The organism is Alcanivorax profundi (assembly GCF_003597125.1).
Classification (GTDB): domain Bacteria; phylum Pseudomonadota; class Gammaproteobacteria; order Pseudomonadales; family Alcanivoracaceae; genus Alcanivorax; species Alcanivorax profundi.
The window spans coordinates 980,418-1,038,088 of the sequence record NZ_QYYA01000001.1 but is presented as its reverse complement, the minus strand read 5'-3'; the positions used below and the strand labels follow the sequence as shown (position 1 = coordinate 1,038,088).

The window sequence follows — 57,671 nt, the reverse complement described above, 5'->3', positions numbered from 1 at the left end:
TAGTAGCCATCGGGCGAGTTGATAACAAATTCTCCCGACTTGTCGATGCTGATGGTTGCCACCAAGCGTGGATGGCGGTTGCCGATATCCGGTTTCACCAATACCTGATCGAGTTGCGTGCTTACCGTGTTGAGCCGGAAGTTGCCGCTGGGTATGTCTGTCCGCCAGATCTTGATAGTGCCGTTGCTGGAGGCGGTGATGACCGCGCGCTCGTTCAGTTGTTCGAGGGCGGTGATGTGTCCCTGGTGGGCTTCCACAATGGTTTCAAGGACCAGACCGGAGCGAATATCCCGGATATTCAGGTTGCCACTGTCATCGGCATTCCACAGTTGGCCATTGGCGGTCGCCTGCATCAGTTCAGAGCGCCCCCACAGTGGATACATCTCCATGAGCGGTTTGCCAGAGGTATCAAACTGCTGGATCACATCAATGGCCGGGTTGAACGCAGAGGAATAACCGGTCAGTCCGGAAACGAAAAATGTCTCCGTCAGTTTGTCGTATTCCAGCGACTGCTTGCCAAGCTGGGTATAGGGAAGATCCAGTGTCACGCCAGCATGAGGAAGGACGACCTTGCCTTGATCGATTCTCACCGCCAGCGAGCGGCTCTGCTCGTCAAAGAGAACAAATTCATGGACTGTCGAATCAAAACGATACCATTCGGTTGAGGTGTCCTCGGCAACGTCATACTCATAGAGAATGTTGTCTCTCGCGTAGACGATTCCCTTGTCGGTGAAGGCATGGTCGGCGACCTGAAAGTTGAGTGTACGGACCAATGCCGGGTCGTCGGTGCTGGCGATTAGCTCCATGCCGCTGGCAGAGACATGCATCCACTTGTTATTTAGCTGCGCGCTATTAACCGGCAAAGGCAACGCGCTTTTGTGCAAATTCAGGGACGACAGATCCAGCACAAACATGTCACCTTTGCCAATGGCGCCGGTGGTGACGGTCAACGCTTCCTGCTGAACGGAAAGACTGTTGATCGGGTAGAACTGGCGGGAAAGCGTATCAATGACTTGTCCGGTGAGGGAGTCACGAATCAGGATATTGTCATCGGTAAACTGGTCGTCGTATTGAACCGTGCGGTTGAAGAGCAGGGCCCGGCTTTCAGACACTGCGGCATGGTGATTCACGGCTGGACTGTGGGGCAGGGCATACGGAGTAAACTGACCGTCAAGCGTATAAGTGCCGTTATCGGCGATGATGGAGCCCGGGCCGGAAAACACCAGGTTGCTGCTTAGGGGAGCCAGCCAGACGCTTCGGTTTTCGTAATTGATCGTGCCGCATTCGGCGGGGAATTCCGTGCAATACAGCAGTATTGGCTGTTCGGGGTGGAGTGCCAGTGAGGTTATCTGCCGCTGGCCCGGTTTACTGTAATGATCGGGCAGGATCAGATCCGGGAGGCTAATGGGGGATGTGGATTCCTTGAAGGAGATGGCAGGTTGGTCGCAGTAGCTTTCTTGCGGATCCGACTTGTCACGGCAGGGCCGGTTACTGATGGTCAGCTCATGCACAGAGACTCGAAGGTCCTCTCCCAGGGTAACAAGGCGGCCATCGGACGCGGTGGCCATGACCATGGGGGAGGAGTGTTCAAGGCGCTGGCGATACTGAAGTTTGCCCCAGGCGGTGTTCCAGATCTCCAGTTCATTGTGGTTGTTGATTGATACAGGGTAGACCCCGAACAGGGCGCTGGTACGCAGCTCTCGGTCAATCTGGAATGAGGCATCGAAATGGCCACCGAAGGGCTGATAGCCATTGCCCAACATGACCCAGCCGAGAAACCCTCTAGGGCCATAATCCCCCACATAGACCGCTTTGCCGCTGTTGGTCATATGCAGATTCTGTCCGCCTGCCCGTGTGGTAAACAACGCCTTGCGCTGGGCAAGATCCCAAAACGTTAACCATGAAGTCTGGCTGCCGTATTCCCGGGTCAGAAACGCAAGCTGCCCTGTCTGGTCGGAATAAGCCATCCCTTGTACCCGGCCGCTGGGCTGTTGAGCAGGAAGAATCTCGGGTGCGAGTGTGCTGATGGGCAGGTCACTGTAGGCAAAGCCAAAGGAAATCTGACGCCGGTCGTAGAAGGGGATCCCGCTTTCCACCAGATCAATCCCGTATTCCTTGATGAGTAGAACAGGGCGGCCGGTGGCGGCCAGGACCCAGAACCACACCTTTCCGGTCATCACTGTACCGTTGATCTCATTGCGGGTTTCTACCGCAAATTCAGCCACGTCACGTTCCCACATTCGGGTAATCGAGGTGAGCTGAATGCTGCCCTCCTGGGCATGAAAATCACTCCGCTCGGTGGGCGTCAGGGGGTAGCGCTTGCCAATGTCAAAGTTCCTTGAAGAGGCGCTCCTGATGACGGTGTGGTAGCTGGTATTGCCGAGTGCAATGTCGCGAAAGAGCTGTTCGGATGCGTCAGGGGATGCCACCGGTTCACCTTCCGAGAGGGGCAGGAAGACAGGTGAACCGTCGCTCCCCATAAAATAGCGGTACGTCTTGCCCTGGTGAGCCGTGGGCAGGAAGGCCGAGTTGTCCATGAGGTCGTGACTGTCTCTCTCGGCGTCTGCCAGATAGGCAATGGCCCATTCATCATGTGTGCCCAGGCGTTTGGCGGGGTCTATATGGATCAACTGGTAGAGGCTGGAAGACTCGTGTCGCTGGAAAGATTGCTGGTCTTTGTCCTGTCTGGCTCGGCGGCTAATAGCAACATTTCTTGCCACCGTCGCAGATGCGCCTGCGGGAAGCGCAAAGGCGGGAATGTTCAGTGCCTGGGAAGCTGGACTGATCAAGACGAGTAGAGGAAGGATAAGGGAAACAATACGCTTGGGCATTCTGCTAACCGTCAGAAGGATTGCATCGATTTTGACAGCCGGTTGACGCAAAGCAAGCGGGCACGATCCCGGCGGGCCCTGAAAGGGTGTCCGATGGATCCTGAAAGCAAAAAGCCCGGCACTTGGCCGGGCTTTTTGTGGTGAAGCGATTACCGTGTCTTAGACAGACTGGGCAACCGGGATCTTCACGGTGTCTGCCACTTCCTGGTACTCCGGCAGCTTGTCGAAGTTCAGATAGCGGTAGATTTCTGCGGACATGGAGTCGATGGTGTTCGCGTATTCCATGTACTCGGCGGCGCTAGGCAGCTTGCCGAGGATGGACGCCACGGACGCCAGTTCAGCAGACGCCAGGTACACATCCGCACCCTGACCCAGACGGTTCGGGAAGTTACGGGTGGAGGTGGATACCGCAGTGGACTTCGGCGCGATGCGAGCCTGGTTACCCATACACAGGGAACAGCCCGGCATTTCGGTACGTGCACCGGCGCTGCCGAAGATGTTGTAGTAGCCTTCTTCGGTCAGCTGATGCTGATCCATCTTGGTCGGCGGGGCGATCCACAGACGGGTCGGCATGGTGCCGCTTTCCACTTTCTGCAGCAGTTTACCGGCCGCGCGGAAGTGGCCGATGTTGGTCATACAGGAGCCGATGAACACTTCGTCGATCTTGGCGCCAGCCACGTCAGACAGGGTCTTGGCATCGTCCGGATCGTTCGGGCAGCACAGTACCGGCTCTTTGATTTCGTCCATGTTGATTTCGATGACGGTGTGGTACTCGGCATCGGCGTCAGCACGCATCAGGCTCGGGTTGGCCAGCCACTCTTCCATGCCGGTGATACGACGCTCAATGGTACGGGCATCGCCGTAACCGTTGGCAATCATCCACTTCAGCATGGTGATGTTGGACTTCAGGTACTCAGCCACGCTCTCTTCGGAAAGGGTGATGGTACAGCCTGCAGCAGAACGCTCGGCAGAGGCATCAGACAGTTCGAATGCCTGCTCTACGGTCAGCTCTTCCAGACCTTCGATTTCCAGGATGCGGCCGTTGAAGACATTAACCTTGCCCGCTTTAGCGACGGTCAGGTGGCCTTCCTTGATGGCTTGCAGCGGAATGGCATGTACCAGATCACGCAGGGTAATACCCGGCTGACGCTTACCGGTGAAGCGAACCAGTACGGATTCCGGCATGTCCAGCGGCATAACGCCGGTGGCAGCAGCAAAGGCTACCAGACCGGAACCGGCCGGGAAGGAGATGCCCATGGGGAAACGGGTGTGGGAGTCACCCCCGGTGCCCACGGTATCAGGCAGCAGCATACGGTTCAGCCAGGAGTGGATGATGCCGTCGCCCGGACGCAGGGAAACACCGCCACGGTTCATGATGAAGTCAGGCAGGGTGTGCTGGGTTTCAACGTCAACCGGCTTCGGGTAAGCGGCGGTGTGACAGAAGGACTGCATGACCAGGTCAGCCTGGAAGCCCAGACAGGCAAGATCTTTCAGCTCGTCACGGGTCATCGGGCCAGTGGTGTCCTGGGAACCCACGGTGGTCATTTTCGGCTCGCAGTAGGTGCCCGGACGGACGCCTTCCATGCCACAGGCCTTGCCGACCATCTTCTGGGCCAGGGAGTAACCCTTGCCGCTGTCGTTGGGCTGCTCCGGCTTGCGGAACAGGGTGCTGGGCTCAAGACCCAGGCTCTCACGGGCCTTGGTGGTCAGGCCGCGACCAATGATCAGGTTGATACGACCGCCGGCACGGACTTCGTCCAGCAGTACCTGGGAACGCAGATCGAATTCAGCGATGACTTCGCCGTTCTTCTCAACCTTGCCCGCGAACGGGAAGACGTCGATCTGGTCGCCGGTTTCCATTTTGGAAACGTCGCACTCGAAAGGCAGGGCGCCGGAATCTTCCATGGTGTTGAAGAAGATAGGCGCGATTTTACCGCCGATACACACACCGCCAGCACGCTTGTTCGGTACGAAGGGGATGTCGTCACCGAAGTGCCAGAGCACGGAGTTGGTTGCAGACTTACGGGAAGAACCGGTACCGACAACATCACCTACGTAGGCAACAGGCAGGCCTTTGGCCTTCAGTTCTTCCATCTGTTTGAGCGGGCCGATCTCGCCGTCTTTCTCAGGGAAGATGCCTTCACGGGCGTTTTTCAGCATGGCGTTGGCGTGAACCGGGATGTCCGGGCGGCTCCAGGCGTCCTGTGCTGGAGACAGGTCGTCGGTGTTGGTTTCGCCGGTGACCTTGAAGACGGTCAGGGACATTTTTTCAGCCAGGTCTGCACGCTTGGTGAACCATTCGGCTTCGGCCCAGGATTCGATGACTTCCTTGGCTTTGGCGTTGCCGGCTTTCATCTTGTCTTCCACGTCGTGGAAAGCATCAAATACCAGCAGAGTGTGCTTGAGCTGCTCGGCAGCTTCTTCTACCAACTCGGCGTCGTCCAGGGCTTCCACCAGCGGCGCGACATTGTAGCCACCCTGCATGGTGCCCAGCAGCTGTACCGCACGCTTCTTGTCGATCAGCGGGGAGCTGGCTTCGCCTTTCACAATCGCGCTCAGGAAGGCGGCTTTTACGTATGCAGCCTGGTCCACGCCCGGCGGAACGCGGTTAACGAACAGGTCCTGAATGAATTCTTCTTCACCAGCCGGCGGGTTCTTCAGCAGTTCTACCAGGTCGGCAACCTGCTGCTCGTTCAGCGGCTTTGGCGGCACACCTTCGGCGGCGCGCTCTTCAACATGTTTGCGATAGGCTTCTAGCACAGCGTTTCCCTCTTGCTCAAATTGGCTGAATTCTTTTGGAAATCAGTCTTTTAGGGTGTAACTGGGGGTTGGAATTGCGCGCGGAGTATAGCGGAAACGCCATCAACTGTTAAGCGAAACGACGGTTACGGGTATTCACCAGATGAATACTCATAATCACTTGGCGTAAGTTTTGGCCAACTCAATATGGGGCATGCTGACCCTTTGGTGGCCGGCGAAAGCGCTTGTAGCTCCACAGGTATTGTTCAGGGCCTTCATTGATCAGTGCTTCGATGGACTGATTGAGGGCCACAAGGGAGGTGTCCAGATCCGGATCCGCAATGGCGTTGTCCGCGGGCCGGAAGCGCAGCTCAAAGCCCTGGGTGCCGGGAAGGCGCTTGGCCCAGGCCATAAAAGGCCGGGCTCCGGTTTGCTGGATCAGTTTGCAAGCCAGGGTGCCGGTGTAGGCGGGCTGGCCATAAAAGGGCGCATGACGACCGCTGCGACGGTCGGGCACCTGATCAGGGAGGATGGCTGTCATGGCCCCTTTGCGCATGGCGCGCACAAGTCCGGCAACGCCGCGGGCAGTGGTGGGGTACATGGTCGAGCCGAAGTGTTCTCGCCCTTGGCGCACAAGGGCATCGACCTCCGGCAACCCGGATGGGGCAAACATCACGTGCAGGTCGTAGTGATCGGCCAACCAGAAGTTAAGCACTTCCCAGCAGCCTAGATGCGGAGCCAGGATCATTACCGGTTTGCCGCTATCCACGGCCGCCTGCAGTGGCTCGCCGCCGTCGACCCGGACGACCCGCTTCAGACCGGCTTCGGGGTGATGCCAGAACAGGGCAATCTCGAAGGTATTCCGGATGCTCTCGACCAGCGATTGGCGTGCCAGCCGCTTGTGCTGGCGCGCAGACAGCTCGGGGTAGCAAAGCGCCAGATTGATCCTGGAATTGCGCAAGGCTGTGGTGGGCAAGGTGGCGATAAGGGCGCCAATCAGGGTTGCCAGCCAGCGGTTCAGCGTGAATGGCAGGCAGGCCACCAGGCGCAGGGCCAGTACGGCTGTTCGCCCTTTGAATGTCTGCATGCGTGGATTCGATCGTCTTCCCATGGCGGGGGAGTATACGAGTTGCAGCGCCGGGACGCAGCAGCCATGGGTAATAACCGCTTCATGTGTGTACCGCAGCAGTTGTGCCGCTATAATGCCGCTCCACCACGAGGACACCATGCACGATATTTCCCACATACAGCAGTTTTTGCCCTGCGCGACGCCACAGGCGTGGATTGACTGGGCGCTGCAGCACCCGGACATTCTGCTGATTGATCATGCCCATTGTGAAAAGAAGGCGGCCAGCACGGCGTTGAACCTGATGTTTCGCTATGTGGATCGCCCCGAGCTGCTGGATGCCCTCAGCCAACTGGCAAGGGAAGAGCTGCTGCATTTTGAGCAGGTGATCCAGATCATGCGCCAGCGTGGAGTCACCTATGATCACCTGTCTCCGGCCCGTTATGCGCAAGGCCTGCGTCAGCATGTGCGCACTTCCGAGCCCGGGCGATTGGTGGATACCCTTATCGTCGGGGCATTAATCGAAGCCAGAAGCTGCGAACGCTTCGCCGCCCTGGCCCCCCACGTGGACGAAGAGCTGGGCCGTTACTACCGCTACCTGCTGAAAAGCGAGTCCCGTCACTATGAAGACTACCTGCGCCTGGCCGAACAATATGCCGGCGAGCCGATTGAGGAACGGGTGGCATTCTTCAAGGTGGCAGAGCAGGAGTTGATCGAAACACCGGATGAGGCGTTTCGGTTTCATTCGGGAATCCCGAGGCAGTGAATAGTTAATAATTAACAGTGAACAGCGGCGCGACTAACGCCGGGGGGTCATAAACACATGAGGCCGCGTCCAGAGTATGGGCGCGGCCTCATGCGTAAGGATCAAAACAACCTGTTTCGCGACGCTGTTAACTGTTCACTATTCACTGTTAACTAATCGCAAAGCTCTCCAATCGCAACCCAAGCTCACTATCCGCCACAATCTGCCACCCAAGCGCCCCCCAGTCCCCCAGCACCCAGCGTTTGCCGGTCCCGCCAGGCAGGTCAACGTCGTGGACGTTGGGGCGGTGGGTGTGGCCGTGGATGAGATGCTGGACACCAGCATCTGTCATTTCCCGGACTACTTCTTCCGGGGTCACATCCATGATGTTTTCCGCTTTGTTGGCGTTCTTTCCCTGGCTTTGCATGCGCATGCCCTGAGCGATCATGCGACGCTGTTCCAGGGGCTGGGTGAGCATCCCCTGTTGCCATTGAGGGCTGCGCGCCATGGCGCGGAATTGCTGGTACTCGGTGTCCAGGGTGCACAGGCTGTCGCCGTGCATGAGCAGGGTCGGGGTGCCGTACAAATCGACCACGGTACCCTCGTCCAGCAGAGTGCCGCCACAGGCGGCGGCGAAGTCCTGGCCAAGCAGGAAGTCGCGGTTGCCGTGCATGAAGTAAAGCTTGCTGCCGCTGTCAGCAAAACGCCGAAAGGCGGCGATGGCTTGCTGGTTGAACGGAGTGTCATCGTCGTCACCTATCCAGGCTTCAAACAAGTCGCCAAGCACATACAGGGCGTCGGTTTTCCCTGTATGTTTATCCAGGAGCACCTCCAGGGCGGCAAGATGCTCTGGCCGGACAGGATCAAGATGCAGATCGGAGATGAAAAGGCTGTAGGCCATCGTTACAGGGCGCCCTCTTGCGGGGTTGCAGGGGCTTCGACGCGATAGGCCTTGAGAATGAGTATTGCCGCAACGGGAACGTCCCTGGCCATCATGCCGCTAAGGCGCTGGCTGGTGGTGGGTTCCTGAGCAATGTTGTCTACCACATTCATGCCTTCGGTAACCTTGCCGAAAACGGTGTATCCCCAGCCACGAGTGTTTTTGCCTGTGAAGTCCAGGTTGGGATTGTTTACCAAGTTAATGAAGAACTGCGCGGTCGCGGAGTGGGGATCCGAAGTGCGCGCCATTGCCAGCGTACCGCGCTGGTTGCTGAGCCCGTTGTCGGCCTCGTTCTGAATAGGGGGCTGGGTCGTCTTGCGCTGTCCGTTCTTGTCAAAACCGCCACCCTGAATCATGAAGCCTTCAATGACTCGGTGGAACTGAGTGCCTTCATAATATCCACTGTCGACGTATTGAAGAAAGTTCGCCACCGAAATGGGAGCCTTGTCTTCATATAACTCGACGGTAATCGGACCAGCTGTGGTTTCAAACCGAACCAAGGGGTTTGCCCATAGCAGCCCTGGCAGCAGGGCAAACAGTACAGCAGCAAGACGCATGACTTATTCCTCGATCAGCTCGGCGGATTCGATCAGCACAGGTTCAACCGGAACATCCTGATGGAAGCCACTGTTGCCGGTTTGCACGCCACGGATCTTATCTACTACGTCCATGCCGTCAGACACAGCACCGAACACAGCGTAACCCCAGCCGTCCTGGCTGCGTTCCTTGTCCAGGAAATGGTTATCCGCCACGTTGATGAAGAATTGGGCAGAGGCAGAATGCGGATCCGGGGTGCGGGCCATGGCAATGGTGCCAACCTTGTTGGACAGGCCGTTGCCAGCTTCATTTTGAATAGGATCACGGGTGGGTTTTTGCTGCATGTCTTCGGTGAAGCCGCCGCCCTGGATCATGAAATTGCTGATCACACGGTGGAAAATGGTGCCGTCAAAATGGCCATCCTTGACGTATTGCACGAAGTTTTCGGTGGTTACGGGGGCTTTTTCTGCGTCCAGTTGCAGGGTGATTTTGCCGTAGGTTGTATTCAGCACCACTTTCATCGGGTTTTCTCCACAGGGTAGGGCCTGTAAGCCATAGCTGAAATTGCCACGGTGCGGGCCCAGAGTCTTTGACTGAAGGGGGTCGCACTGTACACTAGCGCACCTTTATTTTCACTGTATCCGGCGAAGGCAATGAGCGAAACCAAAGCGCCCAGCAATTTTATCAGACAGATCATCGATCGCGACCTTGCAGAAGGTAAAAATGACGGTCAGGTGGTCACCCGTTTTCCGCCGGAGCCCAATGGCTACCTGCATATCGGGCATGCCAAGTCCATCTGCCTGAATTTTGGTATTGCCGAAAGCTACCAGGGTGCCTGTCATCTGCGTTTTGACGACACTAACCCGGAAAAGGAAGAAGACGAGTACATTCAGTCCATTAAGCAGGATGTGGAATGGCTGGGTTTTGAGTGGGCGGGTGAGGTGCGTTTCGCCAGCAACTACTTCGACCGGCTGTATGAACTGGCCGTGCAGTTGATCCGCAAAGGGTTGGCGTATGTGGATCTTTCCAGTGCTGAGCAGATCCGTGAAATGCGGGGTTGGGCGCAGCAGGCAGGTACCCCCAGTGAGTACCGGGAGCAAAGCCCGGAAGAGGCGCTGGCCCAGTTCGAAAAGATGAAGAACGGCGAGTTCCCGGATGGCGGAGCGGTGCTGCGGGCGAAAATTGATCTGGCCAGCCCCAATATGAACTTGCGCGATCCGGTGCTTTACCGGGTGCGCCGTGCGACGCACCATCAGACCGGTGACAAGTGGGTTATCTACCCCATGTACGATTTCACCCACCCGCTATCAGATGCCATTGAAGGCATTACCCATAGCCTGTGTACTCTGGAATTCGAGGATCACCGTCCCTTCTATGACTGGGTGGTAGCCAATACCGATGTTGGCGCTGAACCACGTCAGTACGAATTTGCACGTTTGAACCTGAATTACACCGTGACCAGCAAGCGCAAGCTCAAACAGCTGGTTGACGAGAAGCACGTGGATGGCTGGGACGACCCGAGGATGCCGACCATTTCCGGGATGCGACGCCGTGGCTATACCCCTGCCTCCCTGCGTTCTTTCTGTGAGTCCGTAGGGGTGAGCCGGGCGGACTCAGTGGTCGATATGGGGATGCTGGAAGCGGCTATCCGTGATGATCTGAATCAGCATGCGCCCCGTGCCATGTGTGTGATTCGTCCGCTCAAACTGGTGATCGACAACTGGGAAGAGGGCAAGGAAGAATCGCTGACTGCGCCGGTGCATCCACAAAATGAAGCCATGGGAACTCGCCAGGTGCCCATGACCCGTGAGGTCTACATCGATCAGGACGATTTCCGGGAAGAAGCCAACAAGAAGTTCAAGCGACTGGTGCTGGGTGACCGGGTGCGGCTGCGCTATGGCTATGTGGTGCGTGCAACGGACGTAGTGAAGGACGATCAGGGTAACGTTATCGAGGTTCGCTGCAGCTATGACCCGGAGACGTTGGGCAAGAACCCTGAGAATGATGAAGGTCAGGGCAAATTGCGCGGTGTGATCCACTGGGTCAGTGCCAGTAAAGGGCTACCTTGTGAGGTTCGCCTATATGACCGGTTGTTTACGGTGGCAAACCCGGCCAAGGTAGAAGAAGGCCAGACGTTCCTGGAGAACATCAATCCTGAGTCTCTCAAGGTGGTGTCCGATTGCTGGGTAGAACCGGGCCTGCGCGGCGCACTGGCCGAAACCCGTTATCAGTTTGAGCGCGAGGGGTACTTCTGCGTAGATCAGGAGAGCACGGACGAGCGGTTGGTATTTAACCAGACCGTGGGGCTGCGGGAGTCGTGGCCCAAGGACAGCTGATAAAGGCAGTGAATAGTTAACAGTAAATAGTGAATATCTGCGCGGTTTCGTGTGGTGGTTGACTGAAGTCAGAGAGGCCGCGCCCAGATGTTGGGGGCGGCCTTTTTGTTGGCCGCGAAGAATGGTTAGACGCCCGACTTGAGACGTCGAGCTCCGATGAACCATAAAAAAACCGCGGCCAGCATGGGCTGGGCGCGGTTTTTGGGCGAGCAACGGGACTTAACCCAGCGCCTTCTCGCCGGACTGCAGGGTCTGGAAAATCAGGGTGTTGATGGTCATGGGGCCAACGCCGCCGGGGACCGGGGTGTAGGCTGAGACGCGGTCCAGAAGGGGGGCGAGCTCAATGTCACCACATTTTTGCGGGTGGTAACCAGCATCAACGACCACGGCGCCATCCTTGATCCACTCTGCCTTGATGAATTCCGGCTTGCCGACCGCGCCGACCACGATATCCGCCTGTTTGATCAGTTCTGGCAGGTTTTGGGTGCGGCTGTGACAGATGGTAACCGTGGCATTGGCTTCCAGCATCATCATGGCCATGGGTTTGCCGAGGATGGCGCTGCGCCCCACGACTACGGCATGCTTGCCTTCCAGCTTGACCTGATAATGCTCCAGCAGGCGCATGATTCCCTTGGGGGTGGCACAACCGTAGGCGGCTTCGCCCATGCTCATGCGGCCAAAGCCCAGACAGGTGACGCCATCCACGTCTTTTTCCAGGCTGATGGCATCAAAGCAGGCCCGTTCGTCAATCTGCGCGGGCACCGGGTGCTGCAGCAGAATGCCGTGCACATCGGGGTTGTTATTCAGCTCGTCAATCTTGGCCAGCAGCTGTTCGGTTGTGGTGGTTTCCGGCAATTCAATGGCTACGGATTCCATCCCCACGCGGTGGCAGGCGTTGCCCTTCATTTTTACGTAGGTGGCGGAGGCCGGGTCGGCACCGACCAGAATGGTGGCCAGAATTGGGGTGCGGCCACCGGCTTTGGCTTTCAGGGCTTCGACACGTTCGCGCATTTCTTCTTCGAACTGCTGAGCCAGGGCCTTGCCGTCGAGAATCTGGGCGGTCATGGAATCTCTCTCTACATAGTTGATGGTGAAGGGAATCAGGGGGCGCGATTTTCGCATGGCCCGACCCGTGGCGCAAAAGGAACTCCCTAACAGGCTGTTGAAACGCCCCTTGCATGCTCAGCGTGGCCTGAAGGGTGCAGCTGTTGTGTTTTGTCGCAACGGGCAGGGTGGTTACATCTCCTGGCGACAAAGCGCAGCAGATGTGCCCTTCAGGCCGCGCCCTACGGGTCTTTCAGGCTGGTCCGCACTCGCTGTTGCGCTTTTTCGATGGATGGACATACACCTTCAAAAGCGCGCCCCTCTTTACCTTTTGACCCATAGAGGGGGCGAACCAGCCTGAAAGATTGAGTGCGCAAGGGGCTTTTCAACAGCCAGCTAATGATCACGGTGCCGTGATCACAAGTTGTTTAAAATCTGAACGTTAGGGATTTTTTCTTTCCCGGTGCGTTGACGCTTACCGGGGCGCCGAGTATTATGCGCGCCTCGCTTTCAAGCACTGTTGGCGTGACTGATAAACGGGGTGTAGCGCAGCCTGGTAGCGCGCCTGCTTTGGGAGCAGGATGTCGGGGGTTCGAATCCCTCCACCCCGACCATCAGATTAGCGGAACCTGCAATGCGCCTGTAGCTCAACCGGATAGAGCAACGGCCTTCTAAGCCGTCGGTTGCAGGTTCGAGTCCTGCCAGGCGTGCCAGGCAGGAAAGCAACAAGTTTATGGTGACTGTAGCTCAGTTGGTAGAGCCCCGGATTGTGACTCCGGTGGTCGGGGGTTCAAATCCCCTCAGTCACCCCATATTAAAAGCCTCCGGGACACCCCGGAGGCTTTTTCGTATGTGCCTCCGGGTACTGCTGTCCGATGACAGGGCGGCTATGTAGGCAGGAAGGGCGGCATTGATTATAATCTGCGCCCTTGAATATTGATCGTCACGCTTCACAGTGGTCGGCGAGCAGCGAAAAAGTCTTTTTAAAGAGGATGTTATGCAGGTTTCTGTTGAAACGACTTCAGGTCTTGAGCGCCGTCTGACGGTGGGTGTACCGGCGGAGAAAGTGGACTCTGCAGTAGAAGATAAACTGCAGGAAGCCAAGAAAAATGTCCGTCTGGACGGTTTCCGCCCGGGCAAAGTGCCCATGCGTGAAGTAAAGCGTCGCTTCGGCAGCGCCGTGCGTAACGATGTGCTGGCTGACGTCATGCGTGAAGCCTTCATTGAGGCGGTAGAGCAGGAAAAACTGCAGCCTGCCGGCATGCCGGGCTTTGAAGCGACCACCAATGAGCCGGGTAAAGACCTTGAGTTCGTGGCGACCTTTGAAGTGTATCCGGAAGTGGAGCTGCAGGCTTTTGACGGCATTGCTGTCGAGAAGCCGCAGGCAGACGTTTCTGATGAAGACGTCGACACCATGATCGAGACCCTGCGTCAGCAGCGCGCTCAGTTCGAGGAAGTGGAGCGTGCCGCAGAACAAGGCGATCGCGTCAACATCAACTACAAGGGTCTGAAAGACGGTGAAGCCTTCGAGGGCGGCACGGCAGACGGCCAGAACCTGGAGCTGGGCTCCGGTCAGATGATCCCGGGCTTTGAAGATGGCATCGTTGGCATGAAGGCTGGCGAAGAGAAAGACATCGACGTGACCTTCCCGGAGGAGTACCACTCCGAAGAGCTGAAGGGCCAAGCCGTTGTTTTCCAGATCAAGGTCAACAAGGTAGAAGGCAAGCAGTTGCCGGAAGTGGACGCTGAGTTCATGAAGGCATTCGGCGTTGACGATGGCGACGAGGCCAAGTTCAAGGCGGAAGTTCGCAAGAACATGGAGCGTGAGCTCAAGAACGCCATCACTGGCAAAGTGAAAGAGCAAGTCATGGAAGGCCTGTCCGACCTGCACGCATTTGACCTGCCGGCGGCTCTGGTAAGCCAGGAAGTTCAGCGCATGCGTCAGCAGATGGTTCAGCAGTTCGGCGGCGGCCAGCAATTTGATGCTTCCATCCTGCCGGATGACCTGTTCACCGAGCAGGCCCAGCGTTCTGTGCGTCTTGGCTTGATCATTCGTGCGATCCTTGACCAGAACGAGCTGAAAGCCGATGCCGACAAGGTGAAAGCCCGTGTTGAGGAAATCGCCGAGCAGTACGAGAAGCCTGAAGAGGTGGTGAACTGGGTGTACGGTAACCCCCAGCAGCTGCAACAGATCGAAGGCGCGGTGCTGGAAGAGCAGGTAGTCGACCTGGTGCTGGCAAGCGCCAAGGTAGAAGAGAAAACCATGTCCTACCAGGATGCCGTGAAGCCGCGTGAGCAGGCTGAAGCCTGATCAGCCAGGCGATAACGGATCGGAAAAGGGGCCTTCGGGCCCCTTTTTTGTTCCAGGCAGTTCCGGTAGTGGCATTCCCCAGTGCCGTATTTCCTTGCCTTTGGTGAGGGTATTGCCGCGATTTTTCCTGTTTTGGCTGCCGAATTGACCTATTAATGCACAATCTGGCCAAGAATTGCGCACTTGAACCCCGGCAAAGCCCACTTTTATAGACGCCCCCATGGTGCCGTCATAAGATGCCAGAACAGTGATTTTTTCCGAAGCCCTTGTAATCCGCCTGTTTGGGCCCCATTGCAGCTTCAGGAGATGGCCGTTGCGACGGCCCTAATAATACCGTCCCGTCGTCTAAGGATGACCGACCAGAGGGAAGCGCTACATGATCGACTTGAGCCGTATCCAATCCATGACCCCGGAAATGAGCCAGCTTATCAAGGACCCGACCAATCTGGGTCTGGTACCGGTGGTGATCGAGCAGACTGCTCGGGGTGAGCGTTCCTTTGATATTTATTCCCGTTTGCTGAAAGAGCGGGTCATTTTCATGGTGGGCCAGGTGGAAGATCACATGGCCAACCTGATCGTGGCGCAGCTTCTGTTTCTTGAATCCGAAAACCCGGACAAGGACATCCATCTGTATATCAACAGCCCGGGTGGCTCAGTGACTGCCGGCATGTCTATCTACGACACCATGCAGTTCATCAAGCCTGATGTGTCCACCATGTGTGTCGGTCAGGCCGCCAGCATGGGGGCGTTCCTGCTGGCTGCAGGTGCAGAAGGCAAGCGTTACGCGCTGCCTAATGCCCGTGTGATGATTCACCAGCCGTTGGGTGGTTTCCAGGGCCAGGCCTCGGATATCGAGATCCATGCCAAGGAAATCCTCAAGATCAAGGGCCAGTTGAACCACCTGCTGGCTCACCACACGGGTCAGCCGCTCGAGCGTCTGGAGAAAGATACCGATCGCGACAACTTCATGGGGGCGGAAGAGGCCCAGGAATACGGCATCATTGACGCCGTCTTGAAGCAGCGTCCCGTGTAATTAGGTAACGTTCGTTTAAAAAGTGTCCTAACGGCACTGCCGGGAGCCCGGCGGGCTTGAAAAACCCCCGGTCTCCCTGCATCTTCAAAGATATAGCGATTTTCAATACACAGGTTTAGAGGCAATTCGATGACCGATACCACTGGCAAGAGCGATGACGGCAAGCTGCTGTACTGCTCCTTTTGCGGCAAGAGCCAGCATGAGGTACGCAAGCTGATTGCGGGCCCCTCGGTCTTTATCTGTGATGAATGTGTGGACCTGTGTAACGACATCATCCGCGAGGAAGTCCAGGAAGACAGCAGTGAGACTGGCGGCGAACGTCTTCCCAAGCCCAATGAAATCAAGGATACCCTTGATGAGTATGTGATTGGCCAGGAGCGCGCTAAAAAGGTGTTGGCGGTAGCGGTTTACAACCACTACAAGCGCCTGCGCACGAGTGGCAAAGGACGTGATGAGGTCGAGCTGGGTAAAAGTAACATCCTGTTGATCGGTCCGACCGGTAGTGGCAAGACCCTGCTCGCAGAAACCTTGGCGCGACTGCTGAACGTACCGTTCACCATTGCGGATGCGACCACCCTTACCGAGGCTGGCTATGTCGGCGAGGACGTGGAAAACATTATCCAGAAACTGCTGCAGAAATGTGACTACGATGTGGAAAAAGCCCAGCGTGGTATCGTCTACATTGATGAGATCGACAAGATTTCCCGCAAGTCCGACAACCCTTCCATTACCCGTGATGTGAGCGGGGAGGGCGTGCAGCAGGCGTTGCTCAAACTGATCGAAGGAACGGTTGCGTCCGTGCCGCCCCAAGGGGGGCGCAAGCATCCCCAGCAGGAGTTCCTGCAGGTTGATACGTCCAACATGCTCTTCATCTGTGGTGGTGCCTTCGCCGGTCTCGACAAGGTTATCCGTGACCGTTCCGAGAAAGGCGGTATCGGTTTCTCTGCCGAAGTGAAGAGCAAAGACGATAGCCGCAATCTTGGAGAGCTGCTGGTCGATGTGGAGCCAGAGGATCTGGTGAAGTATGGCTTGATTCCGGAGTTCATTGGCCGCTTGCCTGTAATTGCAACGCTGGAAGAATTGAGTGAAGAAGCGCTGATACAGATTCTCACTGAACCGCGTAACGCGCTCACTAAACAGTACGCTCGCCTGTTCGAGATGGAGGGGGTCGAGCTGGACTTCCGCGACGACGCGCTCCGTGCGGTGGCGAACAAGGCCATGATTCGCAAAACCGGTGCCCGTGGACTGCGTTCCATTCTCGAAAGTGTGTTGCTGGACACCATGTATCAGGTGCCTTCCATGGATGGTGTGGCCAAGGTGGTCATCGACAGCCCTACCATTAAAGGCGAATCCGACCCGCTGTTGATTTACGAAAACAGCGAGCAGTCTTCCAAGGTGGCGCCCGACTAAGGCGCCTCCCGGTTATTTAGAGGCAATCTGTGCTGAAAGATATTCCCCTTTTGCCACTGCGTGATGTGGTGGTCTACCCCCATATGGTCATTCCTCTGTTCGTTGGCCGCGAAAAATCCATCGCCGCGCTCGAAGCAGCTATGGCTGCGGACAAACAGATCATGCTGGTGGCCCAGAGAAATGCGTCTGACGATGATCCTGGTGTTGATGACATATACCGGGTAGGCACCGTTTCGACCATTCTTCAATTGCTGAAACTCCCTGACGGTACCGTGAAGGTACTGGTAGAAGGGGGACAGCGTGCCCACGTGGTGAAAGCAGAGTTTGGCGAGCAAGGCGCCGTTGCCGACGTACGCGAACTGGAAGAAGGTTTGCCGGACAGCGGCGAACAGGATGCACTGGCCAAGTCTCTGCAGTCCCAATTTGAAGACTATGTGAAGCTGTCCAAGAAAGTGGCGCCGGAGGTCACAGGATCGGTCTCATCCATTGACGAAGTCAGCCGTCTGGCCGACACCATTGCAGCGCATCTGCAACTCAAGCTTGAAGAGAAGCAGGACGTGCTGGAAATGGTGGATGTTCGTGAGCGGGTAGAGCACCTGATCGCGCTGATGGAATCAGATATTGATGTTCTCAAGGTAGAAAAGCGCATCCGTGGCCGCGTCAAGAAGCAGATGGAAAAGAGCCAGCGCGAGTACTACCTGAACGAGCAGATGAAGGCGATCCAGAAAGAGCTTGGTGACCTGGATGAAACCGGCAACGATCTGGACGAGCTGGAAAAGAAACTCGATAGCGTGGGCATGCCGAAGGAAGCCCGTGACAAGGCTCAAAGCGAGTTCAACAAGCTCAAAATGATGTCGCCCATGTCGGCAGAAGCGACCGTGGTGCGCGGTTATCTGGACTGGATGACTTCAGTGCCGTGGAAAAAACGCAGCCGGGTAAAACATGATCTCGCCAATTCCAAACAAGTCCTGGACAGTGATCATTACGGGCTGGAAGAGGTAAAAGACCGAATCCTGGAATTTCTGGCAGTGCAAAGCCGGGTCGGCAAAGTTAAAGGGCCAGTGCTGTGCCTGGTCGGCCCGCCTGGGGTGGGTAAGACATCATTGGGGCAGTCCATCGCCAAGGCGACCAACCGAAAGTTTGTTCGCATGGCGTTGGGTGGTGTACGGGATGAAGCTGAAATTCGCGGTCATCGCCGGACCTATATCGGTTCCATGCCCGGCAAGATTATCCAGAAATTATCCAAGGTCGGAGTGAGAAATCCGCTGTTCCTGCTCGACGAAGTCGACAAGATGGGAATGGATAACCGAGGTGATCCGGCCTCTGCGTTGCTTGAGGTGTTGGACCCGGAGCAGAACGATACCTTCAGCGATCATTACCTTGAAGTGGACTACAACCTGTCAGAGACGTTGTTTATCTGTACGTCCAATTCCATGAATATTCCCGGACCGCTGTTGGACCGCATGGAAGTGATCCGCATCCCCGGCTATACCGAGGATGAGAAGGTCAACATTGCGCTGCAGTACCTGGTGCCCAAACAGATCAAGAACAACGGTCTGAAAAAAGACGAGTTGGTGATCGGCGATGACGTGGTGCGTTATGTGGTGCGTCACTACACCCGTGAAGCCGGTGTCCGGGGACTGGAGCGTGAGATCAGCAAGATTTGTCGCAAGGTCGTTAAAGAGAACCTGTTGGCAGGTGAGGCTGCGGTTTCGATAACTCTTGGCGAAGACCAGGTGGAGCATTATCTGGGGGTGCGCAAGTTCAGCTTTGGCCGAGCAGAAGAGAATGATCAGGTTGGTCAGGTTACCGGCCTTGCCTGGACCTCTGTTGGTGGTGAGTTGCTGACGATTGAAAGTGTTTCCACTCCCGGCAAGGGGCGGGTAATCTCTACCGGCTCGCTCGGCGATGTGATGCAGGAATCCATTCAGGCCGCCTGGACCGTGGTGAAAAGTCGTGCAGGCGCGCTGGGAATTCGCCGCCGGGCCCTGGAGCGTAACGATCTCCATATGCATGTACCTGAAGGTGCCACGCCGAAGGATGGCCCGAGTGCGGGTATTGGCATGTGTACTGCCATGGTGTCGGTCTTGACGGGTATCCCGGTCAGGGCAGATGTGGCCATGACGGGTGAAATTACCCTGCGTGGGCAGGTGTTGCCGATCGGTGGCTTGAAAGAAAAGCTGCTGGCAGCGCACCGGGGCGGCATTAAAACGGTATTGATACCGGAAGAAAATGAACGGGATCTCAAGGAGATTCCGGAGAATATCAAGGCATCCCTGGATATCAGGCCTGTAAAATGGATTGACCAGGTGCTTGATGTGGCGCTGACTCACCAACCCAGTCCGCTTTCACAAGCGGAGCAGGAGGAGGATCTGGCGTTAGCTGAAGAGAAAAACCAGGAAGGTAACAAGCGTCCCAGTACACACTGACAGTCAACTTTAAAAGTAATTTTAAATAGTTGATCTGTATGGTTTTTCATTTTTTTAAACTTGGGAGAGTCTGCACTGTTGGTTCCTTGACGGCCCTTATACCCGTTGGTATAAAAGCGGCTTCGCCAAAGGAGAGTGCGTCTCGCCTCGACCATAAAACCGGGAAAACAGAAAGGGGAACTTTGTGAATAAGTCAGAGTTGATTGATGCGATTGCCGCTAGCGCGGACATTTCCAAAGCTGACGCTGGTCGTGCTTTGGACGCTACTTTGGAAGCGGTAACTGGCGCCCTGAAAAATGGTGACAGCGTTTCTCTGGTAGGTTTTGGTACTTTTGCTGTTAAAGAGCGTGCCGCCCGTGAAGGCCGTAACCCGCAAACTGGCCAGACCATCCAGATCAAGGCAGCGAAAGTACCGGGCTTCAAAGCCGGTAAAGCGCTGAAGGATGCGGTGAACTAAACTGTTTGCAGGAGCGGTAGTTCAGCTGGTTAGAATACCGGCCTGTCACGCCGGGGGTCGCGGGTTCGAGTCCCGTCCGCTCCGCCAGTTTGAGAAAGCGCACCCGTTAGCGGATGCGCTTTTTTCAGTTTAAAGGAACTGTCGCTTGGTGGCGGTTCTGACATAACAAGACAGACATTCAAATCGTAATTCGAGAGTACCTCGACGGAGTAATTTCATGCAGGAGTTCAGACGGTTTGTCCGCGGTCCCGTGGGCAAGGTCCTGCTTGCCGCGATCATTCTTCCTTTCGTGATTTCCGGCTTTTACGGCTATTTTGTTGGTGGCGGTAGCGGTGATGTGGTTGCTGAAGTTGAAGGCACCCCTATTACCCGTAACGCGGTCAATCAGCGGGTAGAGCGTGTACGCGACATGTTGCGGCAGCAAAGCCCGAACATGAATCCCGCGCTGCTGGATTCATTTGTACGTCCGGCAATGGTGCTGGATGGTTTGGTTAACGAACAGTTGATCCTCAGTGCTGCCGAGAAATCCAAGCTGGTTTTCAGCACCAGCCAGGTATCGGCTGACGTTCGCCAGATCGAGTTGTTTCAGGAAGACGGCAAGTTTTCCAACAACCGTTTTGAGCGTGAGTTGCGTAGCCGTGGCATGAGCCCGCAGGGCTACATCCGTGGGCTCCAGCAGGACATGGTGAAAGAACAGTATCGTGCGGGCTTCATGGCCACGAACTTCGCCTTGCCGTCCGAACTGGACGAGCAGCGCCGCCTGGGTGAGCAGGTTCGCGATATCCGCTATACCGAGCTGGATCTCAATGCCCTGCGTAGCAGTTTCTCCGTGAGTGACGATGAAATCGCCACCTTCTACGAGGAGAACCAGGGCGAATTCATGCGTCCGGAAGAGTTCCGTATTGCCTACGTGAGCCTCTCGGCAGATCAGTACGCCGATCAGGTGTCGGTCACTGATGAGGACGTGGCAGAAGAGTATGAGGTCCGCAAGGCGATTCTTGCTGAATCCGGTGCCAATACGGCTCGCAAGGTAGCGCATATCCTGATCGCAGTAGACGGTGATCGTAGTCTGGAAGACGCCAAGGTTCGTGCCGAAGAAGCCGAGAAGGCCATTGCCGGTGGTATGAGTTTCGCCGATGCCGCTGCGGACTATTCGGACGACCCGGGTTCGGCCTCCAGTGGTGGTGACCTGGGCGTGGTGACCAAGGGCGCGTTGCCGGAAGAAATGGAGGCGGCTATTGCAGAACTCGAACCGGGTGTGGTGTCTGCACCGGTAGTAAGCGATGCGGGTGTACACCTGATCAAGGTCACCGAAGTGGCAGAAGAGCGTGACATGCCTACCCTGGCAGAGCTCTCCTCGCAAATTCGCGCGGATCTCAAGCAGGCTCGTGCTGAGGCGATGCTCAATGAAGATGTGGCGACTCTTGAAGAGTCTTTGTACGAGCATAGCTCACTGGACAGCCCTGCAGAGCAGATCGGTGCAGAAGTACAGCGTACCGAATGGGTTGCCCTGTCCGCGTTGCCGTCTCCGTTAAACGCGCCGGCTGTTCAGCAAGCCCTGAACAGCGATGAAGTCCGCCGTGATGGCCATAACAGTGAGTTGCTGGAATCTGCCCCGGGTCAGTATCTTGCCGTGCGGATTGTCGAAGAGAAGGCCGCAGAGCCGCTGCCTCTGGACGAAGTTCGTTTCGCCATTGAGGAGCGTATCAAGGGTGAGCGCGCGGCGGACAAGGTTCAGTCCCTGATCGGCGAGGCCGAGAAAAAGCTGGAAGAGGGCGCTAGCCTGGAAGATATCGCTACCCTGTTTGAGGCGGAAGTCCAGGAGCAGGAAGGTCTGCAACGGGGGGGCGCTGAGCCGTCCATGGAAGTGGTCAATGGCGCTTTTTCGCAGTCACGCCCGGCAGAAGAAGGTGAAGGCAGTGTGGCGATTACCCGCACCGGCAATGGCTCCCTGATTGCCTATCAGGTCACCCGAGTGGAAGACGGTAACGCTGAGCCGCTGACGGATGAGCAACAGCTGGCTGCCCTGCGTGAGCTTGGTAATATCGAAGGGCAGCGCAGTTTCCGCCAGGTTGTTGCCCTGTTGAGAGAAGAAGGGGATGTGGAACTGCATTCATCTCGCCTGAGTCCCAATACGGGTGATGAACAGTAACTCCGACATTCGTACCACTAAAAAGCCCACCTTTTGGTGGGCTTTTTAGTGTCTGGGGCAGCGTTCAGCTACGAGCTACGCTCGATTCGATAGAAAAACCCAAAATTGTTCCGGGCTATAGAAGAACGGAAACGCCTCCGCGATCGATCAGTTCGATGCCAACTAATAACCCGAGTACTCCCCAGGTGAGTCGCGCAGCGGAGTAACGCACGCAGTGCGGCCCCGAAGGGGGGGGCGAAGCGAATAACCCTGCTTGCACGGCTTCCATAGAAGGTTCTTCTGCCAACAAAAAGCCCGCCCGGTTTCCCGGGCGGGCTTTTTGCTGGGTTCGAGAGGATAGCTGCCTTCTCTGCTACTTTGCCGCTGTTTAGTCGGCTTCCAGCTCGAAGGGCATGGACACGGTGCTGGCACCGGCATCGACATAGGTAATCTCGCCAGTGATGCCGGACGCCAGATCCGAGCACAGGAAGGCGGCGGTGTTACCGACTTCCTCAATGGTTACATTGCGACGCAGTGGCGCCTTGGCAGCGTTGTAGTCCAGCATGCTACGGAATTTCTTGATCCCGGAGGCAGCCAGGGTGCGGATCGGACCGGCAGAGATACCGTTAACACGGATACCTTCCGGCCCCATGCTGGAGGCCAAATAACGGACAGACGCTTCCAGGCTGGCTTTGGCCATGCCCATGACGTTGTAGTTAGGCACGGTCTGACGAGCGGCGTGGTAGCTCAGGGTGAGCAGGGCGGCGTTGCGGCCGGCCATCATCTTGCGGCCCGCTTTGGCCAGCGCGACGAAGCTGTAGCTGGAGATGTCGTGGGCAATCTTGAATCCTTCGCGGGTGGCCACGTCGACAAAGTTACCGTCCAGTTCGTTACCGGGGGCAAAGCCGACAGCGTGAATGATACCGTCCAGTCCATCCCACTTGGCCGCCAGACCCTCGAATACCGCGTCAATCTGGGCGTCATCGGTGACATCACAGGGAAAGCACAGTTCAGTGCTGCTGCCGTAACGTTCGGCGGCTTTTTCCACACGGCTTTGCAGCTTGTCATTCTGGTAGGTGAAGGCCAACTCGGCGCCTTCACGATGCATGGCCTCGGCAATACCGGTAGCGATGGAGCGGTCGCTGGCAATACCAACGATCAAATAGCGTTTGCCTGCAAGAAATCCCATGGTGTTCCCTCAACGGTTTCAGGTGTATCCCGGTTTATGTGGGTGCAGTGTGTGCGTTGCGGCCAAGTATAGGCAATTTCTGCCCTGATGACGCGAACTCGGCCCCATTGAAATGCAACGGTGTGTTTCCTTTGGTGTGACATGCAAGGGGCTTTTAACAGGCCACTAATCCCCAGCAAAAGCCGCGTTGATCAGCTTACGGGTGTAGGCTTGCTGGGGAGCATCGAATATCGCTTCCACGTCCCCCTGTTCGACCACCTGGCCATCTTTCATCACCATTACGCGGTGACAGATGGCGCGGATTACCTTGAGATCGTGGCTGATAAACAGATAGCTCAGCTGGTGGCGTTGCTGCAGGGACTTCAGCAGTTCCAGAATCTGGAACTGGACACTGCGGTCCAACGCTGAGGTTGGCTCATCAAGGATCAAAAGGTCTGGTTGCAGGATAAGTGCCCGGGCAATGGCGATACGTTGTCGCTGGCCCCCGGAGAATTCATGGGGATACCGGTGCCTGGCTTGTTGTGGCAGGCCCACTTCGTCCAGCAGGGCACTGACACGAGTGTCGCGCTCCTCTCGACTCAGGGCTGGTTCGTGCACAGCAAGCCCCTCGGCAATGGCCTGGCCCACCGTCATGCGGGGGTTGAGGCTGCCGAAGGGATCCTGAAACACCACCTGCATGCGGCGGCGCCATGGCCGTAATTGCCCCTGGCTAAGTGTATGGATGGCGGTGCCATCCAGGGTGATGCTGCCCTTGCTGGCGATCAGCCGGAGCAGGGCAAGTGCCAGGGTGGATTTACCCGACCCTGACTCGCCAACAACGCCGAGGGTTTCGCCCTTGTGTACCGTCAGGCTGATGCGGTCTACGGCCTGAAATACCGGTGCCGGAGCAAGTAGCCGGGTGCGTTTACCTTTGAAAGCCACGTCGATATCGGTGGCTTCCAGCAGGACGGCGGTGTCCTCAGGCAGGGCTGGCATACGGCCCTGAGGTTCGGAGTCCAGCAGGTGTCGGGTGTACTCCTGCTGCGGTTCCGTCAGCACGGTCCGCGTCGGCCCGGCTTCCACGCGTTTGCCGTTGTGCATGACGATGATGTCATCGGCAAACCGGCCGACGACGCCAAGATCATGGCTGATCAGAAGGATCGACAGGCCAAGCTCGGTCTGCAGTCGTTTGATCAGGGTCAGGATGGTTTCCTGTACGGTGACATCCAGAGCGGTAGTCGGCTCGTCGGCAATCAGGACCTGGGGATTATTGGCCAACGCCATGGCAATCATGACGCGCTGGCGCTGGCCACCACTTAATTGATGGGGATAGCGCTTGAGCATGTCATCACTGGCGGGCAGTTCCACTTGTTCGAGCAGTTCCAGGCAACGTTTGCGGGCCTGGGCATGGCTCATGCCCTGATGGACAAACAGGCTTTCGCTGATTTGCTTCTCGACGGTGTGCAAGGGATTGAGGGCGGTCAGCGGCTCCTGGAAAATCATCCCGATACGGCCGCCGCGCAAGGCCCGCTTCTGCTTGTCGTTGAGCTGCAGCAGGTCCTCACCCTCGAAAGTCACGCTGTCCGCTTTCCAGGTGGCGCTGTCGGGCAGCAAGTCGAGTATCGACAGGGCCGTTAACGACTTCCCCGAGCCGGATTCGCCCACCAGTGCCAGCATGCGACCGGGTTCCAGGTCCAGATCCATGCCATCCACGGCAACCTGATGACCAAACTGTATGTGTAGTCCGCGCAAGGAAAGCAGGCTCATTGCAAAAACTTCCTTGTGTCAAAGGCGTCACGAATCGCTTCGCCGATGAACACCAGCAGCGTCAGCATGATGGTGAGTGTGGTGAAAACGCTGATACCAATCCAGGGCGCATGCAAGTTGGCTTTGCCCTGGCCTACCAGCCGGCCCAGCGAGGGGGCATCGGGCGGCAAGCCGAAGCCGATGAAATCGAGTGATGTCAGTGTGACAACGGCGGCATTGAGGATGAAGGGCAGGAAGGTCAGCGTCGCGACCATGGCATTGGGCAGCATGTGGCGGAACATGATCACCGGTGCCCGCACGCCCATGGCTTTGGCTGAGCGCACGTAATCCATGTTTCGACAGCGCAGAAATTCAGCCCGAACCAGATCCACGAGTGTCATCCAGGAAAACAGCAACATGATGACCAGCAGGCTCCAGAAGCTGGGAACCACAAAACTGGAAATGATTATGATCAGGAACAGGGTGGGCATGCTGGACCAGATTTCGATAAAACGCTGGCCAAACAGGTCCAGCTTGCCGCCGTAGTAGCCTTGCACAGCACCCACGAGGATACCGACGATGCTCGACAGGATAGTCAGCATCAGCCCGAACAGCACGGAAATGCGGAACCCGTACAACAGTCCGGCCAGGATATCTCGGCCCTGGTCATCGGTGCCCAGCCAGTTCTCCGAGGAGGGCGGGGCCGGGGCAGGGACATCCAGGTCGTAGTTGATGGTGTTGTAGCTGAAGGCGATAGGGGGCCAGATCATCCAGCCCTTTTCGTTGATCAGCTCCTTTACCACCGGGTCTCGGTAGTTGGCTTCAGATTCGAAAAAGCCGCCGAAGGTGGTCTCCGGGTAGCTGTTGAATACCGGTACGTACCAATCGCCGTCGAAGCTCACCAGTAACGGCTTTTCGTTGGCGACCAGCTCGGCACCAAGGCTCATCACAAACAGCACCAGAAATACCCATAGCGACCAGTAGCCGCGACGATTGCTGCGAAATGCTTGCCACTGGCGGGCCCAGACGGGGTTGGTGATTTTCAGCAGAGGCATATCAGTGGTCTCTCCGCTCAAAATCGATACGCGGATCGACCCACACGTAGGTCAGGTCACTGACCAGCTTCATGACCAGGCTCAACAGGGTGAAGATGAACAGGGTGCCGAATACCACCGGGTAGTCCCGGCTGATCACCGCTTCGAAGCCCAGCAGGCCGAGGCCATCCAGTGAGAAGATGTATTCGATCAGTAGCACACCGGTGAAAAACATGCTGATAAAGGCAGCGGGGAAGCCTGCGATGATAATCAGCATGGCATTGCGGAACACATGACCATACAGCACCTGTTTTTCCGCCAGACCCTTGGCGCGGGCGGTTTGCACATACTGCTTGCGGATCTCATCCATGAAGGAGTTCTTGGTCAGCATGGACAGGGTGGCGAAGTTGCCGGCCACGATGGCTATGGTGGGCAGGGTGATGTGCCAGATATAGTCCCATACCTTGCCCATTACCGTGAGTTCATCAAAGTTGTCAGAGGTGAGCCCGCGTAACGGGAACCATTCGAAATAGGAGCCGCCGGAAAACAGCACGATCAACAGCAGGCCCAGCAAGAAACTGGGAATGGCGAAGCCGATGACGATAAGGGTGCTGCTCCATACATCAAAACGGGTGCCATCGTGCACAGCCTTGCGAATGCCGAGGGGAATGGAGACCAGATAGGCGATCAGGGTGCTCCACAAGCCAAGAGAGATAGAGACTGGCAGGCGCTCGATGATCAACTCGGTGACCGACCGATCGCGGTAGTAGGATTCGCCAAAATTGCCGCTGAAATAGTTTTTCACCATGAGCCAGAAGCGCTCGGGGGCAGGCTTGTCAAAGCCGTACATCTTCTCGATACGCTCCACCAGTTCCGGGGGCAGCCCTTTGGCATTCTGGTAATTGCCCCCGGTCATGGTGTCGGCACTGCCGCCGGCAAAGCTGCCTCCGGTGCCGCCAGTGCCGATCCCCTGCAGTTCAGCCAGGGTTTTTTCCACGGGCCCACCGGGCGCGGCCTGGATAACAACAAAGTTCAACAACAAAATGCCAAACAGAGTCGGTATCACCAGCAACAGGCGTTTGGCGATATAAAGCTTCATTGCGCAGTGCTATCCCACCAGGTGTCCAGAGAAGTATCGAGTGGCACGTACCGGGCAAAATCCGGATGACGCAGCCTGGACTGGTAGGCAATGCGGTGCTCGTTGGTGTACCAGTTAAGCACCGAGTAGTAATTCCATTGCAGCACCCGGTCCAGCGCCCGGCAGCTGGTCACCAGCGCTTCACGGTTGGGGGCCGCGATGATCTGGTCGACCAGGGCATCCACGACCGGGTTCTGTATGCCGATCAGGTTGCGGCTGTTGGGTTGATCGGCCGCGGCTGAGCTCCAGTATTCCTTCTGCTCATTGCCTGGAGAGCTGGATTGCCCGATGCGCCCCACAATCATGTCGAAATTGAAATTACGGATGCGCTCCACGTATTGGGCTGAATCAATGGTGATAACGCTGGCGTCAATGCCGAGGGCTTTGAGGTTGCGCGAGAATGGCAGCACCACACGTTCGAAGGCCGGGGAGCTGAGGATAATCTCGAATTTGACTGGGGTCCCCTTGGGCGAGAACAGGGTGCCATCACGGAACTGGTAACCCGCCTGTTTGAGCATTTGTTGCGCCTGGCGAAGATTCTCTCGTGGGCGGCCAGAGCCGTCGCTCTGCGGGGGCTGGTAGGCAGTGGTAAAGACTTCATCAGGTAGCTGGTCCCGGAACGGCTCCAGCAATGCCAGCTCGGCCTTGCTGGGCAAGCCGGTTGCTGCCATGTCGGAATTTTCGAAATAGCTGCGGTTACGCTTGTACTGACCGTAGAACAGGTTGCTGTTGGACCACTCGAAATCGAACGCGTAGCCAATGGCCTTGCGCAGGGTCATATCCTGAAAAAGGGGTTTGCGGATGTTGAACAGGAAGCCCTGTGCGCCCCACGGGTTGTGGTGAGCGACGGTTTCGGTCTTGATCTGACCTTTGCTGAAAGCGGGCCCTTTGTAGGCCGTTGCCCACAGTTTTGAGTTGTTTTCGTGGCGCCAGTCGTAGTTGCCACTTTTGAAGGCTTCCAGTGCCACATTTTCTTCGAGGTAATAATCGTAAGTGATGGTGCCGAAGTTGTTACGGCCGCGCATGACCGGCAAGTCTTTTGCCCAGTAATCGTCACGCAGCGCATAGGTAATCTGCTTGCCGGGGTCGGCCTTGACGATACGGTAGGGGCCAGAGCCTACGGGAATAGACATGCCACTTTTTTCGAAGTCCTGTTTTTCCCAGAGGTGTTTGGGCAACACGGGAAGCTGACCGATGATCAGCGGTAGCTCCTTGTTGATGCTGCCAGGCTTGAAATGAAAGGTCACCGTAAGTGGGTCGTTGATTTCGACGTTATCCACTTCTGCATAGTAATAGCTGTAAAAAGGGCGCCCTTTCTCCATCAGGGTGTTAAAGGTCCAGGCCACGTCCTCGGCGCGCACCGGGTGCCCATCGGAAAAACGGGCTTCTTCGTGCAGGTGGTAGCGTACCCAGCTGCGGTCATCTGGCCACTCGATGGTTTTTGCCAGTAGCCCATATTGGGTGAAGGGTTCGTCTTCGCCGCGCACGGTGAGGGAATCGTAGAGATGGGAGTTATCGGTTGCCCCCATGCCGGCAGCGGGGCGCCCCTTGGGCACGAACGGGTTGAGCGAATCGAAGCTACCCACCACATGCAGACGCAGGGAGCCGCCTTTGGGAGCATTCGGATTGGTATAGTCAAAATGACTAAAACTTGCCGGGTACTGGGGCTCGCCGTGCATGGCAATGGCGTGGCCCTTGTGAACTTCCGCGCTGGCTAGCCCGGAACAAAGACACAACCCCAGAAACAGCCCACGCAGCATTCGTTGATGAATGGTGCCGTGAATGGCCATAGGAACTCCTTTTTATTCTTTCATCCACCAGGTATCCAGACCCAGCCCGAAGGGGATTGGTTCCGGGGGACGGGCAAACTTGTCCCACCAGGCAATCCTGTGGTGGCGGATATGGTAATTGAGGACGCCATAATGCTGGTAGCGCAGGCGACGATCCAGTGCCTGCAGTGCCTGCGTGTAGTCATTTTCTGTCGCGGCGGACAGCGCGGTGTTAACCAGGTGATCCACAATCGGATCGCTGATGCCGGCCAGGTTGCGGCTACCCGAAATGTTGGCGCTGTCGGAGAGAAAATAATCCTTCAGCTCCGGGCCGGGGTAGTCGCGCATGGGTAGCACGAACAGCACCACGTCATACTCGAAATGATCGAGTTTCTGCTTGTAGGCCGCAGGGTCGACTTCCCGGTAATCGGCTTCAATACCCAGTCGTTTGAGATTGCGGAACCAGGGAGCAAGTATGCGGTAGATGCCGGGGTTATGGTAATTCAGAACCGTGAAGCGAAGGGGTTTGCCCTCGCTGTTGACCAGCTTGTTGCCTTGCATCTGCCAGCCGCTCTCCTTGAGAAGCGTGAGGGCTTCACGCATTCGGTCACGGATCTGGCCGCTGCCGTCGTTGACCGGCGGGGTTATGTCCGCAGAAAAGTAATCGTCGGGCAATGCGCTGGTCAGCGGAGCAAGCAGGGCCTTCTCGGCGTCTGTTGCGCTTTGGCTGGCGCGGTACGGGCTATTGGGAAACCAGCTAACGGTACGGGTATAGGCGTTGGCAAACAGGTTACGGTTTGACCACTCGAAATCGAACAGCAGGCTTGCCGCCTTTCTCACCCTCTGGTCGTCAAAGGGGGCCCGCCGGGTGTTGAAGAAAAAGGCCTGAACCGGGCGGGGAATCCGGTGGGGGACTTCCGCCCGCAAGACTCGCCCGTCATTCATGGCGGCGAAGTTGAATGCGGTAGCCCAGCGTTTCGAGCTGTAGGTGTAATGCAGGTCATAACCGCCAGACTTGAACGATTCAAATCCCACATCGGCATCCCGGTAAAATTCGAAGATCACCTTGTCGAAATTGTAACGCCCGCGATTCACTGGCAGGTCTTGTGCCCAGTAATCTTCAACCCGCTCAAATACCACCTTTTTACCGCCACTGATGTCGCTGACCCGGTACGGGCCGCTGGAGACCGGCGGTTCCAGTGTGGTTCGGGTAAAATCGTGTTTTTCCCAGTAGTGCTTTGGCAGAATCGGGATGGCGCCAACAATCAGGGGCAAGTCCCGCCGCGCCTCACTGAAGGTAAAGCGAACCGTTTGTGGATCTATCGCTTCGACAGAGGCCACATCGACCAGCCGCAGGCTGTATTCGGGGTGCCCCTGTTCGCGCAGGGTGTTGAATGAGAACACCACATCGTCAGCGCGAATGGGTTCTCCATCATGGAAGCGGGCGCCATCACGCAGGTGAAAAATGCACCAGCTGCGGTCTTCAGGGTATTCAATCCAGTCGGCGATCAGCCCGTAAGCTGCTCCGGCTTCATCCCCCAGCGGGTTATGTGGCTGAGATCCCATTAGCAGGCTGTCACCCAGCTCGGTGACCCCGTACATCTGGATGCCGGGTGTATCAGCGGGGCTGATGCCCTTGAGGATATAGGGATTGAGGCTGTCGAAGGTGCCGTTTCCGAACAAGGTGATACTGCCGCCTTTGGGGGCGTCCGGGTTCACGTAATCCAGATGCTTGAAGTCGGCAGGGTATTTCAGGTCGCCGAAGGGGTGGTAGCCATGGCTACGAGTGACGTGGGGCTGTTCCGCCTGTGCCGAAGGGAGAATCCCCAGGCTCAGGCAGGCAGTGATCAGACATCGTTTAGAAAGATTGGCGAATATCAACGTAAAGAGTCAGCCGTTGCCCGGGTTGAATGTATCGGTTGCTGGCCACTGTCTGGTTCCAGCTCTTGATATCGTTTACCGATACATTAAAGCGGTCGGCAATGGCATACAAGGAATCCCCGTTACGTACGGCATAACGGACTTTGCGCACCATCTTGTCATGTGCCCGCTTGGCTGGAGTAGTGGCCTTGTTGCCCTTGGTCCAGATGGCGAGTGATTGACCGATGCTGAGGCTGTCGCCGGGCGCCATATCATTCCATCGTGCCAGTTCTTTGATCCCGACATCGTGGGAACGAGCGATGTCCCAGAGTGTATCGCCGGAGCGTACCGTGTAGTTCTGCCGGGTACGCCCGCTTCGCTCACGGCCTTGTTTTGCGGCGAGGCGCGCCTCCGCGCTGAGGGTATAGCTGTCGCTGCTGGCCGCCGGGCCAGGAATCAAAAGGGTACGACCGGCAATAATGGTGCTTCCCTGCAGATGATTGATGCTGCGAAGCGCTTGTGGGGTGGTGCGGTAACGGCGTGCAATGGCGCCGAGGTTGTCACCGGGCTGAATTTCATAGCGGGCCCATTGCATGCGCTGGTCAGCGGGAAGGGCAGCGAGGCCCGTGCGGAAGGTGTCTGCCCGCTCAACCGGGATTAGCAGCCGGTGAGGGCCGTCCGGTGAGGTGGCCCAGCGATTGTAAGATGGGTTGAGCAGGTACAGCTCTTCGACAGAAATGTCTGCCAGCCGGGCCGCTTGGGCCAGATCAATTTGCCCACCGGTGTCCACCTGCTCGAAATAGGGTTCGTTGCGGATGGGGTGAAGTGGTACCTCGTACTTGCCCGGCTCCTGCACGATCTGGGCGATGGCGAGCAGCTTGGGCACGTAGGCTGTGGTTTCGCGAGGGAGTTTCAGGCTCCAGAAATCTGTCGGTTTACCCGCTTCTTCGTTGCGGCGAATGGCCCGTGAGACCGTGCCACCACCGGCATTATAGGAGGCCAGCGCCAGAAGCCAGTCGCCGTCAAAGCGATTGGACAGTTTCTGCAGGTAATCCAGGGCCGCATTGGTAGATTTGATGACATCGCGACGCTGATCTTCCCACCAGGTGCGGTGCATGCCGAAGTAGTCACCGGTGGAGGGGATGAACTGCCAGGGGCCTGCGGCGCGACCGTGGGAATAGGCAAAGGGGTCGAAGGCGCTTTCCACTATGGGTAGTAGTGCCAGTTCCAGTGGCATTTCACGGGCTTCTGCCTGTTCGACTATGTAGTGAAGATAGCGCTCGGAGCGAGTGGTCACCCGTTGAAAGTATTGCGGGTGACGGGCATACCATTCCCGTTGCACGCGAATACGGTCGTTTTCAACGGTGAGATCGAGTCCGTATCCGGCACGCAGGCGAACCCACAGATCGTCATCATCAGCCGGGTCGGGATTGCTGGCGTCTTCCACCGGCGCGGGCTCTTCCATGCCATTGGCCAGGTTCACATCATCTACCGACGGCTCGGCCGCTGGCATGGGAGGTAATTCATCGATGGATTGATGGCTGGCGCAACCAGACAACAGGGCCAGTCCTAGCAACATGGCTGCGCTAAAAAATATTTTCATAATAATTCGGACAGCAAAAATTTTTGGTAATTCTAAAAGTCAGGCTTTGCCGGCAGCAAGCGCTGAAGGCTAAAAGTTGTCCTTCCAGCGACGCAAGGTGGCAAAAGTCTGCGTATCACTCTCGCTGGCACCGGGCTCGCGGGCCTCGCAGGCTGCTTTGACAGCAGGGTCCGATGCCCTCAAAAAGGGGTTGGTACGGGTTTCTTCGGCCAGCGTGGAGGGCAGGGTAATCTCACCCAGCTGCCTTGCCTGCTTCACGGCGCTGTGTCGTGCCTGCAGCCGAAGATCGTCCGGCGTTACCGCCAGGGCAAAGTCCAGATTGGCCTGAGTATATTCATGGGCACAGTAGACCAGGGTCTCGCCAGGCAGTTCGGCGAGGGTTTGAAGGGAGTCATGCATTTGTGACGGAGTTCCCTCAAACAGTCGCCCGCAACCTCCGGCAAACAGGGTATCGCCACAAAACAGCCAGTGCTGGTCGGCGCAGTAGAAGGCAATGTGTCCCAGCGTATGACCAGGCACCTCCATCACGCTGAGGGCGATATCGAGCCCAGCGGGGGTAATGCAGTCATTGTGGCGCAAGGGATGCGTCATGCCGGGAATGGATTCTCGGGCTGGGCCATACACGGGGATATCCCTGTTGGCGGTAAGGGTTGCGATTCCGCCCACGTGATCCGGGTGGTGATGGGTGATCACGATGGCAGTGAGAGCAAGAGCGTGCTGGGCCAGAAACTCCTCGACCGGGGTGGCGTCACCGGGATCGACCACGACGCAAGCGTCGCCACGGGAGATGGCCCAGATATAGTTGTCACGGAATGCGGGGATGGCAGTGGGGCTCGATAGCATGACGTGATAGGCTCCTGAAGAAGACGTTTAACAGGTATTGTCCCCATGCAATTGCCGCCACTCAACCGTATTTCGTTCAGCCCCTCTGCCGCAGGCTCGGAAGTGATGGTCCGCGCGTTCGACCAATGGCTCGAAACAGAGCCCGGCCAGGCCGTGCTGGCTGCTGAAGCGGGCATGCTCAACGAGTGGTTGCGCGGCCAGGTCGGCCAGCGTGCTGTGGTGGCGTACAGTAGCCGCGGCCAGGACTTGCTGCGCGAGTGCCCCTTGCGCTGGCATACCTCGGTGGCGCCGCCAGGGTTTGACGGAGTGGCGATCCAGGCGCGGCCGGAGTTGTTGCCCTTTGCCAAGAGTAGCGTCGACCTCATGGTGCTGCATCATGTGCTGGATTTCGCACAGGACCCTCACCAGGTGTTACGGGAAGCCAGCCGGGCGATTGCGCCGGGGGGCAAGATTGCGCTGGTCGGTTTCCATCCCTTGAGCATGATGGGGCTGGCGCGCTGGTTCTTTTGGCGTGAGCGCCCTGGCTGGTCCGGCCGTTTCTACCGGCCAAACCGTGTCACGGACTGGCTGCAGGTGTTGGGATTTGAGGTCGATGGGATGGCCAGTGGCTTCTATACTATGCCGCTTTCTCAACATGGCCGTTCGCGGATTCGGTTGCTGGCGTGGCTGGGGGGCGTATTGTGGCCCCGTCATGGCGGTACCTACTTGCTGGTTGCCCGTAAGCGGGCGGGTATGGTCAAGCCTTTGCCGAGCCGTCAACGTAAAGTGCCTCGCAATACCGTTGTTCCTGTGCCGGTGGCGCGCTGGGGGCAGCAGAACCGGGAGTCCTGATTCATTGAAAGCAGTTTATATTTATACCGACGGCGCTTGCCGGGGTAACCCTGGCCCAGGGGGCTGGGGCGTTGTGTTGCGTTACGGCAGCAATGAGAAAGAAATGTACGGTGGAGAGCCTGAGACCACGAATAATCGCATGGAGCTGATGGCCGCGATTCGTGGGCTGGAAACCCTGACCAAGCCGTGCCAGGTGGTGCTGACCACGGATTCCCGTTATGTCATGGATGGCATTACCTCCTGGATGGCCAACTGGAAGAAGCGCGGCTGGAAAACGGCCTCAAAGCAGCCGGTCAAGAATGTGGATTTGTGGCAGCGTCTGGATGCCGCTGCGCAGCCACACACCATCGATTGGCAATGGGTCAAAGGGCATAGCGGACATCCGGAAAATGAACGGGCAGATGCGCTGGCCAATCGTGGCATCGACGAGTTGTAACCGAATACTGGTGAAGGAAAGCTAATGCGTCAGGTCGTACTCGATACGGAAACTACCGGTCTGGAGCCCAATGATGGACATCGGGTGATCGAAATCGGTTGTGTGGAAGTCATCAATCGCCGGATCACCGGCAATAATCTTCATCTGTACCTCAACCCTGAACGGGACATCGACGAAGGGGCGCTGGCTGTGCACGGCATCAGCACCGAGTTCCTGGCGGATAAGCCTACGTTTGACAAGGTGGTCGATGAGTTTTTGGCCTTCGTGGATGGCGCCGAACTGGTGATTCACAATGCCCCCTTTGATGTGGGCTTCCTGAACCATGAATTGCGCCGGCTGGGCGCCGCCTACGGCAGCATTGAACAGCGCTGCGGGGTACTGGATACCCTGGTTATGGCACGGCAGAAGCATCCCGGCCAGAAGAACAACCTGGATGCGTTGTGTCGCCGTTATGACGTGGAAAACGGGCACCGTGAGCTTCACGGGGCCTTGCTGGATGCGGAGATCCTGGCGGATGTCTATCTCGCCATGACCGGTGGCCAGACCCGGCTGTCGCTGGGGGGGAGTGAAGGCGCTGATCAGGGCGGAAGCGCAGTGGCAGAAGCCATCCGCCGGCTGGATGCCCAGCGCTCACCGTTGAAAGTGGTGCGTGCAAGTGAGTCTGAAGTGGCACGGCACAGTGCCAAGCTGCAAGCCATTGCGGGCAGTAATGGCGAGCCTACCCTGTGGGAACGCTCCGAGAGCGATTCGCTGCACTAGGGAGCCTCTGAACAACGCCTTGCGTGCCAAGCCTTTCAGGCTGGCTCTCTAATCCTGTCTTTCTGTCTGACCGGGGAAGGGGTAAGCCCCCTTCCCCGGTTGCCCCTATCAATGATGCTCTTCAGGGCTTTCGCTGTATTCACTGGCATCGTGGTGCTCAATCCAGCCATTCTCGTACATGTAGGTAGTCGCCGGCTCCAGTGCCATGGCCGTCATCACCAGACCGGTGATGGACATGACGATGGTGTAGGGCAGGGCCATGATCACCATGCGGCCATAGGACAACCTGACCAGAGGCGCCAGCGCAGACGTCAGCAGGAACAGGAAGGCAGCCTGGCCGTTGGGAGTCGCAACGGAGGGAATGTTGGTCCCGGTATTGATGGCGACGGCCAGCAGGTCAAAGGTATCGCGGTCAATTTCCTGCTTGAGTAGCGCCTGGCCGACTTCGTCCACATAGACCGTGGCGACGAAAACGTTATCGGACACGGCTGACAGTACCCCGTTGGCGATGTAGAACGCCGGGCCCTGAACATGCTTCTCTAGGGTCAGTACGTATTCGATGACCGGTGCGAACAGCTGTTGATCGGCGATCACTGCGACCACCGCGAAGAAGACGGTGAGCAACGCGGTGAAGGGGAGGGCTTCTTCGAACGCTGCACCGAGGCGGTGTTCTTCGATGATGCCGGTAAAGGATGTGGCAAGAATAATGACCGTGAGCCCCACCAGGCCAACCGAGGCTGCGTGAGTGGCCAGACCAACGACCAGCCAGACGGCCGTGATTGCCTGGACAACCAGCGCTGCCCGGTTCTGGGGGGTGCGTTTGCGGTCTTGCTCCAGCGCGTACTGTCGCATGATGCCACGTACTTTTTCGGGGATATCCTCGCCGTAGCCAAAGCTGCCGCTGATTTCAAGGAAGACGCAGGTCATCAATCCCACCAACAGAACCGGCAGGGTAATGGGGGCCATGCGCAGGAAGAACTCGCCAAACTCCCAGCCTGCCTTGTTCGCAATCAGCAGATTCTGGGGCTCCCCCACCAGTGTGCAGACACCGCCCAGTGCGGTGCCGACCGCGGCGTGCATTAACAGGCTACGCAAAAAAGAACGGAATCGCCGCAGGTCCTCGCGGTGCAGTTCTTCAACGCTGGTATCGTCACCATGGTCGTGTTTTTGCTGGAATGTCTTGCCAGAGGCGACCTTATGGTAGATGCCATAGAAGCCGGTACAAACGGCAATGACCACCGCAGTAACGGTCAGTGCGTCCAGGAAAGCAGACAGCACCGCTGCCGCCATACAGAAAAGCAGGCTCAATCGCACCTTGGATTTCACCCCCAGCAAGATGCGGGTGAACATGAATAGCAGCAGGTCTTTGAGAAAGAAAATACCCGCTACCATGAAGATCAGCAGCAGCATCACCTCAAGGTTGCTTTCTACCTTGTGCAGCACGGTATCGGCTGAGGTCAGCCCAATCATGACCGCCTCAATGGCCAGCAGACCACCCGGCTGTAGCGGGTAGCACTTTAGGGCCATGGCCAGGGTAAAGATAAATTCTGCAAGCAGCAGCCAGCCCGCGGTAACAGGGCCGAGGGTCAGGGCCACCAGAGGGTTGATCGCCAGGAACGCAATGATGGTGTACTTGTACCAGGCTGGAGCCTGACCGAGAAAGTTGTGCAAAAAGGCGCGGCCGATGGTCGCGGGCATGACAATTACCTGCTGGGCGTTGGCTAGGGGAGTTGGGCGCGGCAATGATAAGGAGTTGCCATGCCCCAGTACAGTGCAAAGGGTGGACAAATTGTCCTAGATCAAGGTCGTATTGTGATCCCCGCTGGGTAGGGGTAGTAGGTAATAAGACTTATACCCCTTTTGCAACTGTGGCGAGGTTAACAAAAAGCCAATAAATCAGTTGCTTACATTTGAAAGTTGACGCAGTGTTTAATCGCATGCCAAAGTTGATGCGCCTTGTTTTACAATCTTGTTGTACTGTTTCGGGCGCATCCGGGGGGCACAATACCCGGGCTTCAGCCCGACAATAATAAAGTTTGGTGCTTGCGGAGAGTCCATGGTCGCCATTACAAACACCACCTCCCTGACTTTTCTCAAGGAAGCGATCGATAGCACCTTGACCGAAGCTGAGACCCGGCTAGAGGCGTTTTCCGATGATCACGCCCTGAAAGAAGAGCTGGAGCACTGCGCTACAGCGTTTCAGCAGTTAAGGGGAATCTGCCAGGTAGTCGAGCTTCCTGCTGCCGCCCTGATGAGCGAAGAGATGGCACTGGCGGCTCGTGAGCTGTTGGAAAAGGTGTCTGAAAGCCGGATTCAGGCGTTGGGCAATGCCATTGTGCTCCTGACCCGTTATTTCGATTACGTTCAGCTGAAGAACCGTACCCTGCCATCCTTGTTGATCGGCGGGATCAATGAGCTGCGACGAGCGGGCGGCAAGCCATTGATTCAGGAGAGCCATTTCTTCAGCGCGGATCTGTCCCGCCAGCGCAATCCGGAAGCCCCTGTCAGTGAGGTCAGCCGTGATGAGCTGACGGGATTATCTCGCCGCTTGCGGCATATGTATCAGGTCGGTCTGGTCGGTATTCTGCGGGAGCAAAATCCGCCGCCGCATCTCAAACTAATGGCTCGTGCCATGGCACGACTCGACAAGGCGGCTGGCCCGTGTGGGCTAAGTCGTTTTTTCTGGGTCGGGCAGGCCGCCCTGATGGCTATGGCGGCGGATGAGATGGCTCTGACACCTGCCCGCAAGGCATTACTCTCCCAGTACGATCGCCAGCTCAAGAAGGTGGTGTACGACGGTGGTCAGGCGCTGGAGGAGGATGCGCCGTTACTGCTGCTCAAGGAAAGCCTCTATCTGGTTTCATTGAGCGCAGTTCAGGAGGGTGTGATTGGCCAGGTGAAACAGGTCTTTGATCTGAAGAATGCGATTTCGGATACGGAGTTGCAACGTGAGCTGTCTTTAATGACGGGTGCGAGTGGCTCAGTGATTCGTTCTGTGGCCAGTGCCATGCGGGATGAAATTGGCGAGCTGAAACAGACCCTGGATCTTGCCTCCCAGGGGGTGGCCGATACCAATTATGAATCGGTGGCGAACAGCCTAAGTCAGCTGGGTAGCACCCTGTCGATGATCGGCAAGGATGATGATGCTGCGGCCATCAAGGATCGTTCTGCCCAGGTTCGCCAGTGGCCAGCAGACCAGAATGTCGAGACCGACGCTTTTCACGCCTTAGTTGATGATTTGCTACGAGTGGAAAATGTGGCGGCCAATCTTGAGCGTAGCCTGGCACCTGAGGATGATGTCCACAAAGCCAGTAACAATACCGCGATTTCTCTTTACCAGCTCGATGATGCCCGCATGACGGTTGTTGGTGAGTGCCGAGCCGGGTTAGCCCTTGCCAAGCGGTCTATCAGTTCGTTTATGGATAACAACTGGGATGCCATGCATCTATCGAATCTGCCTGGTACCTTTGCCACTATTGCCGGGGGGCTGATGTTTCTTGAGTTGCAGCGGGCGAGGGGCGTCACTGAAGCTTGTCACCAATACATTCGCAAGCAATTGATTGAAGGTGAAACAGCCCCGACACGTGAAAACATGGAAACTCTGGCAGATGCCCTGACCGGTGTTGATTATTATCTCGAGAGTATGGAAGAGCAGAAGCCTATTGGCGAAGGGGTGCTCGAAGTGGCAGAAGAGAGTGTCAAAGCGCTGGGCTTCCCGGTAGACAAGGTTGCCTGACATGATTGATCTGTCTCGCCCGGAACCGAGTGATGCGGATACCGCGCGGTGTTACGTGATTCACGAGCAAAACATCCTGGTGGCGGGCGCCCCAGGCCAGGACTGGCTGCCACAATTGCCCGCGTTTCTGCTGCGTCAGCACCCTGATTACCATTTCCTTGGCTGGCTTGGCGATGAGCCGTGCTATGTTTGTGAGTTCAGCCGCCATGAGCTAGACGATGGTAGCCTGCAACCCTTGCCTGCAAGGCGGCTGATGGGAGCCCTGGATGAGCCTGGCTTCTCCATGTTCAGTCGCGCGTTGCAATTTCTCTCCTGGCAGAAAAATCACCGTTTTTGCAGTCGTTGTGGTACCCCGACAGAGCCGCACCCCCGTGATCTTGCCATGGTATGCCCATCCTGCAGCTACAGCCAATATCCTCGTATCACGCCTTGTGTAATTACCTTGGTAACCAAGGGCGAGTATGCCTTGCTGGGTCGCTCCGAACGCTTCCCTGAAGGGTTCTTTTCCTGTCTTGCCGGCTTTATGGAAGCCGGTGAAACCGCGGAACAGGCGCTGGCTCGTGAGGTCCGAGAAGAAAGCGGCATTGAGGTTGGTGAGCTGCATTATCTGGGGAGCCAGTCCTGGCCGTTTCCGCACTCACTGATGCTGGGGTTTCTGGCGGATTATGCCAGTGGTGAAATTTGTATTGATGACGATGAAATCGTTGAGGCCGGGTGGTTCCATTTTGACGATTTACCAATGACTCCGCCGCCCGGCAGTATCGCCCGCAGCTTGATTGATCACTGGGTCACCCGCTTTAGATAACAAGGATTTTTCATGAACTACACGCTCGCCCCTCTGGTTCTGTTTGCCTTCAGCCTGATTTTCGTGCTGCTGGGTGCAACGGTGCTGTTGCGTCAGCGCTGGTTGCTGCAATGGTTGAAGGGCACCGCTGGCATTTTGCTGGTCGTGGCGGCGGTTTATCTGAGCCTCTTTGCCCTGAATATCTACGGTTACAAGGAATATGCCCAGGAAGTGCCGGTGGCGACGGTAAGTTTTCGGCAATCCGGGGATCAATCGTTTATTGCCACGGTGACCCGCACTGATGGTAGCGCGGAGGATTTCCGCCTGAAAGGTGATCAGTGGCAACTGGATGCGCGCATCATCAAGTGGCGGCTGCCTTTCAGTCTGCTCGGTCTCAAGCCCGGTTATCAGCTCGACCGGATATCTGGCCGTTATTATGCTCTGGAAGACGAGCGTTCCCGGGATCGCACGGTATACAGCCTGCATCGAGAGCCGGTTGGGATTGATGTCTGGCAAATGGCCAATGATGGCTGGAGCATACTTGTTGACGCGCGTTATGGTAGTGCTGCCTATCTGCCCATGGCGGATGGCGCGTTGTTTGAAGTCAACGCTGGGGCAACAGGCTTGGTAGCCCGTCCCATGAACGGCGCTGCGCAACAGGCCATTTCTGGCTGGAATTGATTGCCCGGTTCAGGCATGCCTCTCTGGGGCATGCCAAAAGGCCTGTCCTGACTCCCCGTTTGGCATACCCCTCTGTACCCGGCTTCGGTAGAATCACCGGGATCTTTCTGTTTGCCCTGTCGGGCAGCACTCATTGAAAATACCCAAGCAGGTACATTGTGATCGCGTTTCTATCTGAATACGGCATGTTTCTCGCCAAGGTTGTCACTCTGGTAGTGGCGCTTCTCTTCATTATTGGGGGTATTGCCGCCTCTGCCAGCCGGGGCCGCGGTAAGGCGGATCAGGAGGGTGACCTGCGAGTGCGTCACCTGAATGATGACTTCGAGGACCTGAAAGAGTGTCTCGAGCACGAGATCATGCCCGAAGGCCAGCGCAAGAAAATGCGTAAAGAGCGCAAAAAGCAGGACAAGCTGGAAGCCAAGCAAAAGAAAAAGGCAGGAACAGAAGACAAAGCCATGCCCCGCTTGTTTGTCTTGGACTTTGATGGTGATGTGCAGGCCAGCTGCGTGGAAAACCTGCGCAAGGAAATCAATGCGGTGCTGCAGGTGGCCAACCAGGATGACGAGGTGTTGGTGCGTCTGGAAAGCCCGGGTGGGTTGGTGCACAGCTACGGGCTGGCGGCCTCGCAACTTCGTCGTATCCGTAACAGTGGCATCAAGCTGACCGTCGCAGTCGACCGGGTTGCGGCCAGTGGTGGTTACATGATGGCCTGTATTGCTGACCGGATTGTCGCCGCCCCGTTTTCCATCATCGGCTCCATTGGTGTGGTCGCCCAGATCCCTAACTTTCATCGGTTGCTGAAGAAAAATGACATCGATGTGGAGCTGATGACGGCAGGGGAATACAAGCGTACCCTGACCATGCTCGGCGAAAATACCGAAAAGGGCCGTGAAAAGTTTCAGCAAGAACTGGAAGACACGCACCAGCTGTTCAAGGATTTTGTGCGCGATAACCGTCGCGGTCTTGACCTGGACAAGGTCGCCACCGGCGAGCACTGGTTTGGCGCTCAGGCCAAAGAGCTGGGTTTGATTGATGACATCATGACCAGTGATGAGTTGCTGCAATTGCGCAAGGACAACCAGGCCCTGTATCAGGTTAACTGGGAAGTAAAACGCAAGCTTGGAGAGCGGTTGGGCTTTTCCATGGAAAACGTGCTGCACCGGGTGGTGGAAAAATTGTGGCACCGTGGCAGCCAACGGCAGATGCATTAATTTGATTAACACCCTGTCAAAGGAGAGGACCATGACGTTTCAGGCATTACTGACCACCGAAAGCGACAATGGCTACCAGAATGCGGTGGTAGAACGTGAGTTGGCTGATCTGGGTAGTGAGGGTGTGTTGGTGCGTGTGCAGTGGTCGTCTCTCAACTACAAGGACGCCCTGTCTGCTACCGGAAACAAAGGGGTGACCCGAACGTTTCCTCATACCCCCGGGATTGATGCTGTTGGCGTCATCGAAGAAACCGGCAATGGCCCCTTCGCGGTTGGCGATACGGTGATTTGTACAGGTTATGACCTGGGTATGAATACCGACGGGGGGTATGGGCAGTATATTCGTGTGCCTGCTGAGTGGTTGGTGCCGTTGCCTGAAGGATTGGCGCCCCGCGATGCCATGTTGATGGGCACTGCCGGGCTGACTGCCGCGCTGTGTGTCGAATCGCTGCTCGATACCGGGGTAAATCCCGATCAGGGCCCGGTGTTGGTGACCGGTGCTACTGGTGGTGTGGGATCCATTAGCGTGGCAATTCTTGCCAAGCTGGGTTTTCGGGTTGCGGCTGTCACTGGCAAGGCCGATTCTCATGACTGGCTGCGTGAACTTGGTGCTGCTGAGATTGTGGATCGCAAGGCGTTTCTGGAAAGTGCCAGCAAACCCATGCTCAAAGAGCAATGGGCTGGCGCGGTAGATTGCGTAGGTGGTGAAATGCTGGCCGGGGCGCTGAAGAGTCTGAAATACGGCGGTAGTGCAGCGTGTTGTGGCCTGGCGGGTTCGCCGAATCTGGAGATGACGGTATTCCCGTTCATTCTGCGTGGCGTGAACCTGCTTGGGGTAGACAGCGTGGAGTTACCCTGTGAAATCAAGCAACAGATGTGGCAGTTGCTTGCAGATCAGTGGATGCCAGAAAATCCGAAGGCGCTGGAAGCGGCCGAAATTGGTCTTGAAGACGTTAGCGAGTGGGTTGGAAAAATTCTCGAAGGTGGCGTGCGTGGTCGCGTGGTGGTGCGCTTGGCCTGAGATCCAGCGTTGTTGCGGATTCGTAAAAACGCGGCCTTTGGCCGCGTTTTTTATGGATTCTACGGTGCCCTATGATTCATTATTCATCCATGTTTTCGAATATGGACGGCAGCATCGGATATGGATAAAAACCATTGGCTCAAGATCGCCTGTTACCTGGATGGCCGGGGAGGGCGTACGGTTTTTGGCACGGACGAGGCTCTCCAGTCTGATCGTACTCACTGGGTCCATCTCGATTATACCGAACAGGCCAGTGCCGACTGGATGTCCGCCAATGGTATCCCTGACGGCGTGATTGAAGCGCTCACCGCTGCGGAAACCCGGCCGCGGGCGTCGGAAGTTCATGGCGGCCTTCTGGTTTACCTGAGAGGGGTGAACCTTCATCCGGGAGCCAGGCCGGAAGATATGATTGCGCTGCGATTGTGGCTCGGGCCCCATGGTGTGATCACCACCCAGAAGCGTACGTTAGTGACCGTCGAGACGGTCGAGGGCTCTTTGGCGGGTGGAGACGGCCCAGTAAGTGCGTCGGGGCTGGTCGCCAGATTGGTTGATGAGCTGACCTGGCGAATGGAAGATGTGATCGAGAATCTCGAGGCGGAGGTAGAAAGCTGCGCTGAGCAGTTGGAGGCGTCTCCGACCATGTCGTTGACCTCTCAGCTGAGTCTTTTGCGTCGCCGGGCGATTACCTTGCGCCGCTATCTGGCGCCGCAGCGTGAGGCGTTAGCGAAACTTCAGTCTGACCGCCACTTTGGTGAAGACGATATCCTGTTGGTACGTGAAGCATCAGACCGGCTCCAGCGACTTCTTGAAGACCTTGATGCTGCCCGTGAACATGCGACTCTGCTCCAGGAAGAGGTCTTTTCGGTTCAGAACGAAGCCATCAATGACCGCATGTATCTGCTGGCGATGATTTCAGCATTGTTCTTGCCGCTTGGCTTCCTGACCGGGTTGTTTGGTATCAATGTGGGCGGGTTGCCCGGCGTCGAGAATGACAAGGCTTTCCTTTGGTTCTGTGCCGGCATGACAGTGATTGCCATTGGCGTGCTGATCTGGATGCGAAAACGCCGCTGGCTATAAGGCGCAGCGGCGTTTTCGAACCGTTTGGCGAGGTAAAGCGATCAGGCCTGACGGTAGATCGGACGGGGGTCGTTCACATCACCCTGATAGCGGACGGTGAAATCCTTCAGGCTGGCTACGGCTTCTTCGATGCTGCGATCTTCGCGCACTTCGAACGCGTTGAAACCGCAGCGGGCCAGATAGAATAACTGATCACGTAACACATCGCCTGTGGCACGCACTTCACCCTTGAACGCAAAGCGGGTGCGTAACTCGCGAGCGTAAGAATAGCCGCGGCCATCCTTGAATGCAGGGAAGTGAATAGCCACCAGGGAAAGGGCAGAAAGGTCATCTGCCAGGTCCTTGGGTTCTTCGCCCGGTGCGAGCCAAACAGCTACATCGCCACGGGTCATCAGGGTGTCACGGTTCTCTTGCCAATAAGCCAGTGGAACGATGACTTTGCCATCCGGCAGGCCTGCCTCGAGGGCATCTGCTTCCAGGCGTGCCCATTCGTTATCCACGATGGCGCCGTCAATAATGACCTTACCCATAGATATGCTCCTTGAACGGGTCCATGCCGATACGCTCGTAGGTGTCGATGAAGGGCTCGTTCTCGAGGCGCTTCTCGACATACAGGCCAATGATTTTTTCGATCACGTCGGTGATTTCGTCGGATTCGAAAGACGGGCCCATTTTTTCGCCTACCTTTGATTCACGATCACCACGGCCTCCCAGGGTAACCTGGTAGAACTCCTTGCCTTTCTTGTCCACACCAAGGATGCCGATGTGGCCAATGTGGTGATGGCCACAAGCGTTCATGCAACCGGAAATATTCAGGTCGATCTTGCCCAGATCATGGAGATAATCCATGTCGTCAAAGCGGCGCTGAATGGATTCCGCCACGGGGATGGACTTGGCATTAGCCAGGGCGCACAGGTCGCCACCGGGGCAGCACACCATATCGGTGAGCAGGCCCAGATTGGGGGTCGCAAAGCCCAGTGCGTCCAGTTCCTGCCAAAGGGCGAACAGGTCACTGGCCGCCACATCGCTGAACACCATGTTCTGCTGGTGGCTGTTGCGGATTTCACCAAAGCTGTACTTGTCGGCAAGATCGGCAACGGCATCCAGCTGCTCGTCGCTGATGTCGCCAGGGACCCGGCCGGTTTTTTTCAGTGTCAGGGTGACCGCACGGTATCCCGCCTGTTTGTGAGGGCGGGTGTTGGTGTGGTACCAGCGGTTGAAGGCCTTGTTGTCTGCCAGCAGGGCATCCAGTTCACTGGTGTCGACATCGCTGCGGTATTCCACATCGGTGAAGCAGGCCTGAATACGGGCCACTTCGGCTTCTGTCAGCGTCATGGGGCCATCTTTGAGCTCAGCGAATTCTTCTTCCACCAGCTCGCGGTATTTGTCGGCACCCAGCGCCTTCACCAGAATCTTGATACGGGCCTTGTACTTGTTGTCGCGGTTGCCGTACTTGTTGTACACCCGCAGGATCGACTCCAGATAAGACAGCAGGTGTTGCCACGGCACGAACTCGCCAATCACGGCGCCGGTCATGGGGGTACGACCCAGGCCGCCGCCTGCCCATACCTGGAAGCCGGTTTCGCCAGCATCGTTGTGTACCAGCTGCACACCGATATCGTGAACACCGATAATGGCCGGATCTTCATCAGGCACCGCATTGACCGCAATCTTGAACTTGCGGGGCAGGTAGGCGAATTCCGGATTGAAGGTTGACCACTGACGGATAATTTCGCACCAGGGGCGTGGATCCTCGATTTCCTTCGGGTTCACGCCGGCGTATTCGTCGGTGGTGGTGTTACGGATACAGTTGCCGCTAGTCTGGATGGCATGCATCTGGACATCGGCCAGTTCGGCCAGAATGTCAGGCACATCTTCCAGTGCCGGCCAGTTCATTTGCACGTTCTGGCGGGTGCTGACGTGAGCAAAGCCCTTGTCGTAAGTGCGGGAGATATGCGCGAGCCGGCGCAGCTGACGGGAAGACAGCAGGCCATAAGGAACGGCGATGCGCAGCATGGGCGCATAACGCTGGATGTAAAGGCCGTTCTGCAGGCGCAAGGCGAGAAACTCATCCTCGCTGAGCTCCCCGGCCAGGTATCGACGCGTCTGGTCGCGATATTGCGCTACCCGTTCATTCAGCAGTTGCTGATCGTGTTCCTGATAGACGTACATGGGACTGTATCACCGTCCTTTTGCTTGAAATTCAATAGCTAAGCGCCACCCGCACTGGGTGAGTGCGGCACTCTAACAAAGCGCCCTTATAGTGAAAAGAAATATCTTGGCATATCTCTATAACGGCAACCGATATAAAAAAGCCTATTTCGCGGCAGCGTCGAGCACCATGTTGACGGTGATGACCATGCCGATAACAAGCGCAATCACCAGAATGACGTAGACGCCGATATAGTTGCCGGCATCGCCCTTGGTGAAGTCCCGCTCCCGGTTTTTGGCGCTTTGCACACCGAACAGGGCAGCGAGAATGCTGTTGATCGTTTGCAGCAGGCCAGGTTTGGTGTCCTGATCCGGTGCATCCTTGGGGTCTGTCATCACATAGTCCTGCGTTATGGCGACGGCTAAACGCCGGGAATCGGGGCGCATATTGTACGCCGCTGCCGAGGGTGGGAACACCCCGTAATGATGCCGTTCGGCCCACCCTTGAAACGATTGGGCGGTGGCACCATTGAATATGCTGAGTACCTGACTAAAATACTCAGGAAAGAGACCTCAGTCGCCCTTCAGGCCGGCTTGAGGCCACGAACCGGATCAGGAAGCGTAATGGCAGAGCAGTTGATCGACATCACCGAACCGGCCCAGGACTACCTGCGAGACCTGCTGGGCAAGCAGGATCAGGGCGGCATTGGCGTGCGTATCTTTGTTGAGCGTCCCGGCACCCCCCATGCCGAGTGTTGCATGGCGTATTGCCCGGACGGTGAGCAGGAAGAGGACGATGTACGCTTCGATTACGAGGGCTTTCATGCCTGGATCGAAGGTAAAAGCGTGCGTTATCTGGAAGATGCGGTCATCGACTACAAGAAAGACAGCATGGGTGGTCAGCTGACCTTCCGGGCGCCGAAATCCCGTGTGCCGGATATCAGTGAAGACGCCAGTGTGGAAGAGAAGATCAACTACGTGCTTTACGCAGAGATCAATCCCAATCTGGCTTCTCACGGCGGCAGTGTTCAGCTGCTGGAGCTCACCGAGGACATGGTCGCAGTGCTGGAATTCGGCGGTGGCTGTCAGGGCTGTTCCGTCGTCGACGTGACGCTGCGAGACGGGGTAGAAAAAACCCTGAAAGAGCGTATACCGGAACTGACGGGGGTTCGTGACAAGACAGACCATACCGTGACGGACAACGCTTACTACAGTTAGAAGGCAGCTGTGAGCAATGAGCTACCAGCAAAAGCAAAAACGCAGCCCTTGAGGCTGCGTTTTTGTTTTAGGGTTTTAACTCGTAGCTCGTAGCTGAAAGCTCATAGCGGCTTTCATCCACAGCTCGGCTTGCGGCCCGCTGCCTTGGCCTGGTTGTACAGCGGCATCACCTCTGGCAGACGAGCTTGCAGCCCGCCGATGCGGGTGGCATTGGAGGGGTGGGTGGACATGAATTCCGGTGGCCCATCGCCGTTGGCAGCCGCCATGTTCTGCCACAGATTTACACTCTCGCGAGGGTCGAAGCCCGCCTGGGCCATGAGCTGAAGACCAATAATATCGGCTTCGGCTTCATGCTTGCGGCTGAACGGCAGTGCGACACCATACTGGGCGCCGACACCGAGTGCGGCCATGATGCCCTGTTTGGTGGCGCTGTCTTCACCTGCCACTGCGCCCAGTAATTGAAGGCCATTTTGGGTGGCGTACTCCAGTGACATGCGCTCGTTGGAATGCTGCGCTTGCACATGGCCGATTTCATGACCGATGACCGTCGCCAGCTGTGACTGATTGGTGGCGACCTTGAGCAGACCGGTATTGACCCCGATTTTGCCCCCTGGCAGGGCAAACGCATTGGCGCTGTTGTCCTGGAACAGGTTGACCTCCCACTGCTGGCTGCCATCCAGCGTTGAGGTGATGGCGGTGGCCACACAGCGTACATAAGCGGTTTGCTGCTGACTGCTACTGACAGGGGTCTCTTGTTTCATTTGCGCATAGGCGGTGGCGCCCATTTCATCCATTTGATCTGCCGGCATCAGCAGAAACTGGTTTCGTCCCAGTGGGGAGGTGGCACAGGCTGCCAGCGCTACGCCAGCGCAAAGCATGATAAGCGGTTTCTTCATTGTCATTCCGTTACTCCCATTCCCGAAGGAAACGTCGGGATACCCACATTAGCCAGCTGGCCCAGCCGGCGCTTCCGAGGAAGACTATAAGGCCAAACAGGGAGATACCCCAAGGTGATGGCCCAACTTTGCCAGCCAGCATGACACTGCCGCCAATGAACGAAGAGGCGACCAATAGTGCTTGGACCTGCCGATACTGGCCCCGTTCCAGTCGGGTCACCATTCTTTCCAGTTGGCGGGGGTCCAGTCCCTGCTCCTGGGGGCTTTGCTGGCCGGGGACAGGGGGGGGAGCATAGACCTTGTCGACCACATCCAGTGCCCGCAGGCTCAGGCTTTTGGCCAGTCGGGCAGGAGAGTAGCGGGTGCGGATCATGCGCTTGAGCAGGGGCTCGGCTTCGGTCATCAGATCGAAGTCGGGGTTAAGCAGGCGCCCGAATCCCTCCAGGGTAATGATGGCCTTGATGAACAGGGCAATATCACTGGGCAGCACCAGATTATGGTTGCGTACCATGGCGGTGATGTCATTGAGCAACGCGGTGATATCCAGTTCCGAGATGGAGACGCCGTGATACTGGCTGATGACATCTTCCACATCCGACACCAATTGTTCGAAGTTCACCGGTTGACCATCGGACCAGCTGGCCAGAACCGCCGCGCACTGTTCAGCTTCACGGATGACGACTGCGCGGGTCATCTGCAGTATTTGTTCTCGGCGGCTATGACTGAGCTTGCCGACCATGCCGAAATCGAGCATGGCGATACGGTTGCCCGGCAGGATGATGAAATTCCCGGGGTGCGGATCGGCATGAAAAAAACCGTCTTCCAGTGCCATTTTCCAGGCGGCCAGGGCGCCACGGCGAGCAATCTGGGCCCGGTCAAGGCCCGCGGCATCCAGCTTTTCCAGTGCCTTCGCCGGGATGCCTTCAATGTGTTGTTGAACCTGAACGGTGGATGACGACAACTCCCAGTAAACCCGCGGGACGGTGAGCCATTTCAGCGAACGCATGTTTTTGCGGATTCGATCGGCGTTACGGGCTTCAATGGTGAAGTCCAGCTCCCGCAGCAACGAACGGCGGAATTCACGGATCAATTCCACCGGGCGGTAGCGACGGATTTCCACGGAGTTGTCGCAAGCCAGCTTGGCCAGCTGGTCGAGCAGGCGAAGGTCGGAGTCGATCTTGTTACGAATACCCGGCTTCTGGATTTTGAGCACAACCTTCTGGCCGCGCCGGGTAAGGGCGCTGTGCACCTGACCAATGGAGGCCACCCCGATTGGGGTCGGGTCGACACGGGCAAACAGGCTGTCAATCGGCTTGCCCAGGGCCTCTTCAATCAATGGGGCAAGCTCTTCAAACGGAATGGCGCTGGCCTGATCCTGCAGCTTCTCGAACTCGGCAATCCAGTCCAGCGGAAACAGGTCAACCCGAGTGGCCAGGATCTGGCCGAGCTTGACAAAGGTGGGCCCCATTTCTTCCAGTGCACAGCGTAGTCGCTCTGCGGTACCCATGCGCAGGATGTCGCCCTTTACCGGGCTGCGGACCAGTTTGCCCGCCTGCTCAATGGGGGTGGCCAGCCCAAGCCGGCGGATCACGTCGGCAAAACCATACTTGAACAAAATGCCTGCCAGCTCGTTCATGCGAAGCAGGTCTTTACCGGTATGCAGCAGATTCACAACGGATCCTTGTTGAGGTGTCAGTCCCAGAGAATTACAGCTTGTGATGAATTCTGGCAAGATGCCATGGCATCAACGGCAGCAAGAAGTGCAAAAGCATGTCAAAACCCTATGTAAGAGAAGACCTGGTCGAAGTCAGGGAAAGCCCGCTTCATGGTCGGGGTCTGTTTGCCCGCCAGTCGATTCCCAAAGGCACGGAATTGGGACTATGCAAGACTCAACCTGCAAAAGGGCAGGGGCCTTACGTGCTCTGGATTGATGATGACGGTGAAGAGCGATACCGGGTGTTGTGCAATCTGCGGTTTATCAACCATGGCAAGCAACCCAATGTGGCCTATTACGATGACCTGACCGTCGTGACCCTCAAAGCGGTCAAGGCGGGGGCGGAATTGCTGCATGATTATGGGGATGAGTGGGAATAAGAGCAGTTAATAGTTAACAGTGAATAGTGAATAGCTAAAACCCAAATGCAAAAGCTTGGTCATTCCGGGCCCTGGCGAGGTATAGATGCAAGAGCCTCGGGTTGCGAGACTTGGGTCGTAAAAACCTTAAGCGACTACACGGCCTAGAACGGGCAGGGGGAGGTGAATTCGCTCCACAGGCCGGTGACGGGGTGGTTGAAGCCTAGCCATTCGGCGTGCAGCAGCAGGCGGGGGCTTAGGACTTCGACTTCGGGAGGGGCGTACATATCACAGCCAATGATGGGGTGGCCCAGTTCCCGACAGTGGATGCGTAACTGGTGGCTGCGCCCGGTGACGGGGCTCAGAGCAAGGCGGGTACGGTTATGCCGTTCGTCGCGCTCCATTACCTGATAGTGGGTCAGGGCGTGTTTGCCGGTGTCATGACAGACTTTCTGCAACGGACGATTGGGCCAGTCCGCAATCAGGGGGAGCTCAATGCTGCCGGCGTCCTTCTCGACCAAACCCTGTACCACCGCCTGATACCGCTTCTTGACTGTTCGCAGCTGAAATAAACGGCTTAGCTGGCTTTGCCCTCGCTGACTCAATGCAAAGACCATCAGGCCCGAGGTATCCAGATCCAGACGATGCACCAGACGTATGTCCGGGTAAATCAGGCTGAGACGGGTAATGGCGCAGTCCTTGTTCTCGGGGGCGCGCCCGGGAACGCTGAGCAAGTAGGCAGGCTTGTTGATCAGAAGAATGTCCGGATCCTGATACAGGATGCCCACCCGCTCGTGACAGGTGGGCACAATGTAGTAGGGGGCAGTATCAGCCCCAGAGTTGTTGGAAGACATCGCTATACTGGCTGGCAAAGTGCACGGTGAGGCCGTCTTTCAGATAATCCGGCAACTCGTCGAAATCCCGCCGGCAGGCATCGGGAAGAATCACTTCACGAATATTCACCCGCCGGGCGGCAATGATTTTCTCTCGGATCCCGCCAACGGCCAGCACCTGGCCGGTGAGTGTCAGCTCTCCCGTCATGGCGACCTTGCGCGGCAGCCGCTTGTTGCGCAGCAAGGACAGAATGGCGCTGGCCATGGTGACCCCTGCGCTGGGGCCGTCCTTTGGCGTTGCGCCCTCCGGCACATGCAGGTGGATAAAGGCATTGTCGAGACAGTCTTCCGCCAGCCCGTAGTCCTGCAGGTGGCTCGCCACGTAACTGTAGGCAATTTCCGCGGATTCTTTCATTACGTCACCGAGTTGCCCGGTCAGTTTGAAACCACGTTGCTTGCTGTGGACCAGACTGGCTTCTACAGAGAGGGTGGCACCGCCCATACTGGTCCAGGCGAGGCCGGTGACAACGCCAACGCCTCGCTGGGTTTTTTCTGTCTGGAAGTAGGGCTGCCCCAGAAACTCAGACAAATTCTTGCCACTGATGCTGAGCTTCTTCTCGCCAGCCAGCAGTTTGACGGCCGACTTGCGGATAATCTTGTTCAGTTGCTTTTCGAGGTTTCGTACCCCGGCTTCCCGCGCATACCCTTCAATAACCTGCCGCAGGGCACTGTCACTGATCTTGAGCTGGCCGGGTTTTACGCCGGCACGCTCCAGGGCGCGTGGCCACAGGTGCTGCCGGGCGATATCCACTTTCTCTTCGGTGATATACCCGGAGAGCCGAATCACTTCCATGCGGTCGAGCAAGGGGCCAGGAATGCTGTCGAGGGTATTGGCGGTACAGATAAACAGCGAATGGCTGAGATCGAGCCGTTCATCAAGGTAATGATCCAGGAAATCCTGATTTTGCTCGGGGTCCAGCACTTCCAGCAGGGCCGAGGCCGGGTCGCCCTGAAACGATTGCCCAAGCTTGTCGATTTCATCGAGCATGATCACGGGGTTTGCCGTGCCGGTTTCTTTCAGCGCCTGAACCAGTTTGCCGGGCATGGCACCGATATAGGTGCGGCGGTGCCCCTTGATTTCGGCTTCGTCGCGCATGCCGCCAAGGCTGAAGCGGTAGAATTTGCGATCCAGGGCTTCGGCAATGGACTTGCCAATACTGGTCTTGCCGACCCCAGGGGGGCCGACAAGCAGGATAATGGAGCCTTTGACCTCACCACGTAGTGCCCCAACCGCAAGAAATTCAACAATGCGGTCTTTCACGTCCTGCAAGCCGCTATGGTGCCGGGTGAGCACTTCGCGGGCATGGCTGAGATCAAGATTGTCGTGACTGTATTGCCCCCAGGGAACACTGGTAAGCCAGTCCAGATAATTGCGGGTTACACCATACTCAGGGGAGCCGGTTTCCAGTACAGACAGCTTTTGTAGTTCGTCCTCAAACCGTTTGTTTACCGCATCGGTAGGAGACAAGGTCTTCATCCGTTCACGGAACTCATCCGCTTCGGCGGTCTTGTCATCTTTGCTCAGGCCGAGTTCGCGCTGAATGATCTTGAGTTGTTCGCGAAGGAAGAATTCGCGCTGGTGGCGACTGACCTTCTCGTTCACCTCTTCGGAAATCTGGTTTTGTAGCCGGGCGACCTCCAGTTCCTTTTTTACCAGCGTCAGGACCTTTTCCATACGAGGCTTGAGTGGAACGGTTTCGAGTATGCTTTGTAGCTCTTTGCCTGAAGCACTGGTCAGCGCTGCCGCAAAATCGGTTAGCGGAGAGGGCTCGGAGGGTGAAAAGTTTTGCAGGTAGTGACGCAGCCCTTCGTTATACAGCGGGTTGAGCGGCAGCAGTTCCTTGATGGTATTGATGATGGCCATGCCATAGGCACGTACAGTTTCATCCGCGTCTGTGCGTGGCTCTGGGTAACTGACTTCTGCCATATAGGGACGCTTGCGATTCAGCCAACCCTGAATACGAAAGCGGGATGCGCCCTGGGCGACGAGCTGGAACTGATCATTTTCCTGATTCAGAGCGTGAACTTTCACCAAGCAGCCGTACTCCGGGAAATCCTCCAGCGCGACGGTGTCAGGGTCTTTGTCGCCCACGTAGACCAGGCCCAGCGATTGATGGGGGGTCTGGCTAACGCGCTCGAGGGTCTGTTCCCAGATTTGTTTGTCCAGCATCACTGGTTGCACCAACCCGGGCATAAAGGGTCTGTGGCGTACAGGGATAAGATAGATGCGTTGCGGGCGCAACTGGTCGGGCAGGGCAAGGCTGCCCTGCGCGGTATCGGTGTCTTGAATATCGTCAGTCATGGTGTGTCACTTCCATTGAACGTGGAAATAACATGGTGCCGGGTGGTGGAATTTCAATTGTCGATAATCAGCAAATCGGCACAGAGATTCTTCGGGGTCTTGCTCCTGCGCTCTACGACGCGGGAATTGAGGCCCCCTTGTTCGCATTTCTCTGCCAGAGCATAGAAAGGTGAGCGGCCAGGGTCGGCGATGATGATCTGCTTTACTCCGGCTCTCAGGGCGCGACGGATAAGGTTATAGAGCACAGGGGTTAGCTCGTCCCAAAAGCAGATGTCAGCACCGGCCATGACCGTGACGTCTTTAAGCCGGGCGGTGCTGAGCTTTTCAAAGCGAAGCTGTTCGGTGGTGATATCCACCTTGTTGATCTGCGCATGCAGGTCAAGATAGGGGAAAACATCTGCATCGGCATCTACAGCGGTGACCCGGCACCTAAACCGCTTGGCGGTAAAGATCGACAGTGGCCCCCAGCCACAACCAATATCCAGCAGGTGGTCGTCTGCGTCCAGTTTATTGCGGGTGAGGTGATCCATGATAAGGAAGCTGGAGTTCCATACCTTGTTACCATGAATCGATGGGGTATGGTTGGCGCGTTTGAGGCGACGGATTTCCTTGTGACCGGAACGCAGCAGGGTAATGCCCCGGGTGCGAATGGTGTGAGGCTCGCCTGCGCGTATAACAGGTACTGACATAATCCACCGCCATTTAAAAGATTGAAACACTACGGTCAAGGCTCGCGGGATTCAAGCCCTGCAATGTCAGGCATAATGGGGGAATGGGTACTCGGGCGATGAAACATGATTAGGGAAAGTGTTACCGGGCTGGTCGGGCTGGCTTCCGGAAGGACTCGATATGTAAGGGGCTTGGCGGCACTTGCACGCATCGGAGCGGTGTATGCTCGCGGCCGCGGCAGTGCATTGTCCGAACGTCATCACCAGGCGGCAGAGATTGCCACTCAGCTTTGTAGGGCCAATGGTGGCTTCTGGGTCAAAGCGGCGCAGTTTTTCAGCTGCCGCCCCGACGTGCTGCCGCTTGAGTATATTCATGCGTTTCAGCAACTGCAGAGTGACGCCCTGCCCGTAGAGTTCAGCGCGATCGCCAGAGTGCTATCCAAGTCCTGGGGTAAAGACTGGCGCGATACTTTTGTCTGGTTTGAGGAGACGCCAACCGCTGTTGCTTCCATCGCACAGGTGCACCGGGCCAAGCTTAAGAATGGACAGGAGGTAGCAGTCAAAGTCCGATTGCCGGCAGTAAAGCGCTTGTTTGAGCAGGATGCCAAAGTATTTCAGGCACTGGCCGCCATTGCGGCTCCACGGTTTCGTGAGTTTGATCTTCGCCAGGCTATTGAGCAGTTGCTGGCCATGACGGCAACAGAACTGGACTTCCGTAACGAAGCCGCTAATACCCTGCGCTTTTCTCGTCAGCCGCACCCCGAGCGTATCCGGATTCCCGAGTTAGTTAAGCCTCTGTGTTGTGAACGGATACTCGTGACCAGCTGGGAAGGCGGTAACCGTCTCCGCCAGCATCTTGATCAGCACCCTGAAGACGCGGCCGATCTTCTGGGGGTGCTTCTCACCAGCTACCTGCAACAAGTGACGCGGTTTGGGGTCTACCAGGCAGACCCGCACCCGGGCAATTTTCTGGTAAATGATCGAGGGCAGGTTGTGATTCTGGATTTCGGCGCCATTGGCGTGCTGAACCCGGATGAGGTCCGCCGTTATTCAAGGTTGCTGTATGGATTGATGGGGTTCGAGGGACAGGTTGATATTGGTGAACTGTTCTATCAGGCAGGTTTCCGTGGTGGTAGCCCGGAGACCTTGCGGGAGCTGGCGCTTTACGTGTTGACCGATAAACTTAATCAACAGGGCCCTGTGGGGGCAATGGGAGATCTGATGGAGCGATTCCGCGAGGAACGCATTAGCATCCCTGACTCTTACATTGGTATTTCCCGGGTTTTGATTACCTTGGGGGGGTTCCTTATGAGTTACAACGTGCCCTTTGACTGGCGCCCACCGGAATTACGTAGCACCACGGGCTGAGTCACCACATTGAAAGGATGACTCAGCACACTTGGCTAGATGATTAAGGACGGTTTTCATTCCAAAATGTGCGGAAGGCATCGGCACTCTTGGCGGGAGCTTCTGTCATCGGCAGGTGACCAATGCCATCCAGAATGACGGATCGTGCTCGGGGAAGCCGCTCAAGAAAGACGGGTACATTATCCACTCCCAGCAGCCGGTCTTCCTTGCCCCACATAACCAGCGTGGCTTGATCCAGTGTCGCAAGGACCTCACTGTTCTCCAGATTCATGCCAGGGTCGGTGCCCAGCTGACGGAAAATATCTTCAGCGACTACGGCATTTTCCGCTTTGCGTTGCCCCATAACATCCATGAAAAAATCCGGCATGTAGGGTGGCTCTTCCATGGCCCATTCCAGAGTGGTCTGGAATTCATCCCGGCTGTGGGGAATCAATGGATTGCTGTCGCTGCCTTCCAACAGGGCTTTGAACTCAGGGGTTTGGCGTGTCAGACCGGCGGAATCCACCAGCCCCATGGAAAGAACCCGTTGTGGCGCTTGTCGTGCCATTTCCAATGTAATAGCGCCCCCCATGGAATTGCCGGCCACATGGAATTGCTCGATCTGCAGGGTATCCATCAGTGTAAGCAGCCGCTTGGCTTGGGCTTTCATGGTGTAATCCAGGCCCAAATCACGGGTGCTATCACCATGGCCGGGGAGATCCGGCACGACGAAGTAAAACTCTTCTTCCAGGTTGCCGGCAAAACGCACCCAGTTGCTGGCGTCGGCACCAAAACCATGAATCAGCAGAACCGGGGGGGCACTGGTGCTGGATTCACTCACCAGCAGATGCCATTGGATGCCGTCGTCTGTGGTGATGGTTTCTTCCTGAAGGCCGGCCCGCGAGATTTCGAATTCAAGCCCGTTCTGATAAGCCCATTGGGCGGCATTATCGCAGGCAGAGAGTAATGCGACGGATAACAGTGCAATGAAGCCGCGGGTAATGACTGCAGAGTGTAGAGGCATTATTGATCTACTCGGTCTATAAGTAACAATTGTCAATTATAGGATGCTTGTACAGGGGCTTGAACACCGCTACCGGGGCCAAAATCCTGCAGGCAGCCTGATAAATCAGCCCGATCGGGGTGCCTTCAGGTTCCACACCCCGGCGGCAACGATCAGCAGTGTGCCCAACAGCGTCGTAATTACCAGGGTTTCCCCCCAGAACATCCAGCCGAGCAGTGCTGCCCAAATGACGGAAGAATAGTTGTAAACCCCGACCTGGCCGGGGCTGGCGATCTGATAGGCCGTGGTCATGGCAAACTGGCCACCGGTTGCCACCAGGCCAATGCCGATAAGCCACAGATAATCAGTCCCGACGGGCACGGTACTGGTCCAGGCGAGGGGGAGGGCGGAAAACCCGGTCGCAAACAGGGCAAAGTAGAACACCACCCGTTGCGGAGGTTCAGATACGGCCATGCGGCGGATGCTGACCTTGGCGATACTCATAATCGCGGCCCCGGCCAGAGCAACCCACATTACGGGATCAATCTCACCCGAATCTGCCCGCATGATGACGGCAACGCCGACGAAGCCCACCAGAATAGCAACCCAGGTACGCAGGCCGATCTGTTCGCGTAGCCATAGCCATCCCACCACGGGAAGGAAGAAGGGCACGGTCATTTTCACCAGCACCGCTTCTGCCAGGGCAATATGCCCGATGGTGTAAAAGAAGCAGAACATGGCGGTCACGCCCGTGAAGGCACGTATCAGATGCAGATGAATATTGGCGGTACGCAGTTGTCGAAAACCGCCACGCTGCATGATGATGGGCAGAAGGAAGAGCAGGCCGAAGAGATTGCGCGCGAACACAATCACTTCGGTATCCAGGTGATCCGAGAGCAGTTTGATCATTGCCGCCATGATGGCCAGCAAGCCTTCCCCCAGTACCAGCAGCAGGGCGCCCTTCAGGGGTTGGTCATTCACCCGGCGGTGTGTCCGTCGAGCGGGGTGCCCCACAGATCATGTTCATCTGCATGCTCGATGGTGACCTTGAGGCGCTGGCCGGGCTGCACGTCGGTGATGCCATTGAGATAGACCAAGCCATCGATCTCCGGTGCATCGGCGCGGGAGCGGGCAATGGCGCCTTCGTCATCTACCTCATCAATCAACACTTCCTGAACGCTGCCGATCTTTTTCTGCAGCTTGTCGGCGCTGATGCGGGCCTGCACATTCATGAAACGTTCGCGGCGCTCTTCGGCCAGTTCCGGGTCTACCGGGTTGGCCAGTGCGTTCGCCGGGGCGCCTTCCACTGGGGAGTAGGTGAAGCAGCCGACGCGATCCAGCTGTGCTTCCTCAAGCCAGTCGAGCAGCAGCTCAAAATCATCATCGGTTTCGCCGGGGAAACCAGTAATAAAGG

47 protein-coding genes and 4 tRNA genes (2 of these 51 cut by a window edge) are annotated in these 57,671 nt (G+C 56.9%); 24 read left to right on the top strand and 27 right to left on the bottom strand.

The genetic code is table 11. The features are described from left to right. From D4A39_RS04830 to D4A39_RS04820, 3 genes are all read right to left on the bottom strand, one after another. Window positions 1-2,831, bottom strand: the 5' portion of a protein-coding gene (locus D4A39_RS04830; protein ID WP_119917590.1) for a caspase family protein. The gene continues 1,312 nt to the left of window position 1, outside the view; the window shows 2,831 of its 4,143 coding nt (coding positions 1-2,831); the start codon lies at window positions 2,829-2,831; its stop codon lies off the left edge, out of view. A 159-nt stretch (window positions 2,832-2,990) separates the two neighbouring features. Continuing rightward, on the bottom strand, window positions 2,991-5,591 hold the full coding sequence (gene acnB / locus D4A39_RS04825; protein ID WP_119917589.1) for a bifunctional aconitate hydratase 2/2-methylisocitrate dehydratase: 2,601 nt from the start codon (window positions 5,589-5,591) through the stop codon (window positions 2,991-2,993). Window positions 5,592-5,772: 181 nt separating this feature from the next. Continuing rightward, on the bottom strand, window positions 5,773-6,657 hold the full coding sequence (locus tag D4A39_RS04820; RefSeq protein WP_233552410.1) for a lysophospholipid acyltransferase family protein: 885 nt from the start codon (window positions 6,655-6,657) through the stop codon (window positions 5,773-5,775). A 139-nt stretch (window positions 6,658-6,796) separates the two neighbouring features. Between D4A39_RS04820 and D4A39_RS04815 the strand changes: the two genes are divergently transcribed. Further along, complete coding sequence (locus D4A39_RS04815) at window positions 6,797-7,402, top strand: MiaE family protein (protein ID WP_022986583.1); 606 nt, start codon at window positions 6,797-6,799, stop codon at window positions 7,400-7,402. 148 nt (window positions 7,403-7,550) lie between these two features. Here the strand turns inward: D4A39_RS04815 and D4A39_RS04810 are convergent, their stop codons facing one another. From D4A39_RS04810 to D4A39_RS04800, 3 genes are read right to left on the bottom strand one after another with little or no spacing between them, the layout of a single operon-like run. Beyond that, window positions 7,551-8,282 (bottom strand): UDP-2,3-diacylglucosamine diphosphatase, encoded by a 732-nt coding sequence (locus tag D4A39_RS04810; RefSeq protein WP_119917587.1) that lies wholly within the window; start codon window positions 8,280-8,282, stop codon window positions 7,551-7,553. A gap of 2 nt (window positions 8,283-8,284) precedes the next feature. Beyond that, window positions 8,285-8,878, bottom strand: a complete 594-nt coding sequence (locus tag D4A39_RS04805) for a peptidylprolyl isomerase (RefSeq protein ID WP_119917586.1) — start codon at window positions 8,876-8,878, stop codon at window positions 8,285-8,287. Window positions 8,879-8,881: 3 nt separating this feature from the next. Next, window positions 8,882-9,379, bottom strand: a complete 498-nt coding sequence (locus D4A39_RS04800; RefSeq protein WP_119917585.1) for a peptidylprolyl isomerase — start codon at window positions 9,377-9,379, stop codon at window positions 8,882-8,884. A 132-nt stretch (window positions 9,380-9,511) separates the two neighbouring features. Here D4A39_RS04800 and D4A39_RS04795 point away from each other — a divergent pair, with 132 nt between their 5' ends. Further along, a complete protein-coding gene (locus D4A39_RS04795; RefSeq protein ID WP_119917584.1) occupies window positions 9,512-11,194 on the top strand; it encodes a glutamine--tRNA ligase/YqeY domain fusion protein in 1,683 nt (560 codons plus the stop codon). 219 nt (window positions 11,195-11,413) lie between these two features. Here the strand turns inward: D4A39_RS04795 and folD are convergent, their stop codons facing one another. Further along, entirely contained in the window at window positions 11,414-12,259 is an 846-nt protein-coding gene (gene folD / locus D4A39_RS04790; protein ID WP_031227022.1) for a bifunctional methylenetetrahydrofolate dehydrogenase/methenyltetrahydrofolate cyclohydrolase FolD, read from the bottom strand. Between the two features lie 516 nt (window positions 12,260-12,775). Between folD and D4A39_RS04785 the strand changes: the two genes are divergently transcribed. The 10 genes from D4A39_RS04785 (at window position 12,776) to D4A39_RS04740 (ending at window position 22,030) form a co-directional block, all read left to right on the top strand. Then, window positions 12,776-12,852 (top strand) — tRNA-Pro (locus D4A39_RS04785). 22 nt (window positions 12,853-12,874) lie between these two features. Next, a tRNA-Arg gene (locus D4A39_RS04780) sits at window positions 12,875-12,951 on the top strand. Window positions 12,952-12,974: 23 nt separating this feature from the next. Beyond that, a tRNA-His gene (locus D4A39_RS04775) sits at window positions 12,975-13,050 on the top strand. Between the two features lie 185 nt (window positions 13,051-13,235). Continuing rightward, window positions 13,236-14,549, top strand: coding sequence for a trigger factor (tig, locus tag D4A39_RS04770; protein WP_022986577.1), 1,314 nt, complete (start codon window positions 13,236-13,238; stop codon window positions 14,547-14,549). 415 nt (window positions 14,550-14,964) lie between these two features. Further along, on the top strand, window positions 14,965-15,582 hold the full coding sequence (gene clpP, locus D4A39_RS04765) for an ATP-dependent Clp endopeptidase proteolytic subunit ClpP (RefSeq protein ID WP_052017542.1): 618 nt from the start codon (window positions 14,965-14,967) through the stop codon (window positions 15,580-15,582). A gap of 129 nt (window positions 15,583-15,711) precedes the next feature. Continuing rightward, window positions 15,712-16,992: an ATP-dependent Clp protease ATP-binding subunit ClpX gene (gene clpX / locus D4A39_RS04760; RefSeq protein WP_022986575.1), complete on the top strand. Its 1,281-nt coding sequence runs from the start codon at window positions 15,712-15,714 to the stop codon at window positions 16,990-16,992. Between the two features lie 29 nt (window positions 16,993-17,021). Continuing rightward, window positions 17,022-19,421 carry an endopeptidase La gene (gene lon, locus D4A39_RS04755; protein WP_022986574.1) on the top strand — a complete coding sequence of 800 codons (2,400 nt, stop codon included), beginning with the start codon at window positions 17,022-17,024 and terminating at the stop codon, window positions 19,419-19,421. A gap of 184 nt (window positions 19,422-19,605) precedes the next feature. Further along, entirely contained in the window at window positions 19,606-19,878 is a 273-nt protein-coding gene (locus D4A39_RS04750) for an HU family DNA-binding protein (RefSeq protein WP_022986573.1), read from the top strand. A gap of 10 nt (window positions 19,879-19,888) precedes the next feature. After that, window positions 19,889-19,965: transfer RNA gene (locus D4A39_RS04745), tRNA-Asp, on the top strand. A gap of 130 nt (window positions 19,966-20,095) precedes the next feature. Beyond that, a complete protein-coding gene (locus D4A39_RS04740; RefSeq protein ID WP_022986572.1) occupies window positions 20,096-22,030 on the top strand; it encodes a SurA N-terminal domain-containing protein in 1,935 nt (644 codons plus the stop codon). Between the two features lie 367 nt (window positions 22,031-22,397). Here the strand turns inward: D4A39_RS04740 and D4A39_RS04735 are convergent, their stop codons facing one another. From D4A39_RS04735 to gloB, 8 genes are all read right to left on the bottom strand, one after another. Continuing rightward, window positions 22,398-23,198: an enoyl-ACP reductase FabI gene (locus D4A39_RS04735; protein WP_022986571.1), complete on the bottom strand. Its 801-nt coding sequence runs from the start codon at window positions 23,196-23,198 to the stop codon at window positions 22,398-22,400. 165 nt (window positions 23,199-23,363) lie between these two features. After that, window positions 23,364-24,944, bottom strand: coding sequence for an ABC transporter ATP-binding protein (locus D4A39_RS04730; RefSeq protein ID WP_119917583.1), 1,581 nt, complete (start codon window positions 24,942-24,944; stop codon window positions 23,364-23,366). Beyond that, window positions 24,941-25,978, bottom strand: coding sequence for an ABC transporter permease (locus tag D4A39_RS04725; protein WP_119917582.1), 1,038 nt, complete (start codon window positions 25,976-25,978; stop codon window positions 24,941-24,943). The genes D4A39_RS04730 and D4A39_RS04725 overlap by 4 nt, the downstream gene beginning before the upstream one ends. Before the next feature lies 1 nt (window position 25,979). Next, complete coding sequence (locus D4A39_RS04720) at window positions 25,980-27,056, bottom strand: microcin C ABC transporter permease YejB (RefSeq protein ID WP_119917581.1); 1,077 nt, start codon at window positions 27,054-27,056, stop codon at window positions 25,980-25,982. After that, window positions 27,053-28,885, bottom strand: coding sequence for an extracellular solute-binding protein (locus tag D4A39_RS04715; protein WP_119917580.1), 1,833 nt, complete (start codon window positions 28,883-28,885; stop codon window positions 27,053-27,055). Before D4A39_RS04715 ends, D4A39_RS04720 begins: the two co-directional genes overlap by 4 nt. A 12-nt stretch (window positions 28,886-28,897) precedes the next feature. Next, window positions 28,898-30,745, bottom strand: coding sequence for an extracellular solute-binding protein (locus D4A39_RS04710; protein WP_233552409.1), 1,848 nt, complete (start codon window positions 30,743-30,745; stop codon window positions 28,898-28,900). Next, entirely contained in the window at window positions 30,723-32,327 is a 1,605-nt protein-coding gene (locus D4A39_RS04705) for a LysM peptidoglycan-binding domain-containing protein (RefSeq protein ID WP_031227018.1), read from the bottom strand. The genes D4A39_RS04710 and D4A39_RS04705 overlap by 23 nt, the downstream gene beginning before the upstream one ends. 69 nt (window positions 32,328-32,396) lie before the next feature. Next, on the bottom strand, window positions 32,397-33,170 hold the full coding sequence (gene gloB / locus D4A39_RS04700) for a hydroxyacylglutathione hydrolase (protein WP_119917579.1): 774 nt from the start codon (window positions 33,168-33,170) through the stop codon (window positions 32,397-32,399). A gap of 45 nt (window positions 33,171-33,215) precedes the next feature. Here gloB and D4A39_RS04695 point away from each other — a divergent pair, with 45 nt between their 5' ends. Genes D4A39_RS04695 through dnaQ form a run of 3 tightly spaced genes read left to right on the top strand, consistent with a single transcriptional unit; the run spans window position 33,216 to window position 35,196 of the window. Continuing rightward, window positions 33,216-34,001, top strand: a complete 786-nt coding sequence (locus D4A39_RS04695; protein WP_119917578.1) for a class I SAM-dependent methyltransferase — start codon at window positions 33,216-33,218, stop codon at window positions 33,999-34,001. 4 nt (window positions 34,002-34,005) lie between these two features. Further along, on the top strand, window positions 34,006-34,437 hold the full coding sequence (gene rnhA / locus D4A39_RS04690; protein WP_022986562.1) for a ribonuclease HI: 432 nt from the start codon (window positions 34,006-34,008) through the stop codon (window positions 34,435-34,437). A 24-nt stretch (window positions 34,438-34,461) separates the two neighbouring features. Continuing rightward, complete coding sequence (gene dnaQ, locus D4A39_RS04685; RefSeq protein ID WP_119917577.1) at window positions 34,462-35,196, top strand: DNA polymerase III subunit epsilon; 735 nt, start codon at window positions 34,462-34,464, stop codon at window positions 35,194-35,196. Window positions 35,197-35,304: 108 nt separating this feature from the next. Here dnaQ and nhaB read toward each other — a convergent pair whose 3' ends face one another. Further along, a complete protein-coding gene (gene nhaB, locus D4A39_RS04680; RefSeq protein WP_022986560.1) occupies window positions 35,305-36,894 on the bottom strand; it encodes a sodium/proton antiporter NhaB in 1,590 nt (529 codons plus the stop codon). 358 nt (window positions 36,895-37,252) lie between these two features. Between nhaB and D4A39_RS04675 the strand changes: the two genes are divergently transcribed. The 6 genes from D4A39_RS04675 to D4A39_RS04650 all read left to right on the top strand — a co-directional run bounded on the left by D4A39_RS04675 (window position 37,253) and on the right by D4A39_RS04650 (window position 43,706). Beyond that, on the top strand, window positions 37,253-38,932 hold the full coding sequence (locus D4A39_RS04675) for a FimL-related protein (protein ID WP_119917576.1): 1,680 nt from the start codon (window positions 37,253-37,255) through the stop codon (window positions 38,930-38,932). Window position 38,933: 1 nt separating this feature from the next. Continuing rightward, window positions 38,934-39,737 (top strand): NAD(+) diphosphatase, encoded by an 804-nt coding sequence (nudC, locus tag D4A39_RS04670; RefSeq protein ID WP_022986558.1) that lies wholly within the window; start codon window positions 38,934-38,936, stop codon window positions 39,735-39,737. A 12-nt stretch (window positions 39,738-39,749) separates the two neighbouring features. Beyond that, window positions 39,750-40,397: a hypothetical protein gene (locus D4A39_RS04665; RefSeq protein WP_022986557.1), complete on the top strand. Its 648-nt coding sequence runs from the start codon at window positions 39,750-39,752 to the stop codon at window positions 40,395-40,397. Window positions 40,398-40,555: 158 nt separating this feature from the next. Continuing rightward, a complete protein-coding gene (gene sohB, locus D4A39_RS04660; protein WP_022986556.1) occupies window positions 40,556-41,608 on the top strand; it encodes a protease SohB in 1,053 nt (350 codons plus the stop codon). 31 nt (window positions 41,609-41,639) lie between these two features. Beyond that, window positions 41,640-42,629 (top strand): YhdH/YhfP family quinone oxidoreductase, encoded by a 990-nt coding sequence (locus tag D4A39_RS04655; RefSeq protein WP_022986555.1) that lies wholly within the window; start codon window positions 41,640-41,642, stop codon window positions 42,627-42,629. Between the two features lie 120 nt (window positions 42,630-42,749). Beyond that, window positions 42,750-43,706 carry a zinc transporter ZntB gene (locus D4A39_RS04650; protein WP_022986554.1) on the top strand — a complete coding sequence of 319 codons (957 nt, stop codon included), beginning with the start codon at window positions 42,750-42,752 and terminating at the stop codon, window positions 43,704-43,706. Between the two features lie 41 nt (window positions 43,707-43,747). Here D4A39_RS04650 and D4A39_RS04645 read toward each other — a convergent pair whose 3' ends face one another. The 3 genes from D4A39_RS04645 to D4A39_RS04635 form a co-directional block, all read right to left on the bottom strand. Then, window positions 43,748-44,236: a DUF934 domain-containing protein gene (locus D4A39_RS04645; RefSeq protein ID WP_022986553.1), complete on the bottom strand. Its 489-nt coding sequence runs from the start codon at window positions 44,234-44,236 to the stop codon at window positions 43,748-43,750. Continuing rightward, a complete protein-coding gene (locus tag D4A39_RS04640) occupies window positions 44,229-45,878 on the bottom strand; it encodes a nitrite/sulfite reductase (RefSeq protein WP_102790942.1) in 1,650 nt (549 codons plus the stop codon). The genes D4A39_RS04645 and D4A39_RS04640 overlap by 8 nt, the downstream gene beginning before the upstream one ends. A gap of 144 nt (window positions 45,879-46,022) precedes the next feature. Beyond that, entirely contained in the window at window positions 46,023-46,253 is a 231-nt protein-coding gene (locus tag D4A39_RS04635) for a DUF2970 domain-containing protein (protein ID WP_022986551.1), read from the bottom strand. A 228-nt stretch (window positions 46,254-46,481) separates the two neighbouring features. Here D4A39_RS04635 and nfuA point away from each other — a divergent pair, with 228 nt between their 5' ends. After that, window positions 46,482-47,075, top strand: coding sequence for a Fe-S biogenesis protein NfuA (gene nfuA / locus D4A39_RS04630; RefSeq protein ID WP_022986550.1), 594 nt, complete (start codon window positions 46,482-46,484; stop codon window positions 47,073-47,075). Between the two features lie 113 nt (window positions 47,076-47,188). Here nfuA and D4A39_RS04625 read toward each other — a convergent pair whose 3' ends face one another. Then, on the bottom strand, window positions 47,189-47,977 hold the full coding sequence (locus tag D4A39_RS04625; RefSeq protein ID WP_031227013.1) for a M48 family metallopeptidase: 789 nt from the start codon (window positions 47,975-47,977) through the stop codon (window positions 47,189-47,191). A 4-nt stretch (window positions 47,978-47,981) separates the two neighbouring features. Further along, complete coding sequence (locus D4A39_RS04620) at window positions 47,982-49,643, bottom strand: ABC1 kinase family protein (protein WP_233192073.1); 1,662 nt, start codon at window positions 49,641-49,643, stop codon at window positions 47,982-47,984. Window positions 49,644-49,741: 98 nt separating this feature from the next. On the opposite strand from D4A39_RS04620, the gene D4A39_RS04615 reads away from it, so the two are divergent. After that, window positions 49,742-50,065 carry an SET domain-containing protein gene (locus D4A39_RS04615; RefSeq protein WP_022986547.1) on the top strand — a complete coding sequence of 108 codons (324 nt, stop codon included), beginning with the start codon at window positions 49,742-49,744 and terminating at the stop codon, window positions 50,063-50,065. 143 nt (window positions 50,066-50,208) lie between these two features. Here D4A39_RS04615 and D4A39_RS04610 read toward each other — a convergent pair whose 3' ends face one another. Genes D4A39_RS04610 through D4A39_RS04600 form a run of 3 tightly spaced genes read right to left on the bottom strand, consistent with a single transcriptional unit; the run spans window position 50,209 to window position 53,928 of the window. After that, a complete protein-coding gene (locus D4A39_RS04610) occupies window positions 50,209-50,898 on the bottom strand; it encodes a pseudouridine synthase (protein ID WP_022986546.1) in 690 nt (229 codons plus the stop codon). Further along, complete coding sequence (gene lon / locus D4A39_RS04605; RefSeq protein WP_022986545.1) at window positions 50,873-53,239, bottom strand: endopeptidase La; 2,367 nt, start codon at window positions 53,237-53,239, stop codon at window positions 50,873-50,875. The genes D4A39_RS04610 and lon (D4A39_RS04605) overlap by 26 nt, the downstream gene beginning before the upstream one ends. Window positions 53,240-53,292: 53 nt before the next feature. Continuing rightward, window positions 53,293-53,928, bottom strand: coding sequence for a class I SAM-dependent methyltransferase (locus D4A39_RS04600; protein WP_022986544.1), 636 nt, complete (start codon window positions 53,926-53,928; stop codon window positions 53,293-53,295). A 105-nt stretch (window positions 53,929-54,033) separates the two neighbouring features. Here D4A39_RS04600 and D4A39_RS04595 point away from each other — a divergent pair, with 105 nt between their 5' ends. Next, a complete protein-coding gene (locus D4A39_RS04595; RefSeq protein WP_031227009.1) occupies window positions 54,034-55,275 on the top strand; it encodes an ABC1 kinase family protein in 1,242 nt (413 codons plus the stop codon). Between the two features lie 43 nt (window positions 55,276-55,318). Here D4A39_RS04595 and D4A39_RS04590 read toward each other — a convergent pair whose 3' ends face one another. From D4A39_RS04590 to rimO, 3 genes are all read right to left on the bottom strand, one after another. Then, the gene (locus tag D4A39_RS04590) at window positions 55,319-56,278 is read right to left on the bottom strand and encodes an alpha/beta fold hydrolase (protein WP_119917575.1); all 960 of its coding nucleotides are present in this window, start codon (window positions 56,276-56,278) and stop codon (window positions 55,319-55,321) included. Window positions 56,279-56,383: 105 nt separating this feature from the next. Then, a complete protein-coding gene (locus D4A39_RS04585; RefSeq protein ID WP_119917574.1) occupies window positions 56,384-57,238 on the bottom strand; it encodes a DMT family transporter in 855 nt (284 codons plus the stop codon). Next, window positions 57,235-57,671: the 3' end of a 30S ribosomal protein S12 methylthiotransferase RimO gene (gene rimO, locus D4A39_RS04580; RefSeq protein ID WP_022986540.1), read on the bottom strand. The gene runs 907 nt beyond the window's last position; the window shows 437 of its 1,344 coding nt (coding positions 908-1,344); its start codon lies beyond the right edge, outside the window — the gene reads right to left on this strand; it ends in the stop codon at window positions 57,235-57,237. Before rimO ends, D4A39_RS04585 begins: the two co-directional genes overlap by 4 nt.

Bases quoted from the DNA above. Each gene is read 5' to 3' on its own strand.
- D4A39_RS04820 (WP_233552410.1), bottom strand. From the start codon at position 6,657: ATGCAGACATTCAAAGGGCGAACAGCCGTACTGGCCCTGCGCCTGGTG.
- D4A39_RS04815 (WP_022986583.1), top strand. From the start codon at position 6,797: ATGCACGATATTTCCCACATACAGCAGTTTTTGCCCTGCGCGACGCCA.
- D4A39_RS04810 (WP_119917587.1), bottom strand. From the start codon at position 8,282: ATGGCCTACAGCCTTTTCATCTCCGATCTGCATCTTGATCCTGTCCGG.
- D4A39_RS04805 (WP_119917586.1), bottom strand. From the start codon at position 8,878: ATGCGTCTTGCTGCTGTACTGTTTGCCCTGCTGCCAGGGCTGCTATGG.
- D4A39_RS04800 (WP_119917585.1), bottom strand. From the start codon at position 9,379: ATGAAAGTGGTGCTGAATACAACCTACGGCAAAATCACCCTGCAACTG.
- D4A39_RS04795 (WP_119917584.1), top strand. From the start codon at position 9,512: ATGAGCGAAACCAAAGCGCCCAGCAATTTTATCAGACAGATCATCGAT.
- folD (WP_031227022.1), bottom strand. From the start codon at position 12,259: ATGACCGCCCAGATTCTCGACGGCAAGGCCCTGGCTCAGCAGTTCGAA.
- tig (WP_022986577.1), top strand. From the start codon at position 13,236: ATGCAGGTTTCTGTTGAAACGACTTCAGGTCTTGAGCGCCGTCTGACG.
- clpP (WP_052017542.1), top strand. From the start codon at position 14,965: ATGAGCCAGCTTATCAAGGACCCGACCAATCTGGGTCTGGTACCGGTG.
- clpX (WP_022986575.1), top strand. From the start codon at position 15,712: ATGACCGATACCACTGGCAAGAGCGATGACGGCAAGCTGCTGTACTGC.
- D4A39_RS04740 (WP_022986572.1), top strand. From the start codon at position 20,096: ATGCAGGAGTTCAGACGGTTTGTCCGCGGTCCCGTGGGCAAGGTCCTG.
- D4A39_RS04735 (WP_022986571.1), bottom strand. From the start codon at position 23,198: ATGGGATTTCTTGCAGGCAAACGCTATTTGATCGTTGGTATTGCCAGC.
- D4A39_RS04730 (WP_119917583.1), bottom strand. From the start codon at position 24,944: ATGAGCCTGCTTTCCTTGCGCGGACTACACATACAGTTTGGTCATCAG.
- D4A39_RS04725 (WP_119917582.1), bottom strand. From the start codon at position 25,978: ATGCCTCTGCTGAAAATCACCAACCCCGTCTGGGCCCGCCAGTGGCAA.
- D4A39_RS04720 (WP_119917581.1), bottom strand. From the start codon at position 27,056: ATGAAGCTTTATATCGCCAAACGCCTGTTGCTGGTGATACCGACTCTG.
- D4A39_RS04715 (WP_119917580.1), bottom strand. From the start codon at position 28,885: ATGGCCATTCACGGCACCATTCATCAACGAATGCTGCGTGGGCTGTTT.
- D4A39_RS04705 (WP_031227018.1), bottom strand. From the start codon at position 32,327: ATGAAAATATTTTTTAGCGCAGCCATGTTGCTAGGACTGGCCCTGTTG.
- gloB (WP_119917579.1), bottom strand. From the start codon at position 33,170: ATGCTATCGAGCCCCACTGCCATCCCCGCATTCCGTGACAACTATATC.
- D4A39_RS04695 (WP_119917578.1), top strand. From the start codon at position 33,216: ATGCAATTGCCGCCACTCAACCGTATTTCGTTCAGCCCCTCTGCCGCA.
- dnaQ (WP_119917577.1), top strand. From the start codon at position 34,462: ATGCGTCAGGTCGTACTCGATACGGAAACTACCGGTCTGGAGCCCAAT.
- nhaB (WP_022986560.1), bottom strand. From the start codon at position 36,894: ATGCCCGCGACCATCGGCCGCGCCTTTTTGCACAACTTTCTCGGTCAG.
- D4A39_RS04675 (WP_119917576.1), top strand. From the start codon at position 37,253: ATGGTCGCCATTACAAACACCACCTCCCTGACTTTTCTCAAGGAAGCG.
- nudC (WP_022986558.1), top strand. From the start codon at position 38,934: ATGATTGATCTGTCTCGCCCGGAACCGAGTGATGCGGATACCGCGCGG.
- D4A39_RS04665 (WP_022986557.1), top strand. From the start codon at position 39,750: ATGAACTACACGCTCGCCCCTCTGGTTCTGTTTGCCTTCAGCCTGATT.
- D4A39_RS04655 (WP_022986555.1), top strand. From the start codon at position 41,640: ATGACGTTTCAGGCATTACTGACCACCGAAAGCGACAATGGCTACCAG.
- D4A39_RS04650 (WP_022986554.1), top strand. From the start codon at position 42,750: ATGGATAAAAACCATTGGCTCAAGATCGCCTGTTACCTGGATGGCCGG.
- D4A39_RS04645 (WP_022986553.1), bottom strand. From the start codon at position 44,236: ATGGGTAAGGTCATTATTGACGGCGCCATCGTGGATAACGAATGGGCA.
- D4A39_RS04640 (WP_102790942.1), bottom strand. From the start codon at position 45,878: ATGTACGTCTATCAGGAACACGATCAGCAACTGCTGAATGAACGGGTA.
- D4A39_RS04635 (WP_022986551.1), bottom strand. From the start codon at position 46,253: ATGACAGACCCCAAGGATGCACCGGATCAGGACACCAAACCTGGCCTG.
- nfuA (WP_022986550.1), top strand. From the start codon at position 46,482: ATGGCAGAGCAGTTGATCGACATCACCGAACCGGCCCAGGACTACCTG.
- D4A39_RS04625 (WP_031227013.1), bottom strand. From the start codon at position 47,977: ATGACAATGAAGAAACCGCTTATCATGCTTTGCGCTGGCGTAGCGCTG.
- D4A39_RS04615 (WP_022986547.1), top strand. From the start codon at position 49,742: ATGTCAAAACCCTATGTAAGAGAAGACCTGGTCGAAGTCAGGGAAAGC.
- D4A39_RS04610 (WP_022986546.1), bottom strand. From the start codon at position 50,898: ATGTCTTCCAACAACTCTGGGGCTGATACTGCCCCCTACTACATTGTG.
- lon (WP_022986545.1), bottom strand. From the start codon at position 53,239: ATGACTGACGATATTCAAGACACCGATACCGCGCAGGGCAGCCTTGCC.
- D4A39_RS04600 (WP_022986544.1), bottom strand. From the start codon at position 53,928: ATGTCAGTACCTGTTATACGCGCAGGCGAGCCTCACACCATTCGCACC.
- D4A39_RS04595 (WP_031227009.1), top strand. From the start codon at position 54,034: ATGATTAGGGAAAGTGTTACCGGGCTGGTCGGGCTGGCTTCCGGAAGG.
- D4A39_RS04590 (WP_119917575.1), bottom strand. From the start codon at position 56,278: ATGCCTCTACACTCTGCAGTCATTACCCGCGGCTTCATTGCACTGTTA.